The sequence below is a fragment of the Streptomyces sp. WAC 04229 genome (assembly GCF_003947455.1).
Lineage (GTDB): Bacteria > Actinomycetota > Actinomycetes > Streptomycetales > Streptomycetaceae > Streptomyces.
On record NZ_QHJH01000051.1, the window covers coordinates 1 to 43,509 of the forward strand.

The 43,509-nt window shown below is 73.5% G+C and carries 39 protein-coding genes; 14 read left to right on the plus strand and 25 right to left on the minus strand.

Annotation, left to right across the window (positions count from 1 at the left end):
* The 3 genes from DMH12_RS16335 to DMH12_RS16345 all read left to right on the plus strand — a co-directional run.
* Nucleotides 1–1,242 (plus strand): protein phosphatase 2C domain-containing protein (locus DMH12_RS16335; RefSeq protein WP_260474227.1); only part of this gene is annotated, 1,242 nt, incomplete at its 5' end.
* A gap of 28 nt (nucleotides 1,243–1,270) precedes the next feature.
* Nucleotides 1,271–3,013: a pyruvate dehydrogenase gene (locus DMH12_RS16340; RefSeq protein WP_125492307.1), complete on the plus strand. Its 1,743-nt coding sequence runs from the start codon at nucleotides 1,271–1,273 to the stop codon at nucleotides 3,011–3,013.
* Nucleotides 3,014–3,147: 134 nt separating this feature from the next.
* Entirely contained in the window at nucleotides 3,148–3,546 is a 399-nt protein-coding gene (locus DMH12_RS16345) for an ATP-binding protein (protein WP_125492308.1), read from the plus strand.
* A 49-nt stretch (nucleotides 3,547–3,595) separates the two neighbouring features.
* Here DMH12_RS16345 and DMH12_RS16350 read toward each other — a convergent pair whose 3' ends face one another.
* Both DMH12_RS16350 and DMH12_RS16355 read right to left on the minus strand, forming a co-directional pair.
* Nucleotides 3,596–4,645, minus strand: coding sequence for a DUF2637 domain-containing protein (locus tag DMH12_RS16350; protein ID WP_125492309.1), 1,050 nt, complete (start codon nucleotides 4,643–4,645; stop codon nucleotides 3,596–3,598).
* A 279-nt stretch (nucleotides 4,646–4,924) separates the two neighbouring features.
* Entirely contained in the window at nucleotides 4,925–5,770 is an 846-nt protein-coding gene (locus DMH12_RS16355; RefSeq protein ID WP_125492310.1) for a (2Fe-2S)-binding protein, read from the minus strand.
* 168 nt (nucleotides 5,771–5,938) lie between these two features.
* Between DMH12_RS16355 and DMH12_RS16360 the strand changes: the two genes are divergently transcribed.
* Nucleotides 5,939–6,757: a GntR family transcriptional regulator gene (locus tag DMH12_RS16360; protein ID WP_125492311.1), complete on the plus strand. Its 819-nt coding sequence runs from the start codon at nucleotides 5,939–5,941 to the stop codon at nucleotides 6,755–6,757.
* A 44-nt stretch (nucleotides 6,758–6,801) separates the two neighbouring features.
* On the opposite strand, the gene secD is transcribed toward DMH12_RS16360, so the two are convergent.
* The 4 genes from secD to DMH12_RS16380 form a co-directional block, all read right to left on the minus strand.
* Nucleotides 6,802–9,141, minus strand: a complete 2,340-nt coding sequence (gene secD, locus DMH12_RS16365) for a protein translocase subunit SecD (protein ID WP_125492312.1) — start codon at nucleotides 9,139–9,141, stop codon at nucleotides 6,802–6,804.
* 83 nt (nucleotides 9,142–9,224) lie between these two features.
* Nucleotides 9,225–9,614 carry a hypothetical protein gene (locus DMH12_RS16370; protein WP_125492313.1) on the minus strand — a complete coding sequence of 130 codons (390 nt, stop codon included), beginning with the start codon at nucleotides 9,612–9,614 and terminating at the stop codon, nucleotides 9,225–9,227.
* 59 nt (nucleotides 9,615–9,673) lie between these two features.
* Nucleotides 9,674–10,330 carry a response regulator transcription factor gene (locus DMH12_RS16375; protein ID WP_125492314.1) on the minus strand — a complete coding sequence of 219 codons (657 nt, stop codon included), beginning with the start codon at nucleotides 10,328–10,330 and terminating at the stop codon, nucleotides 9,674–9,676.
* A 2-nt stretch (nucleotides 10,331–10,332) separates the two neighbouring features.
* Nucleotides 10,333–11,286 (minus strand): sensor histidine kinase, encoded by a 954-nt coding sequence (locus tag DMH12_RS16380; protein ID WP_185832350.1) that lies wholly within the window; start codon nucleotides 11,284–11,286, stop codon nucleotides 10,333–10,335.
* 339 nt (nucleotides 11,287–11,625) lie between these two features.
* Between DMH12_RS16380 and DMH12_RS16385 the strand changes: the two genes are divergently transcribed.
* Entirely contained in the window at nucleotides 11,626–11,958 is a 333-nt protein-coding gene (locus DMH12_RS16385; protein ID WP_260474228.1) for a TraR/DksA C4-type zinc finger protein, read from the plus strand.
* 34 nt (nucleotides 11,959–11,992) lie between these two features.
* Here DMH12_RS16385 and DMH12_RS16390 read toward each other — a convergent pair whose 3' ends face one another.
* The 13 genes from DMH12_RS16390 to DMH12_RS16450 all read right to left on the minus strand — a co-directional run bounded on the left by DMH12_RS16390 (nucleotide 11,993) and on the right by DMH12_RS16450 (nucleotide 25,741).
* Nucleotides 11,993–13,069: an MBL fold metallo-hydrolase gene (locus DMH12_RS16390; RefSeq protein WP_125492316.1), complete on the minus strand. Its 1,077-nt coding sequence runs from the start codon at nucleotides 13,067–13,069 to the stop codon at nucleotides 11,993–11,995.
* Between the two features lie 129 nt (nucleotides 13,070–13,198).
* Nucleotides 13,199–14,059: a DUF6282 family protein gene (locus DMH12_RS16395; protein ID WP_125492317.1), complete on the minus strand. Its 861-nt coding sequence runs from the start codon at nucleotides 14,057–14,059 to the stop codon at nucleotides 13,199–13,201.
* Between the two features lies 1 nt (nucleotide 14,060).
* Entirely contained in the window at nucleotides 14,061–15,839 is a 1,779-nt protein-coding gene (locus DMH12_RS16400) for an isocitrate/isopropylmalate family dehydrogenase (RefSeq protein ID WP_125492318.1), read from the minus strand.
* Nucleotides 15,836–16,609: an alpha/beta fold hydrolase gene (locus DMH12_RS16405; protein WP_125492319.1), complete on the minus strand. Its 774-nt coding sequence runs from the start codon at nucleotides 16,607–16,609 to the stop codon at nucleotides 15,836–15,838. Before DMH12_RS16405 ends, DMH12_RS16400 begins: the two co-directional genes overlap by 4 nt.
* Complete coding sequence (locus tag DMH12_RS16410) at nucleotides 16,606–17,541, minus strand: 3-hydroxy-3-methylglutaryl-CoA lyase (RefSeq protein ID WP_125492320.1); 936 nt, start codon at nucleotides 17,539–17,541, stop codon at nucleotides 16,606–16,608. Before DMH12_RS16410 ends, DMH12_RS16405 begins: the two co-directional genes overlap by 4 nt.
* A gap of 30 nt (nucleotides 17,542–17,571) precedes the next feature.
* Nucleotides 17,572–19,005 carry an FAD-binding protein gene (locus tag DMH12_RS16415; protein WP_125492321.1) on the minus strand — a complete coding sequence of 478 codons (1,434 nt, stop codon included), beginning with the start codon at nucleotides 19,003–19,005 and terminating at the stop codon, nucleotides 17,572–17,574.
* A gap of 65 nt (nucleotides 19,006–19,070) precedes the next feature.
* Nucleotides 19,071–19,661 (minus strand): YciI family protein, encoded by a 591-nt coding sequence (locus DMH12_RS16420; RefSeq protein ID WP_125492322.1) that lies wholly within the window; start codon nucleotides 19,659–19,661, stop codon nucleotides 19,071–19,073.
* Between the two features lie 35 nt (nucleotides 19,662–19,696).
* Complete coding sequence (locus DMH12_RS16425) at nucleotides 19,697–20,686, minus strand: nitronate monooxygenase family protein (protein ID WP_125492323.1); 990 nt, start codon at nucleotides 20,684–20,686, stop codon at nucleotides 19,697–19,699.
* A gap of 332 nt (nucleotides 20,687–21,018) precedes the next feature.
* Nucleotides 21,019–22,059 (minus strand): LysR family transcriptional regulator, encoded by a 1,041-nt coding sequence (locus DMH12_RS16430; protein ID WP_260474229.1) that lies wholly within the window; start codon nucleotides 22,057–22,059, stop codon nucleotides 21,019–21,021.
* Between the two features lie 119 nt (nucleotides 22,060–22,178).
* A complete protein-coding gene (locus DMH12_RS16435; RefSeq protein ID WP_125492324.1) occupies nucleotides 22,179–22,808 on the minus strand; it encodes a TetR/AcrR family transcriptional regulator in 630 nt (209 codons plus the stop codon).
* A gap of 79 nt (nucleotides 22,809–22,887) precedes the next feature.
* The gene (locus DMH12_RS16440; RefSeq protein ID WP_125492325.1) at nucleotides 22,888–23,601 is read right to left on the minus strand and encodes an HAD family phosphatase; all 714 of its coding nucleotides are present in this window, start codon (nucleotides 23,599–23,601) and stop codon (nucleotides 22,888–22,890) included.
* Nucleotides 23,598–24,743, minus strand: a complete 1,146-nt coding sequence (locus DMH12_RS16445; RefSeq protein ID WP_125492326.1) for an oxidoreductase — start codon at nucleotides 24,741–24,743, stop codon at nucleotides 23,598–23,600. Before DMH12_RS16445 ends, DMH12_RS16440 begins: the two co-directional genes overlap by 4 nt.
* Nucleotides 24,737–25,741 (minus strand): ScbA/BarX family gamma-butyrolactone biosynthesis protein, encoded by a 1,005-nt coding sequence (locus DMH12_RS16450; protein WP_185832351.1) that lies wholly within the window; start codon nucleotides 25,739–25,741, stop codon nucleotides 24,737–24,739. Before DMH12_RS16450 ends, DMH12_RS16445 begins: the two co-directional genes overlap by 7 nt.
* A 278-nt stretch (nucleotides 25,742–26,019) precedes the next feature.
* Here DMH12_RS16450 and DMH12_RS16455 point away from each other — a divergent pair, with 278 nt between their 5' ends.
* Complete coding sequence (locus tag DMH12_RS16455; RefSeq protein ID WP_125492344.1) at nucleotides 26,020–26,562, plus strand: ScbR family autoregulator-binding transcription factor; 543 nt, start codon at nucleotides 26,020–26,022, stop codon at nucleotides 26,560–26,562.
* A 102-nt stretch (nucleotides 26,563–26,664) separates the two neighbouring features.
* Here DMH12_RS16455 and DMH12_RS16460 read toward each other — a convergent pair whose 3' ends face one another.
* Nucleotides 26,665–27,924, minus strand: coding sequence for an MFS transporter (locus DMH12_RS16460; RefSeq protein WP_125492328.1), 1,260 nt, complete (start codon nucleotides 27,922–27,924; stop codon nucleotides 26,665–26,667).
* Nucleotides 27,925–28,036: 112 nt separating this feature from the next.
* Between DMH12_RS16460 and DMH12_RS16465 the strand changes: the two genes are divergently transcribed.
* Nucleotides 28,037–28,414: a helix-turn-helix transcriptional regulator gene (locus DMH12_RS16465; RefSeq protein ID WP_125492329.1), complete on the plus strand. Its 378-nt coding sequence runs from the start codon at nucleotides 28,037–28,039 to the stop codon at nucleotides 28,412–28,414.
* A 356-nt stretch (nucleotides 28,415–28,770) separates the two neighbouring features.
* Here the strand turns inward: DMH12_RS16465 and DMH12_RS16470 are convergent, their stop codons facing one another.
* Nucleotides 28,771–29,559, minus strand: coding sequence for a hypothetical protein (locus DMH12_RS16470; protein WP_125492330.1), 789 nt, complete (start codon nucleotides 29,557–29,559; stop codon nucleotides 28,771–28,773).
* A gap of 161 nt (nucleotides 29,560–29,720) precedes the next feature.
* Nucleotides 29,721–31,403 carry a PucR family transcriptional regulator ligand-binding domain-containing protein gene (locus DMH12_RS16475; protein ID WP_125492331.1) on the minus strand — a complete coding sequence of 561 codons (1,683 nt, stop codon included), beginning with the start codon at nucleotides 31,401–31,403 and terminating at the stop codon, nucleotides 29,721–29,723.
* Nucleotides 31,404–31,690: 287 nt separating this feature from the next.
* Between DMH12_RS16475 and DMH12_RS16485 the strand changes: the two genes are divergently transcribed.
* From DMH12_RS16485 to DMH12_RS16505, 5 genes are all read left to right on the plus strand, one after another.
* Entirely contained in the window at nucleotides 31,691–32,581 is an 891-nt protein-coding gene (locus DMH12_RS16485) for a xanthine dehydrogenase family protein subunit M (RefSeq protein WP_125492333.1), read from the plus strand.
* The gene (locus DMH12_RS16490) at nucleotides 32,581–33,177 is read left to right on the plus strand and encodes a (2Fe-2S)-binding protein (protein WP_125492334.1); all 597 of its coding nucleotides are present in this window, start codon (nucleotides 32,581–32,583) and stop codon (nucleotides 33,175–33,177) included. Before DMH12_RS16485 ends, DMH12_RS16490 begins: the two co-directional genes overlap by 1 nt.
* A gap of 2 nt (nucleotides 33,178–33,179) precedes the next feature.
* A complete protein-coding gene (locus DMH12_RS16495; RefSeq protein WP_125492335.1) occupies nucleotides 33,180–35,564 on the plus strand; it encodes a xanthine dehydrogenase family protein molybdopterin-binding subunit in 2,385 nt (794 codons plus the stop codon).
* A gap of 203 nt (nucleotides 35,565–35,767) precedes the next feature.
* Nucleotides 35,768–37,225, plus strand: a complete 1,458-nt coding sequence (locus tag DMH12_RS16500) for an NCS2 family permease (RefSeq protein WP_125492336.1) — start codon at nucleotides 35,768–35,770, stop codon at nucleotides 37,223–37,225.
* A gap of 52 nt (nucleotides 37,226–37,277) precedes the next feature.
* Entirely contained in the window at nucleotides 37,278–38,429 is a 1,152-nt protein-coding gene (locus tag DMH12_RS16505) for an XdhC family protein (RefSeq protein ID WP_125492337.1), read from the plus strand.
* Nucleotides 38,430–38,518: 89 nt separating this feature from the next.
* Here the strand turns inward: DMH12_RS16505 and DMH12_RS16510 are convergent, their stop codons facing one another.
* Together DMH12_RS16510 and DMH12_RS16515 are read right to left on the minus strand one after the other, a co-directional pair.
* Nucleotides 38,519–39,382, minus strand: a complete 864-nt coding sequence (locus DMH12_RS16510; protein WP_185832352.1) for an endonuclease/exonuclease/phosphatase family protein — start codon at nucleotides 39,380–39,382, stop codon at nucleotides 38,519–38,521.
* 85 nt (nucleotides 39,383–39,467) lie between these two features.
* Nucleotides 39,468–39,908: an SRPBCC family protein gene (locus DMH12_RS16515; protein WP_125492338.1), complete on the minus strand. Its 441-nt coding sequence runs from the start codon at nucleotides 39,906–39,908 to the stop codon at nucleotides 39,468–39,470.
* A 309-nt stretch (nucleotides 39,909–40,217) separates the two neighbouring features.
* Between DMH12_RS16515 and DMH12_RS16520 the strand changes: the two genes are divergently transcribed.
* On the plus strand, nucleotides 40,218–41,252 hold the full coding sequence (locus DMH12_RS16520; RefSeq protein ID WP_125492339.1) for a glycosyltransferase: 1,035 nt from the start codon (nucleotides 40,218–40,220) through the stop codon (nucleotides 41,250–41,252).
* A gap of 73 nt (nucleotides 41,253–41,325) precedes the next feature.
* Complete coding sequence (locus DMH12_RS16525; RefSeq protein WP_125492340.1) at nucleotides 41,326–42,579, plus strand: glycosyltransferase; 1,254 nt, start codon at nucleotides 41,326–41,328, stop codon at nucleotides 42,577–42,579.
* Here the strand turns inward: DMH12_RS16525 and DMH12_RS39090 are convergent.
* A partial coding sequence (locus tag DMH12_RS39090) for a hypothetical protein (RefSeq protein ID WP_221763129.1) occupies nucleotides 42,511–43,509 on the minus strand: 999 nt, incomplete at its 5' end. The genes DMH12_RS16525 and DMH12_RS39090 overlap by 69 nt on opposite strands.

Sequence of the window (43,509 nt, forward strand, 5' to 3'; positions counted from 1 at the left end):
CCCTTCGCGTCCCCGTCCCCGCGGCCCGAGCCGCCCCGGCAGTCCCCGGCTCCGCCGTCCCCGAGGCCCGAGCCGCCCGCGCCGCCGTCGGTGCCCGGCGCGGTGCCCGGGCAGCCCCGTGGGCGCACCGCCGCCGGGAGTGGGCCCGCGGATCTTCGGGAGCCGCCGGAGGTGGGGCTGCCGCCGTTGCCGCCCCCGTTCCTTCCCTCGGTGGCGCCGCGCCCGCTGCCGGAACCGGGCGCCGGGGCCGCGCGGGACTTCGTCGGGTCCGGGCCGCCCACCTACGACCCCGAGCCCACCGCCCTGCCGGCCGCCGACCCCGACGGGCTCGACGACCTGGTGCCGGACACCGTGCTGGACGGCGCCCGGTACGGGACGTGCACCCTGCGGGCCGTCTCGGTGCGCGGCGACTCCGCCCGGTACCGGGGCGAGCCGCGGCGCGACGCGCTGCTCGTCGCCCGGTTCGGCGCGGGCGAGCACGCGCTGGTCCTGGTGGCGATGGCCACCGGCACCCGTGCGACCGCCGGGGCGCACCGGGCGGCGGCCGAGGTCTGCCGGTGGATCGGAGCCGCGGTGGGACGCAGCCACGCCCGGCTCGCCGAGGACCTGCGGGCCGCCCGCCGCGGCGACCTCAAGTCCGGCCTGCACCGCCTCACCGACCGCAGCCTCGGCCGGCTCCGCGCGGGCGCCGCCGAACAGGGCCTGTCCCCGCAGGAGTACGCCGCCTCCCTGCGCTGCCTGATACTCCCCGCCGACCCCGCCTGCCGCACCAGGGTGTTCTTCGGCGTCGGCCCCGGCGGACTGCTGCGGCTGCGCGACGGCACCTGGCGGGACATGGAGCCGACGGCGGGCGAGGTCACCGGTGAGCCCGTCCTCGGCTTCGGCTCGCTGCCCAGGGGCACGCCCGCCGACCGGCCGAGCGAGACGCCCGACGGCGACCGGCTCACCATGGACCTCGGCGTCACCGCGCCCCCGGGCCCGTCCGACGTGCCGCCCCCCGACGAGCCGCCCCGCCGGCCGTTCCGCTTCCGGGCCTCCGTAGCCCGCCCGGGTGATGTGCTGCTCATGTGCACCACGGGCCTGGCCGAGCCGATGCTGGCCGAGCCCGAGCTGGGCGGGCTCCTCGCCCGGCGGTGGACGGGCCGCACCCCGCCCGGACTCGGGGACTTCCTCGCCGACACCGGCGTCCGGGTCAAGGGGTACGCGGACGACCGTACGGCGGCCGCCGTTTGGGAGGCGTGAGGCCGCTCGCTGTGCCATACGTAGAGCCATGGCCAAACAGAACGTCGCGGAACAGTTCGTCGACATCCTCACCCGCGCCGGGGTCGAACGGCTCTACGGAGTCGTCGGCGACAGCCTGAACCCGGTCGTGGACGCCGTGCGCCGGCACAAGGGCATCGAATGGGTGCACGTCCGGCACGAGGAGACCGCCGCCTTCGCCGCCGGCGCGGAGGCGCAGATCACCGGGAAGCTGGCCGCCTGCGCCGGTTCCTGCGGCCCCGGCAACCTCCACCTCATCAACGGTCTCTACGACGCCCACCGCTCCATGGCCCCCGTCCTCGCCCTCGCCTCGCAGATCCCCTCCAGCGAGATCGGCCTCAGCTTCTTCCAGGAGACCCACCCCGACCAGCTGTTCCGCGAGTGCAGCCACTACAGCGAGCTGATCTCCAGCCCGAAGCAGATGCCCAGGCTGCTCCAGACCGCCATCCAGCACGCCGTCGGCCAGGGCGGCGTCAGCGTCGTCTCGCTGCCCGGTGACATCGCGGACGAGCCCGCCCCCAGGGAGGCCGCCGAGACGGCACTGGTCACCTCCCGGCCGACCGTCCGCCCCGGCGACGAGGAGATCGACCGCCTCGTGCGGATGATCGACGACGCCGACAGGGTCACCCTGTTCTGCGGCAGCGGCACGGCGGGCGCGCACGCCGAGGTGATGGAGTTCGCCGAGAGGATCAAGTCCCCGGTGGGGCACGCCCTGCGCGGCAAGGAGTGGATCCAGTACGACAACCCGTTCGACGTGGGGATGAGCGGTCTGCTCGGCTACGGCGCGGCCTACGAGGCCACCCACGAGTGCGACCTGCTGATCCTGGTCGGCACGGACTTCCCGTACAACGCCTTCCTGCCCGACGACGTCAAGATCGCCCAGATCGACGTCCGGCCGGAGCACCTGGGCCGGCGTTCCACGCTGGACCTCGCGGTGTGGGGCGACGCCCGGGAGACCCTGCGGTGTCTGATCCCGCGGGTGCGGGAGAAGCACGACCGGCGCTTCCTCGACCGGATGCTCAAGAAGCACGCGGACGCGCTGGAGGGCGTCGTCAAGGCGTACACCCGCAAGGTCGACAAACACGTCCCCATCCACCCCGAGTACGTGGCCGCCGTGCTCGACGACCTGGCCGACGACGACGCGGTGTTCACGGTGGACACCGGCATGTGCAACGTCTGGGCCGCCCGCTACATCTCGCCCAACGGGCGGCGCCGCATCATCGGTTCGTTCTCGCACGGCTCGATGGCGAACGCGCTGCCGATGGCGATCGGGGCCCAGTTCACCGACCGGCGCCGGCAGGTCGTCTCGATGTCCGGCGACGGCGGGTTCACCATGCTCATGGGCGACTTCCTCACCCTGGTCCAGCACGATCTGCCGGTGAAGGTCGTCCTCTTCGACAACTCCTCGCTCGGCATGGTCGAGTTGGAGATGCTGGTCGCGGGCCTGCCCTCGCACGGCGTGGCCAACAAGAACCCCGACTTCGCCGCCGTCGCCGAGGCGTGCGGCGCCTTCGGGGTCCGGGTGGAGAAGCCCAAGGACCTGCCGGGCGCGCTGAAGGCCGCCTTCAAGCACCGGGGCCCGGCCCTCGTCGACGTCGTCACCGACCCCAACGCGCTGTCCATCCCGCCGAAGATCAGCGCCGACATGGTCACCGGCTTCGCGCTGTCCGCCTCCAAGATCGTCCTGGACGGCGGGGTCGGGCGCATGCTCCAGATGGCCCGCTCCAACCTGCGCAACGTACCGCGGCCGTGACCGGTCGTGGCGGTCGCCGCCAATCGGTATGACTGCCGGGCGCCCGAACGGGCAAGGCTTCCCCCGTGAAGATGTTCGACCGTGAACACGCTCGTCCAGAAGGGGGAGGCGACATCAGCACGCCGACGGGGGACATGAGGAAGCGGGCGGCGCCGGACCTCAGGCGGCGGCTCGGCCGGGCGGACCTGCGGGCGGTGCCCGAGGCCCGGCGGGCCCTGCGCGAGCTGCTGCGGCACTGGGGCGCGCCCGGACAGTCGGAGATCGCCGAGCTGCTCACCAGCGAGCTGGTCACCAACGCGCTGGTCCACACCGACGAGGGCGCCGTCCTGACCGCCACGGTCGGCCCGCACGCGCTGCGGGTCGAGGTGCGGGACTACGTCGGCCGGCCGCCCCGGCCGCGCACCCCGGACCCGGAGGAGAGCACCAACGGCAGAGGCCTGGTCCTGGTGCGGTCCCTGGCCGACGACTGGGGCGTACGGCCCTGCGAGGCCGGCAAGTCGGTCTGGTTCGAACTGGACGCCGAAGCCGCCTGAGGCGCCGGCGACCGGCGCCTCAGGCGGCTTCACGTCGGCGTGCGGTCCGTCAGCCGAACTGCTGCTCCAGGTCCTTGAGCTTGCGCTCCAGGGAGTCCAGGCGCGGCAGGGCCTGGGTGTCGTCCTCCGCGGTGAGGTCGACGGTGACCGGCTCGGTCCCGCCCCGCACCGGCTGGAGGGAGGGGCGCTGGCGTACCGGCAGCTCCGGAGCCGATATCGCAGGCTCCGCGGTGGCGCGTTCGGTGCCCCGCTCCACCTGCTGCACGTCGACCTCGACCCGACGGCCGCCGCGGCCGGGGAAGCCCCGGTGGCCGTGGCCCCGGCTGATCGCCTTGAGCTGGGCCCGCTCCAGGCGCTCCTGCTCGCGCCGCCGCTGCTTGGTCTCCTCCTTCTGGCGCCGGTCGTCGCGCACCTCCTCGACCGCCTCGTCGAGGCTGCGCACGCCCTCGAGGAGCATCAGCGACCAGGCGCGGTACGTCTCCCGGGGCGCCCGCAGCCAGCGCACCATGCGGATCTGCGGCAGCGGACGCGGCACCAGACCCTGCTCGCGCAGCGCGGCCCGGCGGGTCTGCTTGAGGGCCCGGTCGAACAGCACGGCCGCCGACAGGGACATGCCCGCGAAGAAGTGCGGGGCACCCGCGTGGCCGAGGCCGCGGGGCGCGTGCACCCAGTTGAACCAGGCCGCGGCGAACGCGAAGGTCCACACGAGTATGCGCGAGCCGAGTGCCGCGTCACCGTGGCTGGCCTCGCGCACCGCGAGCACGGAGCAGAACATCGCCGCCCCGTCGAGGCCGAACGGGACCAGGTACTGCCAGCCGCCGCTCAGGCCGAGGTTCTGCTCGCCGAAGCCGACCAGGCCGTGGAAGGAGAGCGCCGCGGCGACCGCGGCACAGCAGAAGAGCAGGACGTAGGAGACCGTGCCGTACAGGGCCTCCTTGCGCCTGCGCCGCTCCTCCATCCGCTCCCACGAGTCGTCCGCGCCCGCGTCCTTCCCCGGGGCACGCTTGCCGCGCGCGAGCACCGCCACCGCCGCCAGCATGCCCAGGAGCAGCACGGCGCCCGGAAGCAGCCAGTTCAGCGATATGTCGGTCAATCTCATCTGGGGTCCCTTGCAGTGGGATAGGGCGTAACGCCCGCCATGGTGGCCCAAACCCAGCGGCCCTCAGAGGGTTTCGGGGCAAGAGGCCGCCAAGGGAGTGCGAGGGGGTGCCCAGGGCGGCGCTCTGCTCGAACTTCCGCATGACGGGCGGGAGTTGAGTTCGAATAAGACTACCCGTACGAGTGGTTCGGCTGAAACCAGCCGCGACGCGTGGGGGAGTTGTGAATCGACGTCGGGATCCTAGCCGACGATCTTGGTGAGGAGAGCGCGGGGCGCCGGTCAACCCGCCGTGGCGAGCAGCTTGTTCACGCGGTCCGCGTCGCAGGTGCGCGGGCAGGTGGCGCAGGTGTCCTCGGGGCGCAGGGTGTAGAACATGCAGCAGCTCGCCCGGTCCCGGGTGTGCAGCGGTTCGCCGTCCGGCCCCTTCAGCTCGCGGAAGGCCGCGTCACCGACGTAGGGCTTGGTCGCGCCCGGCAGCAGCAGTTCCAGCTCGTGCCGCGCCCGCTCCTGCTCGCCCAGCAGGTGGGCGACGTACCACAGGCCCTCCACGACCTCGTCGGTCGCCATGCCCCACAGGGCGCGTCCGCGCCGCCGCATGCGGGGGCCGAATCCGGCCAGGACCGGCTCCAGATGCTCGGCGACCGAGGCCCGCACCTCGGCGCGCAGCGCCTCCTCGTCGGCGACCACCCGGGCGCCGGGCAGCACGGCGGCCGGGTCGCCGGGCAGACACGCGAAGCCCGCGCCGCGCACCGCCATGCGGCCCAGCGGGAGACCCTCGGCGGTGCGGTCGTAGGCGACGTGGGCCGCGGGGTAGCGGGGCACCCTGCGGTGCAGGAACCACGGCACGGTGATCAGCAGGCAGGCGGGCCACGCGTACCGGTGCAGCCCGAAGCTTGCGATCACGTCCGGGCGGGCCCGCTGCCCGTAGTCCCGCAGTACCTGCGCCTCGTCCCAGGCGAGGAAGTCCGCCAGCTCCGCCCCGCCGGCGGCGAGCGCGTCGCCGCCGACCCAGCCACCGCCCCGCGGGACCTCGCCGTCGGCGTCCAGCTCGGTGACGCCCAGTCCCGGAAGGGCCGCCGACAGGCGCGCGTAGGCGTCCGTGAGGGCCGTGCGGGCGACAGGCATGCGGGACCACCGATCCGAACCGGAAGAACGGGCTGCTTAAAGGTAAGCCTTACCTTACCCAAGATGTTTGGGATTTGAACTGACGGCCCCTGCCCTTATGGTGCTTGACGGACAGGAGACAACCCGCCGTAATGACCCCAAGTACCGACACGTCCCACAGGAGGACCCGTGAGGCCCAGCGCGCAGGGTGTCCCTGAGGCGGAGGCCGCCGCCCAGCCGCGGGTGCCGGCCCAGCCACGGGCCGCGGACGTGGACCGGGCGGGGAACGCGGACCGGGCCAGGACGCACGGCGCCGGGGAACCGGTCGCCACCGCGCGCGGCGAGCACACCCACGGCGAACCCGCGGTGCCCCGCCCGCGCCCCCTCGTCCAGCGCTCCTCCGTACGCGGGCAGATCCTCGACGCCCTGCGCACCGCGCTGGTCACCGGCGAGCTGCGGCCCGGCGAGGTCTACTCGGGGCCCGCGCTCGGCGAACGGTTCGGGGTCTCGGCCACCCCCGTACGGGAGGCCATGCAACAGCTCGCCCTGGAGGGCGCCGTCGAGGTCGTCCCCAACCGGGGCTTCCGCGTCGTCGAGCGCGGCGACCGCGAACTGGCCGAGCTGGCCGAGGTCCGGGCGCTGATCGAGGTCCCGGTCTGGCTGCGCCTGGCCCGCACGGTGCCCGCCGAGCGCTGGGCTCAGCTGCGCCCCCTCGCCGAGGCCGCCGTCCGGGCCGCGTCCGCCGGCTGCCCGGCCGCCTACGCCGAGGCCGACCGCGCCTTCCACCGCGCGGTGCTCGCGCTGGCCGGCAACGACCAGCTCGTGCACATCGCCGGCGACCTGCACCGCCGCGCCCAGTGGCCGCCGGCCGGCCTCCCCGCGGCACGCGGCCGGGCCGACCTGATCGCTGACGCGCACGAGCACACGGCCCTGCTGGACGCGCTGATCGCCGGCGACCAGGACCTGGTGCGGACCCTGGTGGGGGAGCACTTCACCGGGCCCCGCTGAGCGAGGGCGCCCCAAGGAGAACCAGCCCCGGGGAGACCCGCCCGTTACGGCACCTCCTGCCGTTCCGTGCGGCCGGCCGGTACGCGCTTGCCCCTCCGCCCCGGTTCGCCGGACCTTCCGGAGCGGGACCCCGCGTCGCGGCCGTGCAGCTCGATGGCGAGCGGGGAGGCGGTGAAGACCGACGAGTACGTGCCGACCGCGACGCCGATCAGCAGCGCGAGCGCGAAGTCGGTGAGCGAGCCGTCGGCGAGGAGCGCCAGCGAGGCGAGGACGAGGACCGCGCCCATGCCCGTGTTGACCGTGCGCGGGAGGGTCTGCAGGATCGCGTCGTTGGTGAGCCGGTCGAACGGTGTCCTCCGGTTCTGGCCCAGCAGTTCCCGGACGCGGTCGAAGAGGACCACCGAGTCGTTGACCGAGTAGCCGATCACGGTCAGCAGCGCGGCCAGGAACACCCCGTCCACCGGTTTGCCCAGCCAGGCGAACACCCCCACCAGGACGACCACGTCGTGGGCGAGCGCGCCGACCGCCGCCGTGCCGAACAGCAGGCGGAACCGGGCCGCCAGGTACGCCAGCTGGGCGGCCAGCGCCAGGGCGAGGGCGATCAGGGCGTCCCGGCGCAGTTCCTCGCCGAGGCTCGGGCCGATCAGCTCGTCGCGGACGCGCTCCGCCCCGCCGCCCAGATCGGCGACGGTCCGGGTGACGGTCGCCGCCTCGGCGTCGGTCAGTTCCCCCGTGCGCACCGCGAGGTCGCTGTCGCCGGAGGACTGGACGACGGCGCGCGGGAAGCCCGCGTCGGCGAGGGCGTCCCGGGCCCGGTCGGGATCGACCCGGGTGGCGGTGGAGTACTCGACGAGCCGCCCGCCGGTGAACTCGATGCCGAAGTCCAGGCCCCGCACCAGGATGCCGGAGCCCGCCACCACGAGGACGACCAGGGAGGCCGCCAGCAGGCGGCGCGGGCGGCGCATCAGGAACGGGTCGCGGCGCACCAGGGCGTCACGGACCGGACCGGTGGAGGAGATGCCGGTGACGCGCGGGCGGCGGAGGACGGCCGGTCGGCCCGCGGTGAACCCGGCCAGCACGCGGGTGATCACCAGGGCGCTGACCATGGAGGCCAGCACACCGATCCCGAGGGTCACGCCGAAGCCCTTCACCGGGCCCGAGGCCAGGAAGAACAGCAGGGCGGCGGCGATCAGCGTGGTGATGTTGGAGTCGGCGATCGCGCTGAAGGCGCTGCGGAAACCGGCGGTCAGCGCCGACCGCGTGCTCGGCCGGGTACGGGCGGCCTGTTCCTCGCGGGCCCGTTCGAAGACGAGGACGTTGGCGTCCACCGCCATGCCGATCGACAGGACGAAGCCGGCCAGGCCGGGCAGGGTGAGGGTCGCACCGACCGCGGCCAGGGCGGCGTAGGAGATCAGGCCGTAGCAGAGCAGGGCCACGGTCGCCAGGGCGCCCATGAGCCGGTAGACGACGACGATGAACAGTGCGGTCAGCGCGGTTCCGACGACGGCGGCCCAGGCGCCGGCCGAGATGGCCTCCTCGCCCAGGGTCGCGCCGATGGTGCGCTGCTCGATGGTCTCGACCGGTACGGGCAGGGCGCCGCCCTTGACGAGCAGGGCCAGTTCGCGGGCCTCCGCGTCGTCGAACGAGCCGGTGATCTGCGTGGAGCCGCCGGTGATGCCGGCGCCGCACGCCACGGACGGGTCGACCTGCGGCGAGGAGATGATCTTGTCGTCGAGCACGATGGCGACCCGGCGCTGCGCGTCGCCGGCGGGGTGGCAGGCCGCCTCGCCGGTCACCCGGGCCCAGCGGTCGCCGCCCGCGTCCTCGAAGTCGACGGTGACGTGCCAGCCCGTACCGCTCTGCTGGTCGAAGCGGGCGTCGGCGTCCTTGACGTCCTGCCCGGTCAGTGCGGCGTCCTTCAGCCGCAGGTACTGCCCGGACTCGTCCGGCACCACCCGCTCGCCGTCCCCGGCGCCCGTGGCGTTCTCCGCCGCGCCGAGCACCGGGTGGACGGTGAGCTGCGCGGTGCGGCCCAGCACGTCGGCGGCCTGCTCCGGGTCCTGTACGCCCGGCAGCTCGACGACGACGCGGTTCTCGCCGGAGCGGACGATGGTCGGCTCGGCGACACCCAGGGCGTCGATGCGGCCGCGCAGCACCTCCACGGTGCGGTCGGTGGCCTCCCGGTCGGCCTCGGTGGTCTCGGTGGACCGGGTCTCCAGCACGATCTGGGTGCCGCCGCGCAGGTCGAGCCCGAGGCGGACCGGCAGGGTCAGGGCGATGGCCACGGACGCGGCCATCACGGCGAGTGCGACGAGCGCGCGGACGTTCAGGGAACGGGACCGCGAGCGCGTACGAGGGCGGGAAGGGGGACGGGAGCGTTTCAACACGGGCCTCCGGCGGGCACGCCGCGGCGGCGGCCGAGCGCGGCCGCGGCGGAAGAAGGGAAAGGTCGGGGGAGCGAGGTGCCTCACGGGCCGGAGGAGAGAGGCGGTGCCCGACCGCTGTCATGGCTGCCGCGGCCGGGGGAGACCGGCACCGGACCCGGCGCGGCCACGGTCCGAGTGCGTGCCCCGGGGCAAGTGCCCGTGCCGTGCGCGGTGGCGGTCGCCTGGCGGTCGGGTGCCGTCGGGCCCTCGCCCGGCTGGTCGTGCCGGGCCCGGGGCTGGGCGGCGCAGGCAGGAGTGCACCCGTCGTCCGCGTGCAGGTCGGGGGCGGGGTGCGGCAGCCCCGTGACGGCGGCCGCCGCGAGGGGGCGGCCACCGGGACCGACGTGGACGCCGACGGCGGGCCAGGCGGGCACCAGCGGCAGCAGGACACCGAACAGGACGGTCAGTACGAGCGACAGCCGCCGGCTCATGCACCGTCCTCTTTCGTTGTGGGTGGATGGGCCCGGGGAGCCCGGGGCTCCGGGTGCCGTCAGGGCTCGATGAGACCGGCGCGGATGGCGTACCGGGTCAGGTCCAGGCGGTCGCGCAGGCCCAGCTTGTGCAGCAGGTTGGCCCGGTGCCGCTGGACGGTCTTGACGCTGATGAAGAGGATCTCGGCGATCTCCTTCGAGGAGTGGCCCTCGGCGACGAGCTTGAGGACCTCCTCCTCGCGCGGGGTGACGACGTGGTCGGCGCTCTCCTCGCCGTGCCGGACCCGGTCCAGGTAGTTGCGGATCAGGGCGGTCACGGCGCCCGGGTACAGGAAGGGCTCGTCGCGCATCGCGGCGCGGCAGGCGGCGACCAGGTCGCGGTCGGCGACCGACTTGAGCACGTAGCCGCAGGCCCCCGACTTCAGCGCCTGGAACAGGTACTGCTCGTTGTCGTGCATCGTGAGCATCAGGATGCGCAACTCCGGCCGGAGCGCGGACAGCTCGCGGGCGGCCTGGAGGCCGGTGAGGCGTGGCATCGCGATGTCCAGGACCGCGAGGTCGGCGTCGTGGGCGCGCGCCATGTCGATGGCCTCGGCGCCGTCCCCGGCCTCGGCGACCACCTCCAGGTCCGGCTCCCGGTCGAGGATGAGGCGCACACCGCGGCGTACCAGCGCGTGGTCGTCGGCGAGCAGGATGCGGATCTTCGGGTCGGGCATGGTCAGGGCTGCTTCCTGGGGACGGGTGCGGTGAGCCGGATCCGGGTGCCGGCCTCCGGCGCCGAGGTGATGTCGAGGGCGGCCCCGATCAGCAGGGCCCGTTCGCGCATGCCGCGGATGCCGGCGCCCTCGCACGCCGTCTCCATGCCGCGGCCGTCGTCGGCGATGGTGAGCGTCACCGCGCCGTCGGCGGGGGAGAGGCTCACCTCCAGCCGCTCGGCGTCCGCGTGCCGGGCGGTGTTGGTCATGCTCTCCTGCGCCACGCGGTAGAGGACCAGCTCGGTCTCCGGGTCCAGGGCGGGCAGCTCCGCGTCGAAGCGCCGCGCCACCCGCAGGCCGGTGTGGGCGGCGAAGTCGTGCGTCAGCGAGGAGAGCGCGCTGATCAGGCCCAGGTCGTCCAGCACGCCGGGCCGCAGCCGGCGCACCAGGCGCCGTACCTCGTCGAGGCTCTCCCGGGTGATCTCCTGGGCCTGCTGCAGCTCCTCGCGCAGGGGTTCGCGGGCATCGTCCGCCGCGCGGCCCAGGACCAGCAGGATCGCGGTCATGCTCTGCCCGACCTCGTCGTGCAGCTCCTGGGCGATGCGGCGGCGCTCCGCCTCCTGGGCGAGCAGCACCCGGGCGGTGCTCGTGGCCCGCTCGTGCTCCAGCCGGTCGAGCATCGCGTTGAAGGTGCGGATCAGCTCGGGCACCTCGCCGCCGCCGGAGACCGGCAGCCGCTGCCCGGGGCGGAGCAGGTCCACCGTGGTCATCAGCCTCGTCAGCCGGTCCAGCGGGGCCAGGCCCCAGCGCAGCAGGGCGCCGTTGGCGACCAGCATCACGGCCAGGCCGCCCACCAGGATGACGGCCTCGGTCAGCAGGACCGGGACGGAGACGGTCACCGGCGCCCACAGCAGCAGTGCCGTGGCGAAGCCCAGCACCACCGCGTTGAGCCCGAAGATCCGCCAGAACAGGGACACCGGGGGTACGCCTCCTTCTGCGACGCGTCGACTGCCGCGCCTCCACTGTCGGTCATCGCGCGCACCCTCGGCGGGAGCCGCGGCCCAGGTCGCGGCCGGGCGGACGACCAGCCTGCCCCGCCCCCACCCGCCGGGTCGATGGGGGCCGACCCCCATTTCCGGGGCGCGACGCACCCATACGCCGGCCCCGGCGCCGCGTCCGGTGGGCCCCGCGTCCGCGCGTAAATGGGGCCTGCGCCCGATGGGCTTCCGCACGCGGCCCAGCCATGGTTGGGGACGACCGGGCCCCTCGGCCCGGTGCCCGCCGTACCGCGGCCCTGCCGAAGAATGGAACGCACCGTGTCGCCCGACGCCCCCTGCCCCGAACCCAGCCCAAGGCGGACGACCGCCGACGAGGCACGCCTGCGGCTCGACCACGCCCGCACCTCACGGTTGACCCAGCTCCGGGCCCTCGGCGAGAACGGCTGGACGGACGACCTGTCGACGGCGTCGCAGCAGACCGCGATCGAAGAGGTGCTCAAGGAGATCGACGAGGCATTCGCCAGGGTCGAGGCCGGTACTTACGGCAGCTGCACGGGCTGCGGAAGACCGGTCGCGGAGGAGCGGCTGGAGATCCTGCCGTACACGCGGTACTGCGTCGCCTGCCGGCACCGGGCCGCCGCGGCCGGATGACGGTCCTCGTCCGGAATTCCGCGCGCCGTAACGATCAGGTGCTTGGCGAGGAAGAAGGGTGGGCCCGCTCCGGGAAACGGATCGGAGGCGGCAGCAGGACGCTCGCCGGCACCGGGCACCAGCCGGTCCCGCCGTGGGGGCGGGGAGCGAGTCGGCCGAACGCCCGGTCCCCGAAGTGGAAGGCGAAGCAGTAGGTGCGTGGAGCGCGCAGCTCCGCGAGCAGCGTCGTACGGGCGTCGAGTACGCCGTCGACATCCACGTCGGGTCCGGACGGCCATTCCGGGTGCTCCATCTGGGCCGGGGTGTGGAAGGCGTCGCCGACCACGAGGACACGTCGCCCTCCCGCTGTGGCAATGACATAGCTGGTGTGTCCGGGGCTGTGCCCGGGAGTGACCAGCGCCGTGACACCGGGCCACACCTCGTCGCCGTCCTCGAACTGACGCAGAACCCGCGACATCGGCACCATGAACCCGTCCCAGGACGGCGCTCCCACCTCCACCTCGCCGTTCCAGAACGGGCCCCACTCCCTGCGCGCCACCAGGTAGTCGGCGCGCGGAAACGCCTTGCGAGGCTCTCGTCGTCCCGGGCCGCTCACGAAGCCCAGGCCGGTGTGGTCCGTGTGCAGATGAGTGAAGGCCACGGTGTCGATGGAGCCCGGCGGCACACCGAGCGCTCGGAGCGTACGCAGCAACGCCCCGCCGCGGGCGACGCCCAGTCCGGGCGGGAGCGCGTTGGCGCCGAGCCCGACGTCGATCAGCAGGCGTCGTCCGCCCCGCTCCACGAGCACGCCGCCCGCCGAGGCGGCGACGCGCCCCGAGGGAGTCAGCGCCTCGGGGCGCGCTCGCCAGTACGAGGCGGGGATGGCGGGGAAGAAACCGGCGGGATCCAGTTCCATGGCCGCGTCGACGATGTAGGTGAGCCGGACGTCTCCCAGGGTGAGGGTGCGCACCGCTGACTGGTCGCCGAGTGAACCGACCGAGCGAGCACGGGGCCGGGCGGCCGCGTGGGCCGTCGTGCGCGCGGCGGCGAGCGGCAGAGCCGTGGCCGCGGAGGAGGCGAGCGCGGTACGCAGCACGCGGCGGCGTGTGGGGTCGGGGGAAGGACGGGTCATGGCCGAGGCTCCGTTCGCGGTCGGTCGGCCGGTGCCGCGCAGGCGGCCCCGGGTTCGTCGACGGTGTGGGCACGGGTGTTCACGGCTGCTCCTGGACACGGTGGGGGAGGGCGGGGCGAAGACGGCGGCTCACGGTGCCAGCAGCCGCGCGGGGTTCGTCCGGGTCACGGCCGTGACCTCCCGGCTCCTCAGACCCGCGGCCCGGAACCAGCGCCCACTCAGGTCCAGCCATTCCCGCACGTCCGGCTGGCCCGGCTGGCCGAGGTCCGAACTGAACACCACCCGTGGATGGGCGCGCACGACTTCGCCGAGGTGGACGACGTCGCGGTGACCCAACAGCAGGGTCAGCGCGGTGAGTTCCACGTACAGGCCGGACACGTGGGACAGGTCGGTCAGACCGGTGGGGGTGAATCCCGACATCGGGTGCGTGGCGTGGGTCAGGAGCAGGCGCGGCACCTCGAGGCGTACGGCCTCCTCCACCACGCGCAGCGCAGTCTCGCGGTCGCAGTGCCCGGTGGCCACGGCGACCGGCAGATCGCGGGCCGCGCGCAGTACCTCGGTCACCTCGCGCCGCAGCCGTCCGTCCCCGTCGACCACGGGAGCGGTGCGCCATCGGTCCGGGTCGAGGCGGGGGTGGAAGGGCGTGCGGTGCAGGGCGGAGGAGTGCGCGGGACCGGCCAGTGTGGGCAGATGCACGATCAGGCGCGCCGGGCTGTCGGCACCGTGGGCGTAGACGGCCTGCTCCACGGCTCGGGTGTGGACGCCGCCGGCCAGGTCGTTGAGGACGAGCGTGCCGGAGACCGGCAGCCCTTCCTGACGGGCCTCCCAGGCACGCGCGGCCGTCGAGGTGAGATGACTCTTGAGGACCACCCAGCCACCGGCCTCGGCGTAGGCGCGGCCGGCGCCGGCCGACGTGAGCCGGCGCCGGTACAGGTCGGGGCCCGCGTGGTAGTGGACGTCCACCACCGCGCGCCCCGTCAGGTCAGGCACCTCAGGCCCGCACACCGTCGCCCCACGGTTTCGCGTAGCCGTGCCGGCGGCGGGCCTCGTCGAGCCGCGAACCGGCCGCGACCGAGGCGGCGATGGCGCGCTCGGTCCGTTCCACGCGTTCGGCGCGTGCGGCGACCTCGTCGGCCTGGCCGGCCGGGACGACCAGGGCTCCGTTGTCGTCGCCGACGACGATGTCGCCGCTGCGGACGGTGACGTCCCCGATGACGATGTCCTGGCCCGTGGTGTCGAGTTCGACCCGGTTCTTGCCGCTCACCATGGTGGTGCCCGTACTGAACAGCGGATAGCCCGAGGCGCGGATCTCGGCGATGTCGCGAACCGAGCCGTGCACCGCGGTGCCGCGGATGCCGCGCCGCTGCGCCAGACTCGTCAGCAGCGAGCCCCAGTTGGTGCACGAGGTGCTGCCCGCGTTGTCGACGACCACGAACGAGCCCGCGGGCACGTCGTCCAGGTAGTTCGCCGCGTTGCGGAAGCCCTTCTCGGCGCCGGCGGGGCCGACCGGGCGGTACGTGACGGTGAACGCCCGTCCCGCGGTGTGCGTCCCGGGCACCCGCGCGGTGATCCCGGCGAGGACGCCGCCGACGCCGAGACTGTCGAGCGCGTCGGACACGGACGCGGTGTCGAGACGGGCGAGGCGGTCCACCACGTCGTCGCCGCTCTCCGGCTCGGTCGATGCCGACCCCAGTTCACCGGAGACCGCCCGCGCCACCTCGTCCGTGCGGGCGGTGCCGCCGAGGTCGTAGGTGACGGTGGCGCGGGCGCGTACGACCCTGCCGACGGCGTCGCGCAGCTCGCGGCCGGAGACCGACAGGCCGAGGTGGTCGAGCAGCTGGGCCGTGGTGAGCAGCATGGCCATGGGGTTGGCACGTCCCTGGCCGGCCATGCCCGGTGCACTGCCGTGCACGGGTTCGAAGTAGCTGCCCCGGTCTCCGATGTTGCCGCTGGAGGCGAGGCCGAGCCCGCCCATCACGCCCGCCCCGAGATCGGAGAGAATGTCGCCGAACATGTTCTCGGCGACGAGCACCCCGAAGCGCTCCGGCCGGCGCACCATCCACAGCGCGACGGCGTCGACGTTGAGGATCTCCGTCTCGACGTCCGGGTAGTCCCGGGCGATCAGGTCGAGGCGGTCACGCAGATGGTTGCCGCTGTGTCGCAGCACGTTGGGCTTGTCGGCGACGGTGAGGAGCCGATGGCCGTGGCGCCCGGCGTACTCGAAGCCGTAGCGCAGCAGCCGGTCGATGCCGAACCGTGTCTGCAGCCGCAGCGTGACGCTGGTCTCCTCGGGGCCCGAGGCCGCCGCGTTCGGGTGGCCGCTCACCGCGTTCCACAGCGACTCGTCGAGGCCGTGGACGTCGAAACCGGCGTACAGGCCCTCGGTGTTCTCGCGGATGACCGTGAAGTCGAACTTCCCCTGGTCGATGTCGGTGACGGGCCGGACGTTCGCGTACAGGCCCAGGCGCTGGCGCAGCTGGATGACGGGTGAGACGTACGGGATGCCCGTGCCCCGCAGGTCCTGCGGAAGCTCAGCCTCCGCCTCACGGAGCGGTTTGCTGGTGATGGCGCCGAGCAGGCAGGTGTCGGTCTGCTCGATCAGCTTCCAGGTGCGCTCGGGGACGACGACGCCTTCCTGGCGCCAGCATTCCCAGCCGATCTCACCGAAGCGCAGGTCCAGAGGGAGGCCGAGGCGTTCCACGACGTCCAGCGCGACGGAGACGACCTCCGGTCCGATGCCGTCGCCGGGCAGGACCGCGACGCTGTTCATGTGAGTCCCTTCTCTCGCAGGAAGTCGGCGACGAGGGCCGACACTTCCGCGGTGTGTTCGAAGTGGGGGCGCATACCGGCCTCCGCGATCACGTGCACCCGGTGATGCGGCGCGGCTGCCGTGTGCCGCGGGGCGACGAGTTGCGAGTGGCCGCCGACGATCTGCAGCAGGGGCCCGGGGTGCGCCAGTACGGACTTCGTCACGTCGATCCCGCACAGGAGCCGCATTCCGGCGGCGAGGCGGCGCCCGGCCGCCGGATCGTGGGTCGACGGCGCGTCGGCGGCCGCGGCGGGCCGGTGGCCGTGCGGCAGCACCCGCCGGTTCAGCAGGGCGAGCGCCTGGCCGGAGCGGCCGCCGGCGGCCAGATCCGCGATCCGGGTGAGCCGGGACTCCAGGAGGGCGTCGGAGCGGGCCGGGCCCGACACGAACAGTGCCGCCGTGCCGGGAGCGACGTGAGGGAGCAGAGCCTGGCCGACCGCGCCGCCCAGTGCGTTTCCGCACAGCAGGTCGACCGGTCCGTACGGTGCGAGGAGCGCGTGCCAGCGGGCGACGAAGGCGTCCATCGAGTCGATGCCCTCGTCCCACGCGGAGAGTGTGTCGACGACGGTCACCCGCAGGCCTGCCGCCGTCAGGGCCCGGGTGACGGGGGCGAAGAACGCTCCGCCGTCCCAGTGGGGCGTGACCGGGGCGAGGACCAGGGCGTGGGCCCTCCCCCCGGCGGTCTGCGGTTCGAAGACCGCCGAGGGGACGGCGTGAACGGGGTGGGTCACCGGACGGTGGCGAGCGTACGCGCGGTGGCGATGCCCTCGCGGTGGTTGCCGCCCAGCAGAACCTTGCGGTGCTCGACCGGCAGGTCGTAGCGGCCCAGGACCAGATCGGGCAGCGGCAGCGAGGGTGTCCCCTCGGGCACGGTGGCGAGCAGCAGGTCCGCCAGCTCCAGCGCCGGCCCGAGGTGCAGACGGGAGGCGGCCTCGGCGTCCGTGCGGTCGAGGTGCGCCAGCCACTGCTCGGCGATGAGGTTGCCCGGACCCTTGCCCATGCCCTGGATCGAGGAGTCCATCCACGTGGCGCCCGCGGCGACCGCGCTGATCGCGTTGGACAGGGCGAGCCCCAGGTTGTTGTGGGCGTGCAGACCGACCGGGCCGCCGGTGACCGACTTGGTCAGCGTGGTGAGGTCGGTGGTGTCGACGGGGGAGAGGCTGCCGTTGGAGTCCGCCAGATAGACGAACTCGGCACCGGCGTCGGTGGCGGCGGTCGCCACCTCCACGACGTCCCGTCCCTCCCACTGGCTGATCCGGGCGAAGTTGACGCCGACGCGGAAGCCGAGGTTTCTGGCCTGGCGTATGTACTCCAGGCCGCGCTCGTAGCCCTTGGACGGCAGGATGACGCGCACCAGGCGGGCCCCGGCCTCGTACATGGCGGGCAGGTCGTCGTCGCCGATGTTCTTCGGGTGGAGGATCATCGCGACCTTCTCCGGGCCGATCTCGCGGGCCACCGCGGCGATGAACTCGTCGTCGCCGCGGCCGGTGAGCCCGAGATCCGGGAGGGGCAGCAGCGACCCCTTGCGGTAGGCGATCTCGATCCAGTCGAAGCCCGCCTCGACGCTGAGCCGCGCGTGCGTGAGGGCGTATTCCAAGGGGAAGTTGAAGCCGTTGCGGTACCCGCCGTCGCGGAGGGTGACGTCGATGTTGACGATGCTCATGGTTCCTCCAGGGAGCTGGTGCGCGAGGTGTCAGACGCTGTGCTGAGCGGCGATGTGGCGGGCGGCGATCCGGCCGAAGATCAGTGAGCGCAGCACGGAGGTGGCCGGCGGGTAGGCGTGGTAGAAGAGGCCCGTCGCCTCGCCCGCCGCGTACAGGCCGGGGATGGCGGTGCCCGACGGGGTCACGACCCGGGCGTCGAGGTCGGTGCGAATGCCGCCGTAGGTGAAGCAGACGGCGGCGGTCAGCGGGACGCCGATGAACGGTGCGGTGTCCACCGGTACGGCCCAGTTGGACTTCTGGGGGGTGATTCCGACGGTGGCCTTGCCGTCGCGACGGGTCGGGTCGAACTCGCCGGGTCCGACGGCGGCGTTGAACTCGGCGACGGTCTTCTCCAGACCCTCGGCGTCGATGCCGAGCCGGTCCGCCAGTTCTTCCAGGCTGTCGGCCTGCTCGGGCGGGACGTCGCTGAGGAGCGCGTTGAGGATGCCGGGTATGGCGAGCGTCTTGGCGTCGGCGATCCAGTACGCCTCCTGCTCCTGGTTCTTCCAGATCTCGTAGCCGACGTGCTCGAAGGTGTTGTCCCAGGTGTCCATGCCCTCGTCGAAGAAGCGCTGCGTGTGGCCGTTGACGAAGATGCCGGTGCTGAAGCCGTACAGGACCGAGTCGGCCTTGCGGGTGCGGGTGTCGACGGGCTCGGCGTGGATGCCGTCGAACTGGCCGGCGGTGTCGGCGCCCAGCTCCAGGGCCATCCGCAGCGCGTCGCCGCGGTTGTTGGCGATGCCGGGCGCGATCAGGGGCAGGTCGCAGGCCCGGTCGCCGACGTAGCGGGTGAGCATCTCGGTGTTGCCCTCGAAGCCGCCGCAGGCCAGAACGACGGCCCGGCCGGTCAGCCGCCGGGTGAGACCGTCGGCGGTCCGCACCACGACGCCGTCGACAGCGCCCTCGTCGGACGTCGACAGGCGCAGCGCCTCCGTCCGGTAGTGGATGTCGACGCGCGGGTCGTTCTCCAGCGCGGCGCCCAGCCTCTCGACGATCGAGGCGCCGCCGCCGCGCGGGCTGGCCGGCGGCGTCATGGACGGGGTGCCGCCCGCGAAGGTGTGCGGCAGTGGGAAGTCCTCGAAGGCGATCTCGACGCCGTGCTTCTCCACGAACTCCAGCGTCTGCGGAGTCTCGCGCTCCACGGTGCGGCAGTACGCGACGTCGGCGAGGCCGCCGGAGACCCGGCCGACGTGCTCGGCCCAGTCGGTGTCCAGCCGGCGGTCCTGGGTGATCCGCAGGAACGCGCCGGTCCAGCGGGTGGCGCCGCCGCGCTCCTCCTTGTCGGCCCGCTCCAGAACGGCGATCCTGGCGGGCGCCTCGCGGCCTTCGGTGGCCTCGGCGAAGGACAGGGCGGCCGACAGCCCGGCGGCGCCGAAGCCGATGACGATCAGGTCGTAGGGTGCCGGGTCGTGCGAGGCGGACATGCTGTCTCCTGTGTTCTGTGCGCGGGGCGGGACGGGGCGGGGCCGATGACGGCGAGGCGGGGCGGTCACCGGTTGGGCGTGATGACGCGGCTGGTGCGGTAGAGGCGGAACTTGGCGCCGGTCGTGGTGGCGGCGAACTCCTGGTACCGGCGGGTGAATTCGGGGTCAGAGAAGATCGCGTCGAACTTCTCCTGGTCCGTCCACGCCGCGAAGTTGACGATGGCGTCGCCGTCGACGCTGGTCAGCAGCCGGGAACCACGGAAGCCGTCGGCGGTGGCGGCGACGTGGTCGACGGCCGAGGCGAGCGACTCGACGCTGGCCGCCGCGTCTTCGGTGGTGGCGACGTTGATGAGCAGGACGCCGTCGTCCGGTTCGGCGGCGGTGATCACACCGGGGCTGGCGTTGCGGCCCTCGAAGGCGAGTCGGTCGTAGGAGGCGATGCCGAGCTTGTGCCACGGGTCGCTCTCGACGAGGTCACGGACCTGGAGGTCGTCGAGGTCGGCGGTGACGACGACGGCGCCGCCCTCGGGCCGGGGCCCGCTGAGCAGGATGCGGCCCTGGTCCGCGTGCTCGCGCAGCCAGGCCTTGTGCTCGGCCATGTGCGCCAGGACGGTCTCGCGGGGAGCGAGGTAGGTGAGGGTCAGTACGTGGATCATCAGGATCCTTCCGTGCGCGGGGGTTCGGTGCGGATTCAGGCGGTGAGGGAGGCGATCCGCCGGGCGAGGCCGGTGAGGATCTCCTCGGCTTCGTCCACGACGTCGTGGACGATCCGGGCGGCCGGCCTGATGTCACTGATCAGGTCGAGCACCTCGCCGGCGAACAGGGCGCGCTGACTGGTGTCGTCCCGGGCGACGGCCTCGGCCCAGGCGGGTTCGACCGTGGAGCGTCGCGCGGCGAGTTCGGCGTCCTTGCCGGTCCAGGCGCGGGTGAAGTCGTTGCCGATGGAACGCGCGGGGTGGCCGGCGGGCCAGTCGATCCCCCGTACGACGTCGAAGGCGTGGGTGTTGACGGTGTCCACGGTGCGCGCCGAGACGAGCCGGGACTTGAAGCCGGCGGTGGCCAGCGACTCCTCGGCGGCGGCGAACCGGGTCCCCATCATCACGCCGTCGGCGCCCAGGCACAGGGCCGCGGCGAGACCGCGGCCGTCCGCGAAGCCGCCGGCCGCGACCACCGGGACGCGGCCCCCGACGGTTTCGACGACGGCCGGAATCAGGGGTAGCGTCGCCTGGGTACGGTGGTGGCCGCCGGCCTCGGCGCCCTGAGCGACCAGTACGTCGGCCCCGGCCGCGACGGCGACGGCGGCCTGCTCGGGGTCGTGGACCTGGACGACGACACGGGATCCGGCATCGGCGGCGGACGCCACGTACTTGCGGACCTGCGCGGCGTCGCCGAACGAGAGGGCGATGACCGGTGGGGCGTAGCCGAGCACCTTGTCCCACAGTCCGGGCCGGTCGTCGAAGGTGAACATGACGCAGCCGACGCCCCAGACGCCGCCGGCCTCGGCGGCCCGTGCCACATGCTCGTCGATGAACGCCGCGTCGCCGTAGCTCACACCGACGAGGCCGAGGCCCCCCGCCCGGGTCACGGCACCGGTCAGCGTGCCGCCGGACACGGCACCCATCGGGGCGCAGACGACCGGATGGTCGATTCCGAGCAGCTCCGTCAGCTTGGTCGAGATCACGATGCTCCCTGGTCCGGTTCATTCGCTGAATATGGCCGCGGGGCGGCCGAAAAGAAGAAGATGCAGCGCCGCTGAATTCCACATTGAATTCTGTGCGGAAGGGGCGAGGGATGTGCGTTTGGAAGTCGCTTCAGAACTCGCCCTGTTGACTTTCTGAAGATTAGCCGGGGCCGAGTTGCCGTGTCCAAGACGTAAACCGCGTGAGGGTCATACGCGGATGCCTATATCGCCTGGCCGGCGCGGAGCGAAGAAAGGCGTGTGTCCCGGGCTCGGGAGGAGCCCGGGACACACGCCTGTGGGTAGTGAGCCGAGGGGGAGGGGCGGGTGCGCGGCTACTCGGCGAAGAACACCCAGCCGCGTTCACCGGAGACCTGCTGCAGCAGGCGTGCGCTGCGGCTGCCGTCGACCGCGGTCACGGCGAGCCGCTCGCGCGGTGGCCTGCCGGTGGGCAGGGGCCGCCAGACCAGCTGCCGGTCCTGGAGCACGGCACGCCGCGGGCGCAGGGCCACGAGATCCGCGGTGGTCTGCAGCGCGTGCAGGAACAGGGCGTGCTGGTCCTGGTCGGCGGGGTGCAGGACGGAGTTCCAGCCGAGCCGGGCCAGATGGGCGGGCACGGTGTCGGCGAACCCGGGAGCACAGCCCTCCTCGTACCAGAGCAGGCGCTGGCGGGAGAGGTCGCTCCAGGTCGGTTCGGTGCAGGTGGCGAGGGGGTGCTCACGGGCCATGACGACACCGAGCGGTTCGTCCCAGACCACGGCGCGGACGAGATCCGGTGTCTCGATCGGCAGCCGCACGATGCCGAAGGCTATCTCGCCGTGCCGCAGCAGTTCCTCCTGGTCGCCCGCGCTCACCGAGCGCATCCGCAGCTTCGCGCCGGCGTCGCGACCGGCGTTCGGGTGGCGCTCGGACAGCCCGGAGAGCCCGTTCTGCACCTCGATGAGGACGTCCGCCGGGACGCCGCCGCACACGCCGACCGGCCAGACCCTGGGTGCGGGGGCCACGGCAGCGATGGCGGAGCGCAGCTGGCTCGGAATGCTCTGGATTTCCGACAGGAATGCGCGGCCGCCGGAGGTGAGTTCGACGCCTCGTGAACTGCGGATGAACAGGGCGGCGCCGACCCGCTGTTCCAGACGCCTGATTTGCTGGCTGAGACTCGGCTGGGAAATGCGCAGCTCCTGGGCGGCGGCCGAAACAGTCCCGGCCCGCACGACGGTCAGGAAGTACCGGAGATGCCGCATGTCGAAGTCGTCGACGTCGCGGGCGTCGGAGACCGCGCGCAGGACGACGTCGTTCTGGAGTTTCTCCGAGCCCTGGGCGTCGAGGGTGGCGCGCCCCGGGGTGCGCCGGCTCGTCAACTCGTCCAGCACGCTCATGTGTTCCTCCCAAGCATCGTCGCCCAACCCCCGTGGCGGGCGTGAACCCGTGCGGCGGAACGTCCGCCGCACGGGTCCCAGGTGCAGCATGCCAGAAAATTCGTTCCCGAAGGTATTTTTTACGCTCCCGAAACGATCCCGCCTTCTCCGCTCAAGGTCCCCGGCACCGAGCCCGCCGACAGCGCCGCGAACAGCAACCGCCACAGTGGCTCCCCGTCGGGGGTGCCGTCGGCGTCGCCGTACCCGGCGGAAGCGTGCAGCAGGCCGTACATCACGATCATCAGCAACTGGGCGACGAGCCCGGGCGGGTATCCGGGCAGGCCGCTGTCCCGTTGCGCCCGCCGGATCAGATCCGTCAAGGCGCCCTGCACCTCCGCGAGCACCTCGGTCAGCGCCCGCGCCAGCACCGGACAGTCGGACGCGAGCCGGACCGTGGCGCGCAACCGCACGTCCGACTGCAGCCGGCCGGCGAACTCCACCACCACGCTCTCCAGCACGCGGCCGGCGTCGGCCTGCGGAACGTCGTACTCGATCCGCAGACCCGCCCAGGTCTGCCGGGACTCGTCGATCAGGGCGCCGGCCAGCGACTTCTTCGAGGGGAAGTGGCCGTAGAGCGCACCCTTGGTCATGCCGATGCGATCCGCCACCGCGTTGAGCGTGGCCCTGCTGTAGCCCTGCGCGGCAAACACCTCGGCCGCGGCTGTCAGCACCTTCTCCCTCGTGCGCCGCGCCCGTTTCTGTGTCGCCATGTCCGCGCCTCCATCGTCGGGAACACATGCGTACCGCCGGGGCGGAGCGCTCCTCAGAGTGCTCCGCCCCGGCGGCGTCTCACGTGCTCAGTGTCCTCAGCGGCCCCCGGAGGGCCGGTCTCACCGGCCAACCGGATCGCCGCGCCTCCCTCTTCAGCCGAGGGGAGTCGCCCACCACCACCGGCCTGCCCACCGCGAACAGCAGGTCGAGGTCGCTCTCGTGGTCGCCGTAGGCGAAGCAGTCGTCCGGGTCCGCACCGCGCTCGCACATGACCGCGCGCGCCGCCTCGGCCTTGGCCCCACCGATCATCGGGCGGTGCACCTCCCCGGTCAGCACCCCGTCGGCCCCCGTCATCAGCTCGGTGCAGAGTACCGCCGACACGCCCAACTCCTCGGCCAGCGGTGCCAGCAGCGGGCGCATCGAACCCGACACCAGCACGACCTCGTGTCCTGCGGCCCGGTGCTGCTCGACGGCGTCGAGCGCCGGCCGTACGAAGGCGGTGCTGCCGCATCGGTAACTTTCGTACCAGAGCCGTCCGGCCGCTTCGAGAGTGGTCAGTGACACGCCCGCATAGCGCCGGTAGTACCTGCGGTTGAGCGCCTCCCGGTCGCGTGTCGCGGCGGCCTCGGCCAGCAGGGCGTCGGCCTCGGTGGCGTCCGCCGAGGGGTGCATGGCCAACCAGTGGCGCCAGAACGCGATCATGCTCTTCTCGGAGATCACGGTCTCGTCGACGTCGAAGAACGCGACCACGGGCCGTGCCGCGCGGGTCGCCCGTGCCGGAGCCGCGATCACCGTGCGCCCCCGGCCGGGAGGGCCGCGTGCGCGTAGGCCTCGGCCGCCGCCTCCAGGCCGAGGGCTCCGTGACCGGCCGCGGTCGTGACGTCCCGCCAGGCCCGCTGCACCCGGCTGTCCGGGGACTGCCCGCGCAGGCCCGACGCGTGGAAGAGCTCATCGACCGCTTCCCGGCACAGCCGTGCCGCGGTCACGGCGTCGCGGCGGGCCTCGGCCACCGAGAGCGGGGTGATCTCGCCCCGGTCCGCGCGCGCGGCGGCACCGTCCAGGAGCAGACCCGCGGCGTGGATCTGCGCGGATGTCCGGGTGAGCAGAAGCGTCTGGCCGGGTCTGAGCGCTCCCTCGGGGACACACTCCTCGGTCCAGGCGCGCAGCGCCGCGCGCGCCGCACCCAGCACGGGCGCCGCGAAGATCGAGGCGGCCACCATCGGGTAGGGGACGCTGTGGCAGCGGGCCGCACCGGGCAGGGGCCGAAGCAGCGTGTCCAGAGTGCACGAGCGGTGGGCGGGCACCAGCACACCGTCGGTTCGCACGCTGCCGCTGCCACTGCCGCGCAGGCCGACCGGATCCCAGGTGTCGCACACCTCGACGTCCGCCCGCGGCACCGCGAAGATCCGGTGTTCCCGGCCTCCGTCACCGCCCGGGGTCCACGAGGCGAGCAGTACCCACTCCGCATGGTCGATGCCGCTGGCCGTGCGCCACTCCCCGTCCAGCCGCCAGCCTCCGGGTGCCTCGGCGGCATGCCCCTGTGCCGGTACGACGGAGGCGGCGATCCGCGCGTCCGGACCGCCGGCCCACAGTTCGCGCTGCCCTTGCTCGGGCAGATAGGAGGCGAGCCGGCCGTGCGCCGCATACAGGGCCGCGCACCATCCCGTGGCGGCGCAGACCTCGGCCACGGCCGCGGCGTCGGCCGTCAGATGCGCGAAGGTCCCGGCGGCACCACCCCACCGGGCCGGGACGAAGTGGCGCGCGAACCCCGCGGCGGCGACGGCGTCGGCGACCGCGGGAGCGAGTCTGCGCCGCCGGTCGGCACCGGCCGCGTCCTGCTGGGCGAGTTCCAGGAGCCGATCGCGTGCGCACGTCGCTTCCTGTGCGCCGGGCTCGGGCCGGGCGTCGCTCCTGCCCTGACGTCCAGTCAGCATGCCGTCCCCGTCGCAGTCCCCGCCCGCGCCGTCCCGGGCGTGGTCGCGGCGCCGCCTATCCGGGCGCAGGCGAGTTCGCGGCCGCCCTGGTGGGCGCGGAAGGCGGAGAGGCCGTCGCCGAGCGGGTGCGCCGTGATCGTCACCGGGGCGTCCAGCTCGCCGAAGGCCGTGAACGCCACGTCGAGCAGTCTCACCCCACCCGCTTGAGGCCGGGAGCCGGCCGTGGCGACCCGGCCGGCCTGCCGGAAGGCCTCCACCAGCGCCATACCCGGCACGTGGTCCGACTCGTGGTCGAAGAGCACCGGGTGTTCCGTGTCGAGCCGCAACCACCAACGGTCCGCCCGCAGAGGATCGGCGTCGATCAGGACATCACGTCGGGAGAGGTGGCCGACGCGGACCGGCTCCAGCGCGACGCGGGCCGGTCCGGGCTCGGACGGGCCCGCCGGTGCGCCCTGTCCGCCGTGGCGGCGCACCACGGCGTAGCGCCGCGGCTCCATCGGTTCCCAGCACAGCCGTACGCGGCCGAGGCGGCGGTGCCGCACCAGAACGTCGCCCTCCAGCTCCAGCCGCAGTCGGCGTGCACTGGTGGCGGCGCGGCGGCAGGTGACGTCGAGGCCTACGCCGAGCGGTACGGCGTCCGGGGCGGGCAGGTCCTCGACGAGTTCCACGCGTGCCTCACTCAGCACGAAGGGCATGCCGTGCGGGACGCCGAGGAACCGGTGGGACAGGTGGATCGCCGTCTGCCGCACGGTCTCCACGAGCAGCACCGGGTCCGCCGCCGGGCCGCCGCGATGTGCGAGGTAGTGGTCACGGTGCCAGGCGGCGGCGACCGCGTAGCGCTCGCCGCCCAGGTGCATGGCGTCGGTCAGCAGCACCTCCGCTTCGGACGCCTTGTGGACGGACCTGCGCGGGACCCGTCTGTCGTGGGTCAGCTCCCGCCAGTGCGACTCGGGGCCGGGCAACCCCGTGTGAACTTCGGCTTCAGGCGTGACGGTCACGAGTAATTTCCTCCCCATGGTCGCCGCAGCAGCCGCGCGCGGTATCGTCCGGGCACAGCAAGGGCGAACACCAAAAATATACCTTCGGGAAGGTATATTGCATGGATCGTTTTTGCCACTGCACGTAACCGGAGGCCGCAGCAGGCCGACCAGAGAAGACTTCGGGAGCCCCCGTGCCAGAGCCGCACAGAACTGCCTTCACCACCAGAAGGATCTCCGCAGCGAGAGCCTCCGATCCCAAGCAGGAACGCTCCGCCGTGACTCGGGCTCGAGTCCTGATGGGAGCCGCGGAGCTCTTCACCGAAAGGGGATTCCGCCAGACTTCGGTCAAGGATGTCGCCGATCGCGTGGAGATGACCAAAGGGGCGGTGTACTTCCACTACCCGACCAAGGAGGCCCTGGCCGTCGCGATCGTGGAGGAGCACTACGCGCGCTGGCCGGTACTGCTCGACGAGGTCACGGCAGAAGGGCTCGGTCCGATGGCCACCGCCGCACGCATGCTGGAGCGGGCGGCGGCCGCGTTCCAGGACGACGTGATCGTGCAGGCCGGGGCCCGGCTGCAGATCGAACGTCCCCAGATAGACGCGGAGTTGCCGACGCCGTACGTCGACTGGATCTCCCTCCTGGAGTCGCTGCTGACCATGGCGGGGGAGGCGGGTGAACTGCGCCCCGGCGTCTGCCCGGACAAGGCCGCGCACGCCCTGGTCTCCGCGTTCTTCGGCTCGCAGCACGTCTCCGACGTCCTCAGTGGCCGCACCGACGTGGTGCCGCGCTGGCGGGAGCTGAGCCGCCTGCTCTTCGGTTCGATCCAGGCCGGCTGAGCGCGCCCGCGCAGTCCTCGGCCGGTGCGTGCCCGGCGAGTGGCGCACCGTCGCCGTCCAGTGGTGCACCACTCGCCGGGCGCGCTCCTTCGGGTGCGCCCCTCAGGCAGGGTCGGTCACTTCGCGCCGGGTGGTGCGTACGACCAGCCCGCCGACGACCGCAAGGCTCAGCAGGACGATGCCGAAGACCGTGGCGCCGTCGGTCAGGCCCACCGCGTCAGTGAGGTAGCCCGCCGAGACGGGCAGGGCACCGGCGGGGATGTAGCCGCCCACGTTGAGCGCGGCGTTGGCCTCGGCCAGACGGTGCGGCGGCACGCTGGAGTTGAGCAGCGACAGGCCGCCGAGCTGGCCCATGCCCTGTCCCGCACCGGCCAGCAGCGCCGACAGGACGAGGACGGTCACCGTCGCACTGTGTACGGCCACGATCAGCGTGATCATGCTCAGTGCGGTGCTCGCCGCGCCGGCCGTGAGGATGGTGCGCCGGCTCAGCCGCTGCACGGCGAACTGAACGCCGGTCGCCGCGAGGAACATCACGAACGCCATGGCGCCGGCGACGATCCGGCTGGTGGTGCCGAGCAGCCCGGACAGGAGCGAGGGGCCGAGCGAGAGCACGAACGACGTGGCGGTGATGCCGGGGGCGAACACCGCGATCCCCAGGGCGAGCTGACGCCCGTTGCCGCGCGGCACGCCGGGTACTCGCACCCAGGCGCCGGTCCGCGCCTGGGGACGGGACACCGGCATGCGCAGCACCGCGAGCACCGCCGTGGCGAGGAGTGCGGCCTCGACGGCGAAGACGGTCACGGTCGGGGCGGGTGCCACCTCGGAGAGCACTCCGGCGACCAGGGGGCCCAGGCCGGCGCCGAAGACCATCGCGCAGGACGCGAGCAGTGCGGCGATCCGCTTGCGCTCGGGTCCTGCGACATCGGTGACGGCGGCCATGCCCGCCGAGACGACGGCACCCACCGCGATGCCGGTGAACAGCCGGGCCGTGATCAGCGCGGCCACGCTGTCGGCGGTCGCGAAGATCAGGCAGGCGGCGAGGGCGAGCCCGAGCGCGGGCAGCAGGACGGGCTTGCGGCCGAGCCGGTCGGACACCACGCCGGAGACGAGCAGCGAGCCGATGAGTCCGACGATGTAGAAGGCGAACACCACGGTCAGGGTGCCCTTGGAGAACCCGATGTCCCGCTGCCACAGCACGTACAGCGGAGTCGCCGCGTTGGAGAGGACGAAGACGGCGGTGACCGGCCAGGCGGCCAGCCACACCCACCACAGGGGCACGCCGGGCCGCGTGCCGGCTTGCCGGTCGTCCGTGTTCCGCCTCCCCTCGGCGACCTGGACGGACGTGCTTCGGGCCTTGGGCATGGCAGTTCCTCCCGATCATTGCTGCCGGCTCGCCAGCAGTACGACTTCAGTCGAACTTAGCATGCAGTACGATTGAAGTCGTACATAGGAATCGCGTTATGAGGACCTGCCTATGCCCGAGCCCACGGCCCCCGCGCCGGCTGTCAGAGTGCTTCCCGAGCCGCCCGACCTGCCCGCACCTCTCCCCGAGCCGCCCGTGGAGGAGCTGCGCCTGGAGATCGTCCTCGGTGCGCTCAGCGACCCCTTGCGTCTGACGATCGTCCGCAGACTTCTGCTCGAGTCCGAGGAGTTCGACCACACCTGCGGCTGGTTCGGCTTCGACCGGCCGAAGTCGTCGCTGACCCACCACTTCAAGGCGCTCCGCGAGGCCGGGGTCACACGCCAGCGCCAGTACGGTCTGGAACGCCGCAGCCACGTACGCGTCGCCGACCTCGAGGCCCGCTTCCCCGGACTCCTCGACCTGGTCGTGGCCTGGCGTCCGCGGGACTGACGAAGCGGACGGCCCGGCCTGGGTCTGCTGTCCGGGGTCTGCTGTCCTGGGTCTGCTGTCCGGGCGGATCCGGTGGGCGCGTCGCGGGGTGCGGCCGGAGGTGGCGGGGTCGAGGTGGCGGGTCCGTGGCGGCTGTGCGGAGCGCGACCTGTCGGGATCGCGCGCTGTGCGGGCGCCTGCACGCCGCCGGACAGGCGGCCGCGGGCGTCGCCGGCCGAACCGGCGTCCCCGGGCCGGGATGCCCGCCGATCCGGCCGAACCGGCGTCCTCGGGCCGGGGTGCCCGCCGATCGTGGCGCGGGCCCCCTCCCGCGCACAGGCGCCCGGACGGGGGTGCCCGTGGCGTCCGGGCCGGCGTCAGGCCGTCGCCGCGTCCGGGGCCGGCGGGGTGAGGTGCTGGGCCAGCCAGGTCGGTACGCCGCCCAGCAGCCGGAACAGCCGTCGGGCCTCCTCCCGCAGCCGGGACGCCTCCGGTTCGCTCTCCGCGTCCGCGAGGGACGCCAGCGCGGGCGCCGTGCCGACGAGGTACCCCAGCTCCTCGCGGATCCGCAGGGACTCGGCGAAGCCGTGCCGCGCCTCGGCCAACTCGCCCTCCCGCAGGGCGAGTCCGGCCAGATGGCGCCAGGTGAAGGACAGTAGCAGCGGCTGCCCGTGCGCGGTCGCCCCGGCGTGCGCGCGCCGGTACGCGGCGCGGGCGGACTGCGGTGAGCGGCTCAGGTTCTCCGCGAGCAGTCCGCGCCGGAAGTCCAGCAGCGGCCGCCCGCCGGCCCCCGGCGCGATGAGCGCCGCCGCCCGGCCGAGCGCGGCCCGCGCCTCGTCGGCCCGGTCGCGCACCTGGTGCACGGTGGCCGCGTAGGCGAGTTGCCCGCGTTCACAGGCGGCGGCCCCGCGCTCGTCGTCGCTGTGGGCCAGCGCCTCCGCGGTGCGCAGCGCGTCCTCGGCCTCCGCCCAGCCCTGCTCGGTGTACAGGCACCGCTCCACCAGCAGTGCGGTCCGCTGCAGGGCGGTGGCCGCGGTGACCGGCTCCAGCAGGGCCGCCGCGTCCGCCCAGCAGGCGCGCGAGCGCAACCGCCATACCGCGGTCTGGAGCGGATCGTCACCCTCGGTCGTTCCCCAACCAGAACCAGCCATGGCGGAATGCGCCACGTCGCCCTCCCCTTAGCACGCCATCGAGCTCTCGAGTGGTGGCCGCATCTCAGCACGGATCCGGCGGCCCGGCCAAGGGGATGGGTGAAAGATTTCACAAAGTCGTGGGACTTCCCGCGCCCGAGGTTTGAGGATGCCCCGGGCCCGAAAGTGCCCGCGCCTCAGCTCATCCGCAGTGCGAGGAAGAAATCCAGCTTGTCCTCCAGGCGCGACAGGTCACGCCCCGTCAACTGCTCGATCCGCCCGACGCGGTAGCGCAACGTGTTGACGTGCAGGTGGAGCCGGTTCGCGCAGCGTGTCCAGGAGCCGTCGCTGTCGAGGAACGCCTCAAGCGTCGGGATCAGCTCGGCGCGGTGGCGGCGGTCGTAGTCGCGCAGCGGGTCGAGCAGCCGCGCGGTGAAGGCGCGCCGTACGTCGTCGGGGACGAAGGGGAGCAGCAGCACGTGCGAGGCCAGTTCCTGGTGGCCCGCCGCGCAGACCCGGCCGGGCCGCGCCGCGGCCACCCGCCGTGCGTGCCGGGCCTCCTCCAGCGCCCCGCGCAGCCCCTCAGCCGAGTGCACGGCCGCGCTGACGCCGAGCGTGACCCGCCCGTCCCCGTCCAGCCCCGCGGACAGCGGCTCCCGTACGGACTCCAGCAGCGCGTCCGCGAGGACGCCGGTCTCGGAGCCGTCGTGCTCGGTGGCGACGGCCGGCAGCGGTACGAGGGCCACGGCCTCGTCACCGGTGTGCGCCACGGCGATGCGGTCGGAGTGCTCGGGGCCCGTGGCGTGCGGGTCGACGAGGATCTCCTCCAGCAGCGACTGGGCGACCGGGCCGGTCTCCGTCGTGCCGTCCTCCCACTCGACGCGGGCCACCACGACCTGCCAGTGCGGGGCGGCGCCGAGTCCGGGCAGCAGCACCGGCGCCGCCACCCGCAGCCGGGCCGCGATCTCGGCGGGCGCGGCGCCCGTCTGCACCAGTTCCAGGACCTCCTGCGCCAGCCGCCGCCGCACCGTGCGGGCCGCGTCCCGCCGGTCCCGCTCGACCGCGATCAGCTGCGTGACCCCGTACAGGAGGTCGAGCCGCTCCTCGGCCCAGTCCCCGGCGTCCGCCTCCACCACGAGGAGCCAGTCCGACAGCACCGTCTCCCGCACCTCCCGGGACACACCCACCGCCTGCGGGGCGCGGGCGCCGGCCCGCACCGGGAAGACGCTGTACGTGCTGCCCGCCGCCTGCACCCGGTGGGGTGCGCGCCGCCCCGCGCGGGTGGCGGCCAGGTGCTCCGCCGCCAGCCGCGCGCACACCTCGGCGGGGAGCGCGGGGCCCGCCGCCTTCGAGCCCGCGACCGGCCGCCCGGTCGGCGACAGCACCCAGGCCCGCAGGTCCAGGTCGGAGCCGAGCAGGTCGAGCACCACGTCGGGGCCGCCGCCCGCGGGTCCCGAGGTCATCATCCGGCGGTGCCGGTCCACCACGGCCGCGAGGTCACCGGCCCGCTCGCCCGAGACCTGCCGGACGACGTGCTCGGTGATGGTCGCGAAGGCCACCGACTCGTGCACCGCGAACAGCGGCAGCCGGTGCCGCACGCAGGCCAGCACCAGGTCCTCCGGCACGCTCCCCAGTTCCGCCTCACCGGCGGCCAGGGCGCTCACCCCGGACTGCACCAGCAGGCGCACGAAGGGTTCGGAGTCGTCGGCGTCCCGTCGCCAGGCCAGGCCGGTCAGCACCAGCTCACCGCCCGAGAGGTAGCGGCTGGGGTCCCGCAGGTCGGTGGTCATCACGCCGCGGACCGATCGGTCCAGCTCGTCCTCGCCGCCGAGCAGCTTGAGGCCCAGCGCGTCGGTGTCCAGCAGTGCGCGCAGCCGCATTCTCGTCGCCGCCGATCTTTGTCTCGAAGTGTTCCAGGTCACGCGGCTGTGGCGCGCGTTTCCGGAGGAAAGCGAGGAGGTTACTGAGGACCTCCTTTCATACGAATCTACAAGATGCCTGCCCTGGCCAGCCAACTCCTTCATGGTTTCTGCGACTGACCCCGGTGGAGCACAGGACGGTGTACTGAGGCCAATCCACGTGAACAGCACATGAACGAGCCGGGCCCGCCGCACACGGATTGGCTCAATCTGTACGCCCCACAAGTAGACGAAGAAGAGAGCCGGTCATGGACTTCCTTCGCCCCGCCAGCTGGGAGGAGGCGCTCGCCGCCAAGGCCGAGCACCCCACCGCTGTGCCGATCGCGGGTGGCACCGACGTGATGGTCGAGATCAACTTCGACCACCGCCGGCCCGAGTACCTCATGGACCTCAACCGCATCGGCGACCTCCTCGAGTGGGAGGTCGGCGAGGACTCCGTACGGCTCGGCGCCTCCGTGCCCTACACCAGGATCATGGAGAACCTGAGCGCCGAGCTGCCGGGTCTCGCCCTCGCCTCGCACACGGTCGCCTCCCCGCAGATCCGTAACCGCGGCGGCGTGGGCGGGAACCTCGGCACCGCCTCCCCGGCCGGCGACGCCCACCCGGCGCTGCTCGCCGCCGGAGCCGAGGTCGAGGCCGAGTCGGTGCGCGGCAGGCGCCTGATCCCGATCGACCAGTTCTACACGGGCGTCAAGCGCAACGCCCTGGAGCCCGACGAGCTGATCCGTGCCGTGCACGTGAAGAAGGCCGACGGACCCCAGCAGTTCTCGAAGGTCGGCACCCGCAACGCCATGGTCATCGCCGTGTGCGCCTTCGGCCTCGCCCTGCACCCCGAGACCCGCACCGTGCGCACCGGCATCGGCTCGGCCGCCCCCACCCCCGTGCGGGCCAAGGCGGCCGAGGAGTTCCTGAACGCGGCGCTCGACGAGGGCGGCTTCTGGGACAGCGGCAAGATCATCACCCCGTCGGTCGCCAAGCAGTTCGCCGAGCTGTGCTCCGGCGCCTGCAACCCGATCGACGACGTCCGCGGCACCGCGAACTACCGCCGCCACGCCGTCGGCGTCATGGCCCGCCGGACGCTGACCTGGACCTGGGAGTCGTACCGCGGCACCCGCAACGCCACGGAGGGAGCTGCGTAATGCGCGTCAACTTCACTGTCAACGGACGTCCGCAGGAAGCCGACGACGTGTGGGAGGGCGAGTCCCTGCTGTACGTGCTGCGCGAGCGGATGGGCCTGCCCGGCTCCAAGAACGCCTGCGAGCAGGGCGAGTGCGGCTCCTGCACGGTCCGCCTGGACGGCGTGCCGGTCTGCTCCTGCCTGGTCGCGGCCGGCCAGGCGCAGGGCCGCGAGGTCGTCACCGTCGAGGGCCTGGCGGAGTTCGCCAAGGACCGCGCCGAGGGCTGCGCCACCGGCGCCTGCGGAAGCGAGGCCGGCAAGGGCACCACCCTCGATCAGGCCAAGCGCTGGCAGGCCGGCGGCACCGACTCCCAGACCGGCGAGGGCACCGAACTGGCCCCGATCCAGCAGGCGTTCATCGACGCCGGCGCCGTCCAGTGCGGCTTCTGCACGCCCGGACTGCTGGTCGCCGCCGACGAGATGCTGGAGCGCAACCCGAACCCGTCCGACGCGGACATCCGTGAGGCGCTGTCGGGCAACCTGTGCCGCTGCACGGGCTACGAGAAGATCATGGACGCGGTCCGCCTGGCGGCGGCCCGTCAGTCCGAGGGGGTCTGAACATGGCTGCCACCGGCGCACCCACCAAAATCACCCAGGGTTCCCAGACCAAGGGCGGCATCGGCGAGTCCACGCTCCGCCCGGACGGCACCCTCAAGGTCACCGGCGAGTTCGCGTACTCGTCCGACATGTGGCACGAGGACATGCTCTGGGGCCAGATCCTGCGCTCCACCGTCGCGCACGCCGAGATCGTCTCCATCGACACCGGCGAGGCCCTCGCGATGGCCGGCGTCTACGCCGTCATGACGTACGACGACCTGCCCACCGAGGTACGAAACTACGGCCTGGAGATCCAGGACACCCCCGTCCTCGCCCACGGCAAGGTCCGCCACCACGGCGAGCCCGTCGCCATCGTCGCCGCCGACCACCCGGAGACCGCGCGCCGCGCCGCCGCCAAGATCAAGGTGGAGTACCGGGAACTGCCCGTCATCACCGACGAGGCCTCCGCGACCGCGCCCGACGCGATCCTCGTCCACGAGGGCCGCGACGACCACCACATCGGCCACGTCCCGCACCCCAACATCGTGCACCGCCAGCCGATCGTCCGCGGCGACGCCGACGCGGCCGCCGCGCGCGCCGACGTGATCGTCAAGGGCGAGTACTACTTCGGCATGCAGGACCAGGCCTTCCTCGGCCCCGAGTCCGGCCTCGCGGTGCCCTCCGAGGACGGCGGCGTCGAGCTGTACGTCGCCACCCAGTGGCTGCACTCCGACCTGAAGCAGATCGCCCCGGTGCTCGGCCTGCCCGAGGACAAGGTGCGCATGACGCTCTCCGGCGTCGGCGGCGCCTTCGGCGGCCGCGAGGACCTGTCGATGCAGATCCACGCCTGCCTGCTGGCGATGCGCACCGGCAAGCCGGTCAAGATCGTCTACAACCGCTTCGAGTCCTTCTTCGGCCACGTGCACCGCCACCCGGCCCGCCTCTTCTACGAGCACGGCGCCACCAGGGACGGCAAGCTCACCCACCTCAAGTGCCGCATCGTCCTGGACGGCGGCGCCTACGCCTCCGCCTCCCCGGCGGTCGTCGGCAACGCCTCCTCGCTCGCCGTCGGCCCCTACGTGGTCGACGACGTGGACATCGAGGCCATCGCCCTCTACTCCAACAACCCGCCCTGCGGCGCCATGCGCGGCTTCGGCGCGGTCCAGGCGTGCTTCGCCTACGAGGCGCAGATGGACAAGGTGGCCAAGGAACTCGGCATGGACCCGGTGGAGTTCCGCCGGATCAACGCCATGGAGCAGGGCACCATCATGCCCACCGGTCAGCCGGTCGACTCCCCGGCGCCGGTCGCCGAACTGCTGCGCCGCGTCAAGGCGATGCCGATGCCGCCGGAGCGCCAGTGGGAGTCCAGCGAGGGCGCCGACGTGCGCCAGCTGCCCGGCGGTCTGTCCAACACCACGCACGGCGAGGGCGTCGTCCGCGGCGTCGGCTACGCGGTCGGCATCAAGAACGTCGGCTTCTCCGAGGGCTTCGACGACTACTCCACCGCCAAGGTCCGCATGGAGGTCGTCGGCGGTGAGCCGGTGGCCACCGTGCACACCGCCATGGCGGAGGTCGGCCAGGGCGGCGTCACCGTGCACGCGCAGATCGCCCGTACCGAGCTGGGCGTCACCCAGGTCACCATCCACCCGGCCGACACCCAGGTCGGCTCGGCCGGCTCCACTTCGGCCTCCCGGCAGACGTACGTCACCGGCGGCGCCGTGAAGAACGCCTGCGAGCTGGTGCGCGAGAAGGTCCTGGAGATCGGTCGCCGCAAGTTCGGCTCCTACCACCCCGCCTGGGCCACCGCAGAGCTCCTGCTGGAGGGCGGCAAGGTCGTCACCGACGGCGGCGAGGTCCTGTCCGACCTCGTCGACGTCCTGGAGGGCGAGACCGTCGAGGTCGAGGAGGAGTGGCGGCACCGGCCGACCGAGCCCTTCGACCTGCGCACCGGCCAGGGCAACGGCCACGTCCAGTACTCCTTCGCCGCGCACCGCGCCGTCGTCGAGGTCGACACCGAACTCGGCCTGGTGAAGGTCGTCGAACTGGCCTGCGCGCAGGACGTCGGCAAGGCGCTCAACCCGCTGTCCGTCATCGGGCAGATCCAGGGCGGCACCACCCAGGGGCTGGGCATCGCCATCATGGAGGAGATCGTCGTCGACCCCAAGACGGCGAAGGTCAGGAACCCCTCCTTCACGGACTACCTGCTCCCCACCATCCTCGACACGCCGACGATCCCGGTCGACGTGCTCGAACTCGCCGACGACCACGCGCCGTACGGGCTGCGCGGCATCGGCGAGGCCCCCACCCTGTCGTCCACCCCGGCGGTCCTCGCGGCCATCCGGAACGCGACGGGGCTGGCGCTCGACCGCACGCCGGTACGACCGGAGCACCTGACCGGCACGGCGTGACGCGACCCTCCGGGCGGCGCACGGAACGTCACACACTCCGCGCCGCCCGGAGCACCGACCGGGTCCCGTCCGCTCGCGGGCCTCGACGCACCACCCACCATGCGTTCGTCTCGGGCCGTCCCCCGGGTCGTGCACATCCCAAATCCCCGCAGCCGCCCCAGCGGCACGCGCGGGTGCCCCTTTGAACCTTGGGAGACGGCCCCATGACCCAGCAGTCAGTGGAGCCCAAGACCACCGCCGAGGACGCGGGCGCGGGTTCCCGCGTCCCCTCCGGCCGGTCTTGGCTCGACCGGTACTTTCACATAACGCACAGAGGATCCACGGTCGCGCGTGAGGTGCGCGGCGGCATCACCACCTTCATGGCGATGGCGTACATCGTCCTGCTCAACCCGGTGCTGCTCGGCGGCAAGGACGTCGCCGGCGACACCCTGAGCCAGAAGGCCCTGATCACCGCGACGGCGCTCGCCGCGGCGGTCACCACGCTCCTCATGGGCTTCATCGGCAAGGTGCCGCTGGCCCTGGCCGCCGGACTCTCCGTCTCCGGCGTCATCGCCGGCCAGGTCGTCCCCCAGATGACCTGGGGCCAGGCCTTCGCCATGTGCGTGATGTACGGCGTGGTCATCATGCTGCTCGTGGTCACCGGGCTGCGCGAGATGATCATGAACGCGATCCCGCTCGCCCTCAAGCACGGCATCACGATGGGCATCGGCCTCTTCATCGCCATCATCGGCCTCGTGAAGGGCGGCTTCGTGCACGCCGGCGAGGCGACCCCGCTGACCCTCGGCCCCGCCGGTGAACTCGCCGGCTGGCCCGTGCTGCTCTTCGCGGGCACGCTGCTCCTGATCTTCATGCTCCAGGCGCGCAACACCCCGGGCGCGATCCTGATCGGCATCGTCGCCGGCACCGTCGTCGCGGCGGTGCTGAACGCCACCGGCGTCATCGACCCCAAGCAGTGGGCGAACGGCGCTCCGGAACTGCACGGCAGCGCGGTCTCCATGCCGGACTTCTCGCTCTTCGGGACCCTGGAGTTCGGCGGCTGGGGCCAGGTCGGCGCGATGACGGTCGGCATGATCGTCTTCACGCTGGTGCTGGCCGGGTTCTTCGACGCGATGGCCACCATCATCGGCGTCGGCACCGAGGCCAAGCTCGCCGACGACAAGGGCCGCATGCCGGGCCTGTCGAAGGCGCTGTTCATCGACGGCGCCGGCGGAGCCATCGGCGGTGTGGCGGGCGGCTCCGGCCAGACCGTCTTCGTGGAGTCGGCGACCGGCGTCGGCGAGGGCGCCCGCACCGGGCTCGCCTCGGTCGTCACCGGTGCGTTCTTCGCGGCCTGCCTCTTCTTCACGCCGATCACCGCGATCGTGCCGCAGGAGGTCGCCTCCGCCGCCCTGGTCGTCATCGGCGCGATGATGATGATGAACGCCCGGCACGTGGACTGGGCCGACCGGGCCACCGCGATCCCGGTCTTCCTGACCGTCGTCCTGATGCCGTTCACGTACTCCATCACGGCGGGTGTCGCCGCCGGAGTGATCTCCTACGTCGCCATCAAGGTCGCCCAGGGCAAGGCCCGGGAGATCGGCGCGTTCATGTGGGCACTGACGGTGGTCTTCGTCGTCTACTTCGCCCTCAACCCGATCGAGAGCTGGCTGGGCGTGCACTAGCCGCCACGACGGGAACCCTTTCACGTACCCCTTGTCTCAGGAGGACCGACAGATGCTGGACATCGCCGACGAGCTGAACCGGTGGGTCGAGCAGGGACGCGACTTCGCGGTGGCCACCGTGGTGGCCGTCGGCGGCAGCGCCCCCCGCCAGCCCGGCGCCGCCCTCGCGGTGGACGCCGACGGCACGGCGATCGGCTCGGTCTCCGGTGGCTGCGTGGAAGGGGCCGTGTACGAGCTGTGCCGGCAGTCGCTGGGGGACGGCGAGACCGTCCTGGAGCGCTTCGGCTACAGCGACGAGGACGCCTTCGCCGTGGGTCTGACCTGCGGCGGGGTCATCGACATCCTCGTGACTGCGGTACGGGCGGCGGATCCCGCCCGGCCGGTGCTGGCCGCCGCGCTCGCCGCCTCCGCACGGGGGGAGGCGGCGGCGGTGGCGCGGGTGGTGAGCGGCCCGGCGGAGCTGATGGGCCGCGCGCTCCTCGTCCGCCCGGACGGCTCCCGCGCCGGCGGTTTCGGCGCCCACCCCGAACTGGACCGGACGGTGGCGGCCGAGGCGGGTGCCTTCCTGGACGCCGGCCGCACGGGCACGCTGGAGATCGGTGAGCAGGGCTCGCGCTGCGGGGCGCCGCTCACGCTGCTGATCGAGTCCTCGGTGCCCGCCCCCCGCATGATCGTCTTCGGTGCGATCGACTTCGCCTCCGCGCTGGTCCGCGCCGGAAAGTTCCTCGGCTACCACGTGACGGTGTGCGACGCCCGCCCCGTCTTCGCGACCCGGCTCCGCTTCCCGGACGCCGACGAGATCGTCGTCGAGTGGCCCCATGAGTACCTGCGGCGCACGGAGGTCGACGCGCGCACGGTGCTGTGCGTGCTGACCCACGACGCCAAGTTCGACATCCCGCTGATCAAGCTGGCGCTGCGGCTGCCGGTGGCGTACATCGGCGCGATGGGCTCGCGCCGTACCCACCTGGACCGCAACGCGCGCCTGCGCGAGGTCGGCGTGAGCGACCTGGAGCTGGCCCGCCTCAGGTCGCCCATCGGCCTCGACCTCGGCGCCCGCACCCCCGAGGAGACGGCCCTGTCCATCGCGGCAGAGATCGTCGCCACCCGCCGCGGCGGCACCGGCGCCTCCCTGACCGGCGCCCACACCCCGATCCACCACGACGGCCCGACGGCACCGGCGGGGCGGATCGGGTCGGTGGCCTAGCGATCGGTGGCGCGGGCAGCGGCCCGGCCCCTGCTGCCCGCCCGTCCGGCCGGGGTCGCCGCGACTCGGCGAACCCGGGGCGGGCCCCCTCAGCGGCGTGTCAGGGACACGTCCGCCACCACCGGCCGGTGGTCCGAGGCCACCGCTTCCTCCGGTACGGCGGCGCCGCGTACCCGCACGCCCTCGCCCACGGTCACGTAGTCGATCCGCTTCACGGGCGCCGCGGCCGGGAACGTGCCACCGGTGCCCGTGCCGGCGTCGCGCAGCTCCCGCCACAGCGGCCCCAGCTCCGGGGCCGTCGGTTCGGCGTTGAAGTCGCCGAGGAGCACCTGGCGTGCCCCGGGCCGGGCCGCCCGCTCCCGGGCCATGATCCGCCGCGTGTCGGCGACCTGCGCGACCCGCACGGCCGGGTCGGCCCGGTAGTCGAGGTGGGTCACGAACACCTGCACCGGCACCCCGCGCACCTTGAGCGTCACCTCGCCGAACCCGGGCGCGGGAGCCGGGACCGGGTTCTCGTCCTGCGTGGACAGGCGCGTGATCTCGTGGTTCGCCTCGGACCGGATCGGGAAGCGGGACAGCACCGCCACGCCGTACTCGCGCCGGGGGCCGCCCTCCGTCACGGCGTCGAGGCTGTAGATCGGCGCGAACGACACCCGCATCCCGAGCCGCCGCGCCAACTCCCCGGCCACGTCGAGCCCTCGGCTGCGGTCTCCCCAGTGCACGTCGACCTCCTGGAGGCCGATCACGTCCGCGTCGAGGGCGCGCAGCGCGGCGGCCTGCCGGTCGAGGTCGAAGACGCCGTCCGAGCCCGTGCCGGCGTGGATGTTGTAGGTGGCGATGCGCAGCGCAGCGGTGTGCCCCTGGCCGGCGGAGGCGGGCGGTGCCGCCACGGCCAGCGTCAACAGGGCTCCGGCGACGGACAGTTGGAAGAAGGTGCGCGCTCTGGCAGACATGACGGCACGGTACGCGGGAATCGGGCGCCGCGAGCCGCGCCGCGCGAAGTCGTCGCCGGCCCGTACCTCGTCCGCCGCCCCGCGTTCACGGGTGCCGCAGCAGGTGGTTGACCGCGCGGCCGAAGACGTAGCGCCCCGAACCGCCGAGCGCGCGGTCGAAGGCGGCCGGCAGCAGCCGGACGTCCAGTTCCTCGCGCCACCGGACCCGGGTCCGGCCGCCGGGACCCGGACACACCTCGATCTCGGCCCACCCCCGTACCAGCCGGCCGCGCTTCTCCAGTCGGCACCGGCCCGGCGTGTCGTCCCCGGGCGGCTGCCAGACGGTGATCTCCATCCGGTCGTCGAAGGCGAACGGGCCGCCACCGGTGCGGGCCACGATCACCGTGCCCCGGCGCGTGGGCCCGGGCGTCTCGACGGTGACCCGGGTCAGCGGTACGGCGTCGCCGTGGCGGGACCAGGTGGTGAGGCGCCGCCACGCCTCGTCGAGGGGGAGTGGGGCGGTGCGTTCCAGCGAGAAGGTGACCACGCGACGATCGTAGGGAACGCGGGCCCCGGGGCGCCGTCGGCCGGTCCGGGCGGCGCCGCGCCGTCCCCGCAGCCCATCCGCAGACCTCACGCTCGGTGACATGTGGACGTATGTCCGGAAACGGAGTGCGTCCATGAGCGTTTGAGGCGACCGCGCCGCGGCACCCGCGAAGCCGAGACGGACCCCCCGCGACACCTCGCCGCTCGGAGCACCCCTCATGCGCAACCCCGGTACCGACGCCACGTCCCACGACCCGCGCCACCCGCCGCAGCGCCCCGGCACCGCGGCGCGCCGGGGGAGGGCGGCCTCGTGAGCCCCGGACACGGCCGCGCGGGCCCCGGGAACGGCTACGCCGTCGTCGTCCCCACGCTCGTCCGCGACTCCCTGGCCGACTGCCTGGCCGCGCTGGCCGCCGCGACCGGCCCCGGCCCCGACGAGATCGTCCTGGTCGACGACCGGCCCGGGCCCGGAGCCGACCCGGGCGCGCTGGAGCACCCGCTGACCGTCCTCGGCGACCTGCGCGAGCGCACGGTGGTGCTGCGCAGCGGCGGACGCGGCCCCGCCGCCGCCCGCAACACCGGGCTCCGCGCCGTCACCGCACCCTGGACAGCGTTCCTCGACGACGACGTCCAGGTCGGCCCGCACTGGTGCGGGGATCTGATCCAGGACCTCGCCGAGGCGGCCCCCGACACCGGTGCCGTGCAGGGCGTGATCGCCGTCCCGCTGCCCGGCGAGCGCCGCCCCACCGACTGGGAGCGCGACACCGCGGGGCTCGCCCGGGCCCGCTGGACCAACGCCGACATGGCGTACCGCACCGCTGTGCTCCGCCAGGTCGGCGGCTTCGACGAACGCTTCACCCGCGCCTTCCGGGAGGACGCCGACCTCGCGCTGCGCGTCCTGGACGCCGGGTGGCGCATCCGGCGGGGCCGCCGCACCACCCGGCACCCCGTACCGCCCGCCGCCCGCTGGGTGTCCCTGGGGCAGCAGCGGGCCAACGCCGACGACGCCCTGATGCGACGGCTGCACGGCCCCGGCTGGTGGGCCAAGGCGGTGGCGCCCCGGGGCCGGATCCGGCGCCACGCGGCGATCACCGCGGCGGGTGCCGCGACCGTGGCCCTCACCGTCGCCGGGCGGCCCCGCGCCGCGGCCGTCACCGGCCTCGGCTGGGCGGCCGGAACCGCCGAGTTCGCCTGGGCCCGCATCGCGCCCGGCCCGCGCACCCGCCACGAGATCACGACCGTGCTGGTCACCAGCGCGCTCATCCCGCCCACCGCGACCTGGCACCGGCTCAGCGGCCTGTGGCGCCACCGCAACGCCCCCGCCTGGCCGGAGACGCCCGCATGAGCCCCCCGAAGCCCGGCCGTCCCGAACGGCCCGACCGCCGGCGCCGGGAACGGCCCCCCAAGGAGGTGACCCCATGAGGATCGCCATGGTGTCCGGGCACGCGAGCCCCCTCAGCGAGCCCGGCGGTGACGCCGGTGGGCTGAACGTCTACGTGGCCCGCCTCGCCGAGGAGCTGGCGGCGCGCGGCCACGACGTCACGGTGCACACCCGCCGCGACGCCGCCGACCTGCCCGCCCGGGTCGCGCTGCCCGGCGGCGCGGTCGTCGAGCACGTGCCGGCCGGTCCGCCTCGGGCGCTGCCCGTGGACGGGCTCCTGCCGCACATGGGCGGCTTCGGCGCACACCTGGCCCGGGCCTGGGCCCGGGAGGGGCCCGACGTGGTGCACGCCCACTTCTGGCTGTCCGGCCTGGCCGCGCGGACCGGCGTAGGGCCGCACGGCATCCCCCTCGTGCAGACCTTCCACACGCTCGGCACCGTCACCGGCGGCCCGCCCGAACGCGTCGGCGCCGAACGGCTGCTCGGCCGCGCCTGCCGGCGCGCCCTGGCCGTCAGCACCGACGAGGCCGACGCCCTCGGCGCCCTGGGCGTACCCGCCCGCCGGGTGTCGGTGGTGCCCTGCGGAGTGGACGCCGAGCACTTCCACCCCGCCGCCGACACCGGCCGCACCCCCGAGCGCCGCCAACGGCACCGGCTGCTCGCCTGCGGACGGCTGGTGCCCGGCAAGGGCTACGACAACGCCGTCCGCGCCCTCGCCGAGGTCCCCGACGCCGAACTCCTCGTCGCGGGCGGCCCGCCGGCCGGTGCCGTGGCGGCCGACCCGGAGGCCCGGCGCCTGACCGCGCTGGCCCGGCGCACCGGTGTCGCCGACCGGGTCCGGCTGCTGGGCGCGGTCCCCCCGGACGACATGCCCGCCCTGCTCCGCAGCGCCGACCTGGTGCTGTGCACGCCCGTCCACGAACCGTTCGGCTTCGTGCCGCTGGAGGCGATGGCGTGCGCGGTGCCCGTCCTCGCCACCGACGTCGGCGCCCACCGCGACTGCGTGGCGGACGGCAGCACCGGCCGCCTGGTCGCGCCGGAGGACCCCGCCGCCCTCGCGGACGCCGTCCGCGCGCTCCTCGCCGAGGAACGGCTGCGCCGCCAGTACGGCAGGAACGGCCGCGAACGGGTCCTGCGGCACCACACCTGGGCCCGGGTCGCCGACGCGGTGGAACAGGTCTACCGCCTGGCCCTGCCCGAAACGCCCCCGGCGGCCGGCCCGTCAGCGCCCGACGACCGGCTCGAAGGCCTCGCGCACGTCGGCGGCGGAGGGCGTGACGGCCATCCGTGACGGCAGACTGCCGAAGTACCCGAGCCGGCCCGGGCAGCTCTCGCCGCCCATCTGCACCCTGCGGTCGGTCACGAGCTTCCCTGTCCGCAGCGCGTACGCCTTCACCCGGACCGCCAGCTTGTTGAACCTGACACTGCCGATGCGGCCGTTGTGGTCCCGGTACCGGCACGTCTCGACTACGTCCCCCGCCTCCGTCTCGTCCGCGCACACCACCAGCGCGGCATCGGCCGCGTCGCCGGCCTTCCACGCCTCGGGCAGCTTGTCCGTGTACTCGGTGGCCTCGGTGTCGCCGACGAACAGGGCGCGGCTCTTCCCCTCGCGGTACGCGGGCGCCCCGGCGTACTTCGCCGGCTTCCGGCAGTATCCGGTGCTCATGCTCTCCGCCTCCGTCACCAGCGACCTGACGTCGCTGAGCTGGATCGCCAGGCCCGCCTTCCTGATGCCGCCGCGCGCGTCGTCCGCGCGGTCGTCGCCGGGATGCTCGTCGAGCAGCCGCTGGTACATGTCCCGGGCGTTCACCCACTGCTCGTCGGCCAGGAGGGCGTCACCGCACTCCTTGAGCGCCCCGGGCGCTATCCGGGCCGCGGTGGCCGAGGAGGGGCCGTCGAGGGCCTTCGGCCCGGACTCGCGCTCCCGCAGCCAGTCCGCGATGTCCATGGTCCGGCAGCCGTCCTCGGTCGGCAGCCTCTTGAGGAAGTCCGTCAGCCTCGCCCCGGCCACCCGTTCGTTGCCGGGCTCGCCGAGGACGGCGCCGAGCCGTCCGAAGCCGGTCTCCAGCGCGTCCAGGTCGCCGGTCAGCCCGGTGCTCAGGTATGCGGCGGCCGTGTCCAGGCGCTCGCACACCTCGACCACGACGTCGCCCCGGGCGGCCACCGGCGCCGCGGCGAGCCGGTGGCCGCCCGCGGCGACGTCGTGGTCGAGGTGTGCGAG

Coding starts and splice junctions, on each gene's coding strand:
- DMH12_RS16510 (WP_185832352.1), bottom strand. CDS start 39,382: ATGTCTGCCAGAGCGCGCACCTTCTTCCAACTGTCCGTCGCCGGAGCC.
- DMH12_RS16355 (WP_125492310.1), bottom strand. CDS start 5,770: ATGCCTGTCGCCCGCACGGCCCTCACGGACGCCTACGCGCGCCTGTCG.
- DMH12_RS16350 (WP_125492309.1), bottom strand. CDS start 4,645: ATGAGATTGACCGACATATCGCTGAACTGGCTGCTTCCGGGCGCCGTG.
- DMH12_RS16340 (WP_125492307.1), top strand. CDS start 1,271: ATGGCCAAACAGAACGTCGCGGAACAGTTCGTCGACATCCTCACCCGC.
- DMH12_RS16390 (WP_125492316.1), bottom strand. CDS start 13,069: ATGACCCGTCCTTCCCCCGACCCCACACGCCGCCGCGTGCTGCGTACC.
- DMH12_RS16345 (WP_125492308.1), top strand. CDS start 3,148: ATGAGGAAGCGGGCGGCGCCGGACCTCAGGCGGCGGCTCGGCCGGGCG.
- DMH12_RS16370 (WP_125492313.1), bottom strand. CDS start 9,614: ATGAGCCGGCGGCTGTCGCTCGTACTGACCGTCCTGTTCGGTGTCCTG.
- DMH12_RS16485 (WP_125492333.1), top strand. CDS start 31,691: ATGGACTTCCTTCGCCCCGCCAGCTGGGAGGAGGCGCTCGCCGCCAAG.
- DMH12_RS16505 (WP_125492337.1), top strand. CDS start 37,278: ATGCTGGACATCGCCGACGAGCTGAACCGGTGGGTCGAGCAGGGACGC.
- DMH12_RS16500 (WP_125492336.1), top strand. CDS start 35,768: ATGACCCAGCAGTCAGTGGAGCCCAAGACCACCGCCGAGGACGCGGGC.
- DMH12_RS16475 (WP_125492331.1), bottom strand. CDS start 31,403: ATGCGGCTGCGCGCACTGCTGGACACCGACGCGCTGGGCCTCAAGCTG.
- DMH12_RS16455 (WP_125492344.1), top strand. CDS start 26,020: ATGGGAGCCGCGGAGCTCTTCACCGAAAGGGGATTCCGCCAGACTTCG.
- DMH12_RS16460 (WP_125492328.1), bottom strand. CDS start 27,924: ATGCCCAAGGCCCGAAGCACGTCCGTCCAGGTCGCCGAGGGGAGGCGG.
- DMH12_RS16435 (WP_125492324.1), bottom strand. CDS start 22,808: ATGGCGACACAGAAACGGGCGCGGCGCACGAGGGAGAAGGTGCTGACA.
- DMH12_RS16410 (WP_125492320.1), bottom strand. CDS start 17,541: ATGAGCATCGTCAACATCGACGTCACCCTCCGCGACGGCGGGTACCGC.
- DMH12_RS16375 (WP_125492314.1), bottom strand. CDS start 10,330: ATGCCCGACCCGAAGATCCGCATCCTGCTCGCCGACGACCACGCGCTG.
- DMH12_RS16430 (WP_260474229.1), bottom strand. CDS start 22,059: ATGAGCGTGCTGGACGAGTTGACGAGCCGGCGCACCCCGGGGCGCGCC.
- DMH12_RS16525 (WP_125492340.1), top strand. CDS start 41,326: ATGAGGATCGCCATGGTGTCCGGGCACGCGAGCCCCCTCAGCGAGCCC.
- DMH12_RS16420 (WP_125492322.1), bottom strand. CDS start 19,661: ATGATCCACGTACTGACCCTCACCTACCTCGCTCCCCGCGAGACCGTC.
- DMH12_RS16400 (WP_125492318.1), bottom strand. CDS start 15,839: ATGAACAGCGTCGCGGTCCTGCCCGGCGACGGCATCGGACCGGAGGTC.
- DMH12_RS16465 (WP_125492329.1), top strand. CDS start 28,037: ATGCCCGAGCCCACGGCCCCCGCGCCGGCTGTCAGAGTGCTTCCCGAG.
- DMH12_RS16445 (WP_125492326.1), bottom strand. CDS start 24,743: ATGCTGACTGGACGTCAGGGCAGGAGCGACGCCCGGCCCGAGCCCGGC.
- DMH12_RS16495 (WP_125492335.1), top strand. CDS start 33,180: ATGGCTGCCACCGGCGCACCCACCAAAATCACCCAGGGTTCCCAGACC.
- DMH12_RS16490 (WP_125492334.1), top strand. CDS start 32,581: ATGCGCGTCAACTTCACTGTCAACGGACGTCCGCAGGAAGCCGACGAC.
- DMH12_RS16415 (WP_125492321.1), bottom strand. CDS start 19,005: ATGTCCGCCTCGCACGACCCGGCACCCTACGACCTGATCGTCATCGGC.